A 44,522-nucleotide genomic window follows, 5' to 3' on the forward strand; every position below is an offset into this window, starting at 1 on the left:
CTGCGTCGCCTGAACTACCGCGCGCTTACAAGCAAAAGCAGAAGCAGAAGCAGAATAAGCAGATACAGAAACAGCGTTACTGCGCGAACGCGCGCCCTAACCCACCGGGTACACCACTGCTGTCAGTTTCCTGCCAAGGCCCATTCGGGCTCAACGACCAGCTCCAGCCGTTATCAAACCGATAGTAGGTACGCTGCCGGTAGAAGGTATTGGGCTGCTTCTCCAACACATATACACCCAGCTTGGGATCCCAGTGACTTGCCCCGCCAGGCGGTGGCGCAAAGCTGGCCGAGGTGCGCGGCATGGGCTTGGGTATCGCCGCCGGCTTGCTCGGCGAAGTGGCAGGCTGCCTGCCCGGCAAGGGCTTGACCACCGGCCCCGAAGGCGGCACACGCTCGATCGGTGGCGCGGGCTGCTCGTACGGCTCATGCACCGTACACGCAGACAAACCCAGGGCCAAGGTAATCAGGGTCAGGCGGACGGTGCTGTGCATGGCATTGCTCTCTTACTGGTCTGGAGTGTCGATGGTCAGGCGCTGGGTAGCCTGGGTGGCGCTAGACAACGGCGCCCCCTGGCCAATCCACTCACCCTGGGTAGGCTGACCCGCGCGTGAAACACGTGCAACCAGTTGGACTTCGGCATACTGCGACAGTTTCATCTGCGGCATCATCGCATCAGCATCAGACAACTCCACCTCGATCGGCAACTGCGCCACGGTCACCCGCTTGGCCGCCAGCGGCATCGGCGGGCCATTGCTGGCGCGAGCGAAGATAAACACCGTGTCGTCCGGCTGGACCTTGTCCTTCAAGGCAGCCGCCAGTTCCACCCGCACTTTCAGGCGAGCCGCCACAGGTGCAGGCTCGGTAGCCTGCACTGGCGCGCCACCCAGGCGCTCGGCGGCACGGTCGATCCCCCCCTGCAACGCCGCTCGCGATGCATCACCTTCTGGCAACTGCGCCAGCAAGCGCTTCCAGTAGTCGATGGCTTCCTGATAGCGCTCGCCTTCAAACGCGGCAATACCGCGCAGGCCCAGGCTGGTCACCTCGTTGGGGTCCGCCTTCAGCGCTTCGTCAGTCAGCGCCTGCAATTGCGGGCTCCACTGCTTGTTGGCGGCAAAGTACTGGGCCTGGGCCCACTGCCCCAGCAGCTCGGGCTGGCGGCCAGCCAGGGCCACGGCCCGTTCGAACGTACGCGCGGCGTCGGCCGGGCGCTGCTCGGCCATGTAGGCCCGGCCAAGGAAATACATGGCCTCGGCCGAATCCGGCTGGGCCTGCACCACGCGTTCAAGGCGCGTGGTCATTTCTTCCATCGACTTGGGAGCCTCGGCAAACTCCTGGGTCAGCGCCACCTTGTCGGCCGCCCCAAAATGCAGGTACAGCCCCAGCGCCATCAGCGGTACCAGTACCGCAGCCAGCAGCGGCAGGGCCTTGCCCAAATGCCCCTGGCGCGGGGCCTCGGCGCCTTCGGTATCGGCCAGCAGCTCGCGGGCAGCCTCGTCCCGGCCCTTGGCCATCTGCGCCTCATCGAGCACACCGGCGGCTTGTTGGGCCGCCAGCTCGGCGACACGTTCCTGGTAAAGGGCCACGTTCAAGGCCGTGCGGTCTTCTTCCTGCTGGCGACGGCGGCCACGCAGGATCGGGAGCAGCAAAAAGCTGAGGGCAGCGAGCAGCAGAAGGCCCGCGCTAAGCCAGAATTCAATCATGGGTCTGTTCTTTTTCCAGCAGTTTGGCGAGACGCTCGCGTTCTTCGGCAGACAACTCATCGGCGCCCTGCACGGCCGTAGCACGGCGCCGGCGTACGATCACCGCCAGCACCACGAAGCCACCGGCCAGCAAGATCCCCGGGCCAAACCACAGCAGCCAGGTACGCCCGCTGAGCGCCGGCTTGTAGCGCACGAAGTCGCCATAGCGGTCGACCATGAAGTCGATGATCTGCTGGTTGCTCTGGCCTTCGCCAAGCATGCGGAAGATTTCTCGGCGCAGGTCGGCAGCAATCGGCGCGTTGGAGTCGGCAATATCCTGGTTCTGGCACTTGGGGCAGCGCAGTTCCTTGGTCAACTGTTGGTAACGCTCGCGCTCTGCCTCGTCGCGAAACTGGTAGGTGTCGATAGCCGCCTTGGCCACACCGGCCAGGCTCATGCCCAGCACCGCAGCTGCCAGCCAACGCCTCATGGCTTGGCCTCATCAATCAGGCCCTGGTACAACGGCGCCAGCTGTTCACGCCAGACCGTGGCATCGACGATGCCGACGTGCTTGTAGCGGATGATGCCCTTGGCATCGATCAGGAAGGTTTCCGGCGCCCCATACACCCCAAGGTCCAGGCCCAGGCTGCCCTGTTCGTCACGAATATCCAGCTGATAGGGGTTGTGGAACTCGGCCAACCACTTCTGCGCGGCGGCGTTGTCATCCTTGTAGTTGACCCCATGGATCACCACCCCCTGCTGTGCCAGCTGGTTCAGGTACGGGTGCTCGACCTTGCACGACGGGCACCAGGTGGCCCACACGTTGACCAGTGCCGGGCGCCCCTGCAAGTCGGCCTGAGTCAGGGTGCGGTCCCCCTGTGTCGACGCCAGGGAAAACACCGGGAACGGTTTGCCGATCATTGCCGAAGGCAGCTCGTCGGGCTTGAGGAAAAGCCCCTTGTAGAGGAAGACCGCCACCAGCAGGAACACTGCAAGGGGCACTACCATGATCCAACGCTTCATGCAGCTGCTCCAGACACGCCCAGGACATCACGCACCCGGGTCTTGACCTTGACGCGGTAGCGCCGGTCGAGGGCCGCCAGCAACCCGCCCAGGCCGGTCAGCAGACCGCCCAGCCAGATCCAGCGGACGTAAGGCTTAATATGTACGCGCACAGCCCAGGCGCCATTCTCCAGTGGCTCGCCAAGCGCGACGTACAGGTCGCGGGTAAAGCCGGCGTCGATGCCCGCTTCGGTCATCATCGACTGTTGCACGGTGTACAGGCGCTTCTCCGGGTACAGTGTGGTCACTTCACGGCCATCGCGGCTGACCACGATGGTGCCCTTGTCAGAGATGAAGTTCGGCCCCTCGAAGTGCTTGGCGCCCTGGAACAGGAAGTGATAGCCACCCAGCTCCACGCTTTCGCCCGGCGCCATGCGCAGGTCGCGCTCGGCGCTGTTGTTGCTGGACAGCACCACGCCCAGCGCACACACCGCCAGGCCCAGGTGCGCCAGTTGCATGCCCCAGTAGCTGCGGCCCAGGCCCGGCAGGCCTTTGACCAGGCCCTTGTGGCGGGTCTTGTCGAAAATGTCACGCAGCCCGCCAAGCACTACCCAGGCGGCCAGGGCGAAGGCCGTCAGCGTCGGCCAGTCGAAGTCGTCGACGATAAAGCCGGCAACCGGGGCAAGGATGGCACTGCCGATCAATACCGGGGTCATCATGCTGACCAGCCATTTGCCCGGGGTGTCCTTCCAGCGCACCACCACGCCCACGCTCAGCACCACCATCAGCAGCGCCATCAGTGGCAGGAACAAGGCGTCGAAATAGGGCGGGCCGACCGACAGCTTGGCCCCGGTCAGGGCATCGAGCACCAATGGGTACAGGGTACCGAGCAGAATCATCGACGCCGCGACCACCAGCACCAGGTTGTTGGCCAGCAGCAGCGTTTCACGCGACCACAGGGCGAAACCGACCTGGCTCTTGACCACCGGTGCGCGCAGGGCGAACAGGGTGAGCGACCCGCCGACCACGAACAGCAGGAAAAACAGGATGAAAATACCCCGCGACGGGTCGGCGGCAAACGCGTGCACCGAGGTCAGCACCCCGGAACGCACCAGGAAGGTACCCAGCAGGCTCAGCGAGAATGCGGCAATTGCCAGCAGCACCGTCCAGCTCTTGAATACCCCGCGTTTCTCGGTCACCGCCAGCGAGTGGATCAGTGCGGTGCCCACCAGCCAAGGCATGAACGAGGCGTTTTCCACCGGGTCCCAGAACCACCAGCCACCCCAGCCCAGTTCGTAGTAGGCCCACCACGACCCCAAGGTGATGCCAACACCCAGGAAAGCCCAGGCGACGATGGTCCACGGCCGCGACCAGCGCGCCCAGGCAGCGTCCAGCCGGCCGCCGAGCAAGGCGGCAATGGCGAACGCGAAGGCCACCGAGAAGCCCACATAGCCCATGTAGAGCATGGGTGGGTGAACGATCAGGCCAAAGTCCTGCAGCAGCGGGTTGAGGTCACGGCCATCGGTCGGCACCTGCGGCAGCAGGCGCTGGAACGGGTTGGAAGTAATGATCAGGAAGCTCAGGAAGCCCACGCTGATCATGCCCATTACCGCCAGCACGCGGGCCAGCATCACCTGCGGCAACTGCCGGGAGAACACCGACACGGCAAAGGTCCAGCCGCCGAGGATCAGCGCCCAAAGCAGCAACGAACCCTCATGGGCGCCCCACACCGCACTGAACTTGTAGTACCAGGGCAAGGCGCTGTTGGAGTTGCTGGCCACATAGGCGACCGAGAAATTGTCTGTCATGAAGGCATGGGTCAGGCAGGCAAAGGCAAACGCCAGGAAGGCGAACTGCCCCCACGCTGCCGGCCGCGCCAGGCTCATCCACAGGCTGTCGCCACGCCACGCGCCAAGCAACGGCACACTGGCCTGCACGACGGCAAAGCAGATGGCCAGAATCATCGCCAACTGGCCCAGTTCGGGGACTACCAGTGCTGCGTTCATGGCTTCGTCTCCCCGCCGGCAGCGGCCTGGCCGCTTTCCTTCAGGGCCTTGGTGACTTCGGGCGGCATGTATTTCTCGTCGTGCTTGGCCAGCACTTCATCGGCTACCACCACACCGTCGGCATTGAGCTTGCCAAGGGCGACGATGCCCTGCCCTTCGCGGAACAGGTCGGGGAGGATGCCGCGGTAGGTGATGGGTACCGACTTGTTAAAGTCGGTTACCACGAAACGCACGTCCAGCGAGTCGGCCGAACGCTGCACCGAGCCTTTCTCCACCATGCCGCCGGCGCGGATGCGCGTGTCCAGCGGGGCTTCGCCGTTGGCGATCTGGGTCGGTGTATAGAACAGGTTGATGTTCTGCTGCAATGCGCTCAAGGCAAAGCCGACGGCAACCCCGACGCCGACCAGCAGGCCGACGATGAGCAACAGGCGTTTCTTGCGCTGCGGATTCACTGGTTGTTCTCCCGGCGCAAACGGCGCGCCTCTTCTTGCAAATAGCGACGACGGGCCAGCAGTGGCGCACCGACATTCAGCGCCAGCACCGCCAGGCAGATGCCATAGGCCGACCACACGTACAGGCCATGGTGGCCCATGGCGAGAAAGTCACCGAAGGTGGCAAAGCTCATTGTGCGGCCCTCCGTCCCAGGCTGTTCAATACTTCGTCCCTGACCCAACTGGCGCGTGCTTCGCGCTTGAGCACTTCAAGGCGCATACGCAGCAGCAGTACGGTGCCGAAGAAACAGTAGAAACCCAGCGCCGTGCACAACAGCGGCAGCCACATTTCGGCCGGCATCGCCGGCTTTTCGGTAAGGGTGAAGGTGGCGCCTTGGTGCAGGGTGTTCCACCACTCCACTGAATACTTGATGATCGGGATATTCACCACACCGACAATCGCAAGCACCGCACAGGCCTTGGCTGCACTGTCACGATTACTGATCGCCTGGCCCAGCGCAATAATGCCGAAGTACAGGAACAGCAGGATGAGCATGGACGTAAGGCGGGCATCCCACACCCACCAGCTGCCCCAGGTCGGCTTGCCCCAGATGGCGCCGGTAACCAGGGCCACGGCGGTCATCCAGGCGCCAATGGGCGCGGCACATTGCAGGGCGACGTCGGCCAGTTTCATCTTCCACACCAGCCCCACCACCCCGGCCACCGCCAGTAGCACATAGCAGGACTGCGCCAGCATCGCCGCCGGCACGTGGATATAGATGATGCGGAAGCTGTTGCCTTGCTGGTAGTCCTGGGGGGCGAAGGCCAGGCCCCAGGTGATGCCGACCAGCAGCAGGAGCACGGCAGCACCGGCCAGCCACGGCAGCATGCGGCCGCTGAAGGCATAGAACCATTTCGGGGAGCCCAGCTTGTGGAACCACGTCCAGCTTATTTTCATCAGGGTACATCCAGGGTATTTGCCGGGCTTGAGAGCCCGGGACTCGTTATTCGCCGACGCTGATCTTCAGGCCGGCCGCTATCGCAAAGGGTGCCAGGGTAACGGCCAGGGCCGTCAGGCTGGCGAGCCAGAGCAGATGGCCGGTTGCCGGCATATTTTGCAACGCCGCTTGCAACGCACCACTGCCCAGGATCAATACAGGGATATACAACGGCAGAATCAGCAACGCCAGTAACAAACCTCCGCGTTTAAGGCCGACTGTCAGTGCCGCACCTACCGCGCCCAGCAAGCTCAATACCGGCGTACCCAGCAGCAGCGAACCGAGGAGCACCGGCAGGCAATGGCTTGGCAGCCCCAGCATCAGTGCCAGCAGTGGCGCCAACAATACCAGCGCCAGCCCGGAAAAGATCCAGTGCGCCAGCACCTTGGCCAGCACCAGCAACGCCAGTGGGTGCGGCGACAGCACCCATTGCTCCAGCGAGCCGTCTTCGAAATCGCTGCGGAACAGGCCGTCCAGCGACAACAACACGGCCAGCAACGCCGCCACCCAGACCAGGCCCGGCGACAAGGTTTGCAACAATTGGCTTTCCGGGCCGACCGCCAGCGGGAACATGGCCACGACAATGGCGAAGAACACCAACGGGTTGGCCAGTTCGGCCGGGCGACGGAACAGCAGGCGCGCTTCGCGGCGCAGCAGCAAAATGAATACGCTCATGCAGCCCATTGCCCCAGGTTCAGTTCTCGGTAACCGGAGGGCTTGCGTTCCAGTGTGTGGTGAGTCGTCAGCACCACCGTGCCGCCCCGCTCGCAGTGGGCTGCCAGGTGCGCTTCAAGCTGCGCCACGCCTTGCTTGTCGAGCGCGGTGAACGGCTCGTCGAGAATCCATAGCGGCGGGCAAGCCAGGTGCAGCCGGGCCAGCGCCACGCGGCGCTGCTGGCCGGCCGACAGGGTATGGCAGGGGACGTCTTCGAAACCGCGCAGGCCGACAGCCTCCAGCGCCGCCCAGATCGCCTCGCGGCTGGCCGGCTGGTGCAAGGCGCACAGCCAGGTGAGATTCTCCTCGGCGGTGAGCAAGTCCTTGATGCCAGCGGCGTGGCCAATCCACAGCAGGGCGCTGGCCAGGGCATGACGCTGTTCTGCCAGTGGCTTGCCACCCAGCAGAATCTGCCCGGCCGTCGGCTGCATCAGCCCGGCCAGCAAGCGCAACAGGCTGGTCTTGCCGCTGCCGTTGGGGCCACTGATCTGCAGCATGTCACCGGCGCCCAGCTCGAAATCGAGCTGTTCGAACAACAGGCGCCAGTCGCGCTCGCAGGCCAGGCCCGCGGCTTGGAGGTGAAGGGTCACGGTTTCGCCTTATCTTCAGTAGGGCTTTGAAGCAGCCAACACCACTCCAGAACCCTTGTGTCTCAAGTCGCCCCTCGCGCTGCCGTTATACTGGCAACCACGGGCGCTCGGCATTATTACACGCGCCGCCGCGCTGCCAAGAGGCCGGGCTCGACAGGTTGTATACAATCATGACTGAAATCAATAGTCTCGGCGCACAAACCGCGATCAACAGCCAAGCCATGAAGGCGGGCACGAGCGGCGAACTGCTGCGCCTTATCCAGGCACAGCCCGGGTTGCTGGCCCCCGGCGAAACCGCGCAAGCCGAGGTTTTATCGTTGCGCCAGGCGGGCCAGGACTTTCAGCTGGTGCTAAGGCTGATGCAGGCCAACGGCGTGCAGACCCAACTACAGGCCAACGCCAGCCAGCCGCTGCCCCAAGGCAGCCAGATCACCGTCAGCCAGACCGAAAGCAATCGCCTGGCGATCATGTTGCAACAGGCCAGCGCCAGCCAGGTCGCCACCCTCACCCAGCTGGACACCAGCAAGGTGCCGGTCGGCACCTTGCTGCAAGGCAAGGTCCTGACCAACCAGCCGCTGGCCCAGGCACCCGGCCAACCGGCCGTGTACCGGGCGCTGGTCAGCTTGCTCAACAGCACTCAGGCCGGAGCCACGCTGAGCATCGACAGCCCGCGCCCGCTGGCCATTGGCAGCCTGCTCAGCGCCCTGGTGCAGGGTGATCAGTCATTGCGCTTCGTGCCGCTCAGCGGCAGGCAGGACCAACTCAGCATTGCCCAACAGCTGCTGACACAGCAAAACCGTCAAGCCTCGCTGCCCGGCCTGCTCAACGCCCTGCAACAGCTCACCCGCGACCCAGGCGCCGATGGCGAGCTGCGCGCCAGCGCCGAACGCCTGCTGGCCGGCCTGCCGGACGCCCGACAACTGGGCGACGCCAAGGCAGTGGCCCAGGCCTTGAACAACAGCGGCAGCTTTCTCGAAGCGAAGCTGCTGAGTGGGTCCACCGCCAGCGTCGACACCGACCTCAAAGCGCATTTACTGCGGCTGATGGCCCAGGCCCCTGCCCTCCCGGCAGGGGCCACCACTCTGAGCCCCGCCAACCTGGCCCTGACCATGCCGATACTGGCGCGCAGTGCACTGGGCATGCTCGAGCGGGTCAGCCCCAAACCGCAGCCGGGCGCGTTCCCATTACCGTCGCGCCTGCTCAAGGCCCTGGAAGAGGAAGGCGACCTGCAACAGCTGCTGCGCCTGGCTGCCGCTGCTGTTTCACGTTTGCAGAGCCACGCCATGAGCAGCCTGCAACAAACCGGCACGCTGGAAAACGGCAACCTGCAGACCACCTGGCAAACCGAAGTGCCGATCCGCCACGGCCAGGACTTCATCCCGCTGCAAGTCAAACTGCAGCGCGAAGAAACCCCACAACAACAGGCCGACCGCCAACATGAAGCCCAAAACCCTCGGCAAGCCCTGTGGCGCATCGAGCTGGCCTTCGACTTGTCCCCGCTCGGCCCCCTGCAAGTGCAGGCGCAACTGAGCGAGGGCCGCCTGAGCGGGCAGCTATGGGCGGAGCGCGAGCAGACCGCGCGGTTGATCGACGCCCAGCTTGGCGCGCTGCGCGCGCGCCTGGTGGCCCGGGGCCTGGAAGTCGGCGACCTGGCGTGCCACCCGGGCATCCCGCCGCAGGGGCCGCGCACACGGATGGAACAACGCTGGGTGGACGAAACCGCATGAACGATACGACACCACGCCAAGCCATAGCGCTGAACTACGACGGCCATCAGGCACCGACCCTCACCGCCAAGGGCGACGAGGACCTGGCCGAGGCCATCCTTGCGCTCGCCCGCGAACACGAAGTGCCGATCTACGAAAACGCCGAGCTGGTGCGCCTGCTGGCGCGGCTGGAGCTGGGCGATCAAATACCCGAAGCGCTGTACCTGACCATTGCCGAAATCATCGCCTTCGCCTGGCAACTGCGCGGCAAGGTACCCGCCGGCTTCGATGATCCGCGCCCGACAGAACGCGATATCACCCCACCATTGCCCCCGCTGCCCGGCACTGGCCAGTAACTATCTACCACCCCCTCCCCCTCAATGCGCCCAACCTTGTCGGCTTCCCACGTACAAGGTGACCGTCATGATCGACAGCAGAATCAACGCCAAAGGCGTGCAGTTCGTAGTAGACCATCTGGCCAACATCCCACGCCCGGACCGCGAAGCCCATCGCTTGATCCGGCAGTGGCTTGCCGGGCAAGGTGTGCATATCGACCCCGATCGCGTCGATGTGGTCACCCTGCACTACCGGCCGGATGACCAAGGGTATGTGGCAGCGGTCCAGCAGACCCAGAGCATGACCCAGGCGCTGCTGGGCAACTGGCAAGGGGAGTCCGATAACAACCTCATCGGCGCACTGTTCGCCAACCCTTGGGCAGGCACCTTCCCCCAAGGGCCGTTGAAGCTGGTCGATCGCCTGCCAACGCTGGGCTACGGCCATCAGGGCGCCGCCTTCGAGGTGTATAACGGCCTGTTCCAGCGATCGTCTCCCGCCCGTTACGATGCCTCGACCCACATTCAGGTTCCGGCTGAAGCCTTCCAGCGGTTCATCGAAGCGCTGGACTTTCACCAGCCGTTCAAAGCCATGCTCGACGCTTACTGGCAGGAGCATCAGGACACTCACCGCCTGGCCAGCAAGCTCAATTTCATCGCCGCCTGCAACGCCCAGGTCAGCCAGGGGCGCCTGAGCAATGCTGCCAGGGAACTGGCATGGCAAGCCGCCGGCATGATGCCGCAGCGCTTCAAGATACGGGTCAGCACGCTGAGCATCTATGGCTATGCGGCCACAGACCTGCTGTACATCAATGCCCCGCACAGCGATCTGACCCTGCTGTACATGCCAGGTAACAGCTCGCCCTTGCTCGAATTCGCAAGCGAGAACCTGCTCAAGGACTGGGTGGGCGATCAGTGCAAGGACCCCGCTCGACGCGAAGCGCTAAAGCAACACTTCAGGCTCGCCGACCGCCCCCAGGGCCTCGATTTCAGTGGCCTGGACACCGCGCTCGAGGGCCTTGGCGACTATCCGGACCGGCACCGGTTGCCAACTGAACACGGTTATTTCAACGATGATGGCGTCTGGCCCCCCAGAACCTACGTGAACTACAAACCTGGCAAATACAACCCCAAACTGACCGGGGATATGTTCGCAGCCCTGACCGAGCGCCAGCGCCAGCGCAGCTACGACGATGCCGATTTTGTCATTACCACCGACAGCCAGGTTACCAAAGCCAAATGGCGTGGCTACCTCGCCAACACGCTCAACCTGCTAGCGCCACTGTGCCTGGTGGTGCCGGGGCTGGCGCCACTGCTGGCGCTCGGTGGCATTGCCCAGTTGGGCCTGGGCCTGGATCAGGTGATCAACGGCCACAGCCTGAAAGCCAAACAGGACGGGGTGGGCGACATCGCCTGGGGGCTGTTCAACGCCGTACCGCTGGCAACGGAGGGCACAGCAGGCATCAAGGCCCTGTTCGAGTTCAAAAGCGATGGTTTTGTCATGCCGCGCGAGGTCAACGAGCAGCTCGGCTATCCGTTGAGCCCGACCAGCCCACCGCGGCTTCCAGAGCCAGAAGGCGCGGAGTACTTCCACAACCACGAGCCCATTGCACCCCTTGATGACGGCGACCCGGAGGTTGCCGGCGCGGTGATACGGTTGCCCCACTACGATGGCGAACTGGACGACCTGGAATGCAGCATCGAAACCTACAACGCGCGGGTGGTCTATGACATGGAGCGGAATGCGTTCATCCTCAAGGACGACGTCAACGAGGTCGATCCGCAAGCCTACGTGGCAGTCCCCGGCAGCCGTGACCTGGTGGCGCTCGACATGCCTCGGCCGGTAACCGACGCCATGCGCACGCGCACTTTGCGCGCCTTGGGTGTCGACCTGCCCCTGCCGGTGCAAATACCGACTCGGGCGCCGGACAGCGCACCTATCCCAAAACTCATATCCAGCCTCTGGGTCGGCAACAACGTCCTTGGCGAGCCATTGCTGGCCAACCTTGCCGCCAACGCCGCGCGCCTGAGCGACAGTGAATACAGCATGCGCCTGTTTCTGTCGAAGGCTTCGCCTACCGCCTACGAACAGAACGCAAGGCTATTGGCAGCCCGGGCGCCAGGGCTTCAGGTATTGCCGCTTGAAGAGCAAGGTTTCTTCCGGGCCTTCCGCCAGAGCCGCTATTACGCACAGTACGATGCAGCACTGGATGGCAACGGTGGCATCGCCACCAATTACGCGTCGGCGACGGATGTGCTGCGCTACCGAATGCTGCACCATGAGGGTGGGCTGTACATGGACGTAGACGATTTCCTGCTGCCGGACGGCAAGGGCGAAACGATCGACCAGGTCGAGCTGCACACCCCGCCCGATGGGCTGCTGCTGCCACCGCCGATGTGCAACGAAAAAATGAGCATGAATTGCCTGTACAACACCAGCCTCATAGGTAGCCACCCAGGCAACCCGGTGCTGGATGCGATCTCGGATGAAATGCTCGCACGCTACCAGATCCATGCAAACTTTTACGACAGCCGACCGAGCCTGGAACAGGACCCTGGCAATTTCTACCGCTATGCCAACAAGCTCAGCTACCTCACCGGCCCGGCGCTGCTCACCGAGATGGTCGATCGCCATCTACCCGGCCTGCGGACCCTGCGCCAGATCATCAACTTGCACATCATGCCACGCGTCAACACCTACCCATTCATCGACGCCTCACAGGCCAATGCTGCCCTGAAGCAATTGCTGCCCCTGAACCGTTTTGCCGGCGTCGGCGGCAATCACTCCTGGGTTCGCAACTGAAATGCATGGGGAACTGAACGGGCCTGGCGGCGCCCTTCAGATCGAGCGACGCATGGGCGCCGCTCGATGTCCCAGGTGACGAGCCTGCTAACGAGGCTACCTGCCAGCCCCCGTCAAGGAGCCCGGTGCACCTTGCTCATCAACTCCGCCTCGGCCTGGGTCAGGCCGCAGCTCTGGGTCAACTCATCGACACTCGCCCCCATCCCCACCAGCTTGGCCGCCTGGCTAAAGGTAACGTTGCTGGGGTCGCGCTGCTCGAGGCGCTCCAGCCGGTCTGGCAGCGTAGCCACCGTCGCACGCAGCTCATGGATGGCCTCACCCATGCGCACAGTGCCGTTCTGGTAGTCATCCAGACGCTTGGCCAAGTCCTTGATGCGCTGGTCACGCAGCGCATCGCCCTCGGCCTGCTGCGCAGCCAGCTCGCGCTGGCGCTTGCTGTAGTTGAGGAAAAACCACAGGCTCAGCGCCCAGGCCAGCGCCAGGAAGATGACAGCAACCTCTAGAATCAACTCAGATGTTCTCCAGCTCGGACCACTCTTCCTCGGTCATCATCTTGTCCAGTTCGACCAGGATCAGCAGTTCGCCATTCTTGTTGCACACGCCCTGAATGAACTTGGCCGACTCTTCGTTACCCACGTTCGGCGCGGTCTCGATTTCGGACTGGCGCAGGTAAACCACTTCGGCCACGCTGTCGACCAGAATGCCGACCACTTGCTTGTCGGCTTCGATGATGACGATACGGGTGTTGTCGGTCACTTCGGTCGGCATCAGGCCAAAACGCTGACGCGTGTCGATCACCGTCACCACGTTACCGCGCAAGTTGATGATGCCCAGCACGTAGCTCGGCGCACCCGGCACCGGGGCAATCTCGGTGTAGCGCAGGACTTCCTGCACCTGCATCACATTGATGCCGTAGGACTCGTTGTCCAGACGGAAGGTAACCCACTGCAGGATCGGATCTTCGGAACCTTGTGCAGACGACTTTTTCATTCCCCTACCCTCAAAATCCGCCGTTGGCGGTATGTTCTGTGTCATTTCTGTTTGGCGTGCATCTGCTTGACCGCACCGCTGGCGATCAGCTCGGCCAGTGCGGCGACGTCGAGCAGTGCGCACATGTGTTCGATTACGGTGCCGGCCAGCCACGGGCGCTGGCCACGCTGGCTGCGCCACTTGATCTCCGACGGGTCCAGGCGCAGCGAGCGGCTGACCTGATGCACCGCCAGCCCCCATTCGTAGCCCTGCACCGAAATCACGTATTGCAGGCCCTGGCGAAAATCATCGCGGTAGCGGTCGGGCATTACCCAACGCGCAGTGTCCAGCACCTTCAGGTTGCCGGCCTGGCAGGTCAGGATGCCGAGGAACCAGTCGGGCTGGCCGAACAGTGGCGTCAGCTCCTGGCCAGCCAGGGTGTAGATCGAGCCCAGGCACACCAACGGCACCGCCAGGGTCAGGCCGGCAACGTCGAACAGCAGGCATTCGAACGGCTCGGCCGCCCACACCGGACGACCGTCGACAGTGGCCGGGGGTACGGGCAGGTTGGGTGCCGGCAGATGCACATCGACCAGCGGCACAGCCGGTTCCACGGTTTGTTCTTCGACCAGTACCGGGATGCTGGCTTCGGCCACGACCTCCTGCTCGACCACCGTCACCACCGGGGCTTCCACTGGCATCACGCTGGTCAGCACCGCCAGACGGGGTTCGGCGAACGGCCGCGGGGCAAAGCTGGCGGCGGCTTCGGCGGGCTCAGGCCGGGCTGGCTGCCGGGCATCGCGTGCCTGCTCCTCGCGCACCGCCTCGGCGAACTCATCCGCCACTGCCGGCTGCTCGCTCAGGTCTTCGGCCTCGGTGGCCTCCTGCAGCAGGCCGTCCAGGTACGATTGCAGGGCCATCTGGGGCCGGGTGCTGGTTTGCCGGGTTTGAGTCATCAGGCCACCTGCACTGCGGTCTTGTAGGTGAGCAGGTGCTTGAGCAGCGCCCGGTAGGCGATCAACCCACGGCTCTTGCTGTCGAACTGCGAAGGCGTGACGCCCTTGCGACTGGCATCACGCAGGCGCGTATCCACCGGGATGTAGCCCTGCCACACATGCTGCCCGTAGGTGTCACGCAGCAACTTGAGGGTGCCCAGCGACGCCTGGGTACGACGGTCGAACAGGGTCGGTACGATCTGGTACGGCAGCGCCTGCTTGCGCGAACGGTTGACCATGGCCAAGGTGCCGACCATGCGCTCCAGGCCCTTCACGGCGAGGAACTCGGTTTGCACCGGGATCACAAGCTGCTGGCTGGCGGCCAGGGCATTGACCATCAGCACACCCAGCAAGGGTGGGCTGTCGATCAGGGCATAGTCGAAATCCTGCCACAGCTGCGCCAGACTCTTGGCGATTACCAGGCCCAGGCCATTCTGCCCTGGCGACTGGCGCTCCAGCACCGCCAGGGCGGTACTCGACGGCAGCAGCGAAATGCGCTCATCGCTGGTGGGCAGCAGCAGTTGCCCGGGCAAGCCTTCGGGCACCGTGCCCTTGTGCAGGAACAGGTCGTAGCAGCTGTGCTCCAGGGCGTCCGGGTTGTGCCCGAAGTAGCTGGTCATCGAGCCGTGCGGGTCGAGGTCGACGACAACCACGCGCTTGCCGGCCTCGGCCAGCAGGCCGGCCAGGGCAATGGTAGTGGTGGTCTTGCCGACACCACCTTTTTGATTGGCTACTGCCCAGACTCTCATCAAGCAAACTCTATCTATTGATTTGGCAGGGACACTGCCTTGCTCAAAATTCGAAAGCTCGCGCAATCAATGTAGGAGCGGGTTTACCCGCGAACACCGGTGCAACCGGTGCCATACACCGCGTCGCCCGGCTCGCGGGTAAACCCGCGCCTGCAGGGGACAGCGGCGACGGGGAATTGACGTATCACTGCCCCGCCACTGTTGCTCGTGTTGCCGGTGCACTTTGTGTGCCAGCACGGCGCAATGCGGCATCCGGTGTGGCATTGGCGCTGCCCGAGCCTGTCAGGCTGCGGCGCACTTCCAGGTTACGGGAAATCACCAGCACCACCCGGCGGTTGCGTGCGCGCCCTTCGGCGGTATCGTTGCTGGCCACCGGCTGGTACTCGCCGTAGCCTACCGAAGCCATGCGTGCCGGGTTGACGCCCTCCATGGCCAGCAGGCGCACGATGCTGGCCGCGCGCGCCGAGGACAACTCCCAGTTGGTGGGGTACTGCGCGGTGCGGATCGGCAGGTTGTCGGTGAAGCCTTCGACGTGCACCGGGTTGGCGAACGGCTTGAGGATGTTGGCCACCTTCTCGATGATCGCAAACGCCTTGTCACTGGGCATCGCATCACCGCTGCCAAACAGCAGCGATGAGTTGAGCTCGATCTCCACCCACAGCTCGTTGCCGCGCACAGTCATCTGGTCGCTGTTGATCAGGTCGCCGAAGGCATCGCGCACGTCATCGCTGATGGTTTTCAACGGGTCGACATTGGTCGCCGCCAGGCCCGCTTCGGTCTGCTCGCTGTCTTTGACCAGCGGTTGGGCCGGGCGAACGCTCAGCGGCTGCTCATCGCCAATCGGGATCGGCTTCATGCTGCGCTCGGGGTCGTTGAATACCCCTAGCAAAGCCTGGGAAATAACCTTGTACTTACCCTCGTTGATCGAGGAAATGGAATACATCACCACGAAGAAGGCGAACAGCAACGTGATGAAGTCGGCGTACGACACCAGCCAGCGCTCGTGGTTTTCGTGTTCCTCGGTATGACGACGGCGACGCATGGGTTACTCCATGAAGCCTTGCAGCTTCAGCTCGATCGAGCGCGGGTTTTCACCTTCGGCAATCGACAGCAGGCCTTCGAGCAGCATTTCACGGTAGCGCGACTGGCGCATGACGATGGCCTTGAGCTTGCTGGCGACCGGCAATAGCACAAGGTTGGCACTGGCCACACCGTAAATGGTCGCGACAAAGGCCACGGCAATGCCATTGCCCAGTTGCGACGGGTCGGCCAGATTGCCCATCACATGGATAAGGCCCATGACCGCCCCGATGATGCCGATGGTCGGCGCATAGCCGCCCATGCTTTCGAATACCTTGGCTGCCTGGATGTCACGGCCTTCCTGGGTAAGGAAGTCGACCTCAAGGATGCTGCGGATCGCTTCCGGCTCGGCGCCATCCACCAGCAGTTGCAGGCCCTTGCGCGCATAGGGGTCGGGCTCGCTGTCCGCTACCCCTTCCAGGCCCAGCAGGCCTTCTTTGCGAGCGGTCAGGCTCCAGTTCACCACACGGTCGATGCCGCCCGCCAGATCGACCCGCGGTGGAAACAGGATCCAACGCAAAATCTGCAAGGCACGCTTGAACGACGACAGCGGCGACTGCAACAACGCCGCCGCCAGGGTGCCACCCAGCACGATCAGAGCCGCCGGGCCATTGACCAGAGCACCGACATGACCGCCTTCAAGGAAGTTGCCACCGACGATGGCAACGAAAGCCAGAATCAAACCGATCAGGCTGAGGACATCCATCAGACGCACGCCTCCACCAGGTGCTTGCCGATTTCATCCAGGCTGTACACGGCATCCGCCAGGTTGGCCTTGACGATGGCCATGGGCATGCCATAAATCACGCAGCTGGCTTCATCCTGGGCCCACACCGTGCTGCCCCCCTGCTTGAGCAGGCGCGCGCCCTCGCGGCCATCGGCACCCATGCCGGTGAGCACCACCGACAACACCTTGTCACCGTACGACTTGGCCGCCGAACCGAAGGTAATGTCCACGCACGGCTTGTAGTTCAGGCGTTCGTCGCCGGGCAGGATCTTCACTGTGCCACGGCCATCGATCATCATCTGCTTGCCACCGGGGGCCAGCAGGGCCAGGCCCGGGCGCAGCATGTCGCCGTCTTCGGCTTCCTTGACGCTGATGCGGCACAGCTTGTCCAGGCGTTCGGCAAACGCTTTGGTGAACGCCGCCGGCATGTGCTGGATCAACACGATCGGCGCCGGGAAATTGGCCGGCAGCTGGGTCAGTACCCGCTGCAGCGCCACCGGCCCCCCCGTGGAGGTACCGATGGCCACCAGTTTGTAGGGTTTGCGCTTGGGTGCCGGCGACTGCGAGGCCGCCGGTGTCGGGGCCGCTGCACGGGCAGGCGCTGCCGGGCGCGTCTGCGCCTGGCTGGCGAAAGTGCTGGCGGGCGCTGGCGCGGCGACCGGCGCCGTTCTGGCATAGCTGCCGATCCGGCGGTTACTGCGCGAAATGGTGTGCACCTTCTCGCACAGCAACTGCTTGACCTTGTCAGGGTTGCGCGAGATGTCCTCGAAGTTTTTCGGCAGGTAGTCCACTGCGCCGGCATCCAGCGCGTCGAGGGTGACGCGGGCGCCTTCATGGGTCAGCGACGAGAACATCAATACGGGCGTCGGGCAGCGCTGCATGATGTGCCGCACGGCGGTAATGCCATCCATCATGGGCATTTCGTAGTCCATGGTGATCACATCGGGCTTGAGCGCCAGCGCCTGGTCGATTGCTTCCTTGCCGTTGGTCGCGGTACCCACTACCTGGATCGTTGGATCCGCCGAGAGGATTTCCGAGACACGGCGGCGGAAGAAACCAGAATCATCCACCACCAGGACCTTGACTGCCATAAACACTCCATTAGGCGGCGCAACCCGCCAGGGCGCGCCACCGAAATCAAATACGCCGCGCGGCGTAACGCTTGAGCATGCTCGGGACGTCGAGAATCAACGCGATGCGACCGTCGCCGGTAATGGTGGCCCCGGACATGCCCGGGGTGCCTTGCAGCATCTTGCCCAGCGGCTTGATGACCACTTCTTCCTGGCCCACCAGTTGGTCAACGACAAAACCGATGCGCTGGGTGCCGACCGACAGAATCACCACGTGGCCTTCGTGCTGCTCTTCGTGCACCTGGCCCTGGACCAGCCAGCGCTTGAGGTAGAACAGCGGCAGCGCCTTGTCGCGCACGATCACCACTTCCTGGCCGTCGACCACGTTGGTGCGCGACAGGTCGAGGTGGAAGATCTCGTTGACGTTGACCAGCGGGAAGGCGAACGCCTGGTTGCCCAACATCACCATCAGGGTGGGCATGATCGCCAGGGTCAGCGGCACCTTGATGACGATCTTGGAGCCTTGGCCCTTGGCCGAGAAAATGTTGATCGAGCCGTTGAGCTGGGAGATCTTGGTTTTCACCACGTCCATGCCCACGCCACGCCCGGACACATCGGAAATCTCGGTCTTGGTCGAGAAGCCAGGGGCGAAGATCAGGTTGTAGCAGTCCGACTCGCTCAGGCGCTCGGCGGCGTCCTTGTCCATCAGGCCCTTTTCCACGGCCTTGGCACGCAGGATGTTCGGGTCCATGCCCTTGCCGTCGTCCGAGATCGACAGCAGGATGTGGTCGCCTTCCTGTTCGGCCGACAGCACTACGCGGCCGGTACGGGCTTTGCCAGACGTTTCACGCTCGTCGGGCATCTCGATACCGTGGTCGACCGCATTGCGCACCAAGTGCACCAGCGGGTCGGCCAAGGCTTCTACGAGGTTCTTGTCAAGGTCGGTCTCTTCGCCGACCAGCTCCAGATTGATCTCTTTCTTCAACTGGCGCGCCAGGTCGCGGACCAGGCGCGGGAAGCGGCCGAAGACCTTCTTGATCGGCTGCATACGGGTTTTCATCACCGCGGTCTGCAGGTCGGCGGTGACCACGTCAAGGTTGGACACCGCCTTGGACATGGCCTCGTCGCCGCTGTTCAGGCCCAGGCGCACCAGACGGTTACGCACCAGCACCAGTTCGCCGACCATGTTCATGATCTCGTCCAGGCGCGCGGTATCGACGCGTACCGTGGTTTCCGCTTCGCTGGCGGCATGCTTTTCAGCGGCCGGGGCCGGCGCGCGAGGCGCCGCGGCAGGTTTGCTGGCCGGCGAAGGCGCTGGCGCTGGCGCGGCAGCGGGCTTGGCCACCGGCGGGCTTTCGGCCTTGGCGGCAGCCGGCGCTTGCGCCTGGACAGCAGCCGGGGCCTCTACAGCGGCAACATCGCCACCGAACTTGCCCTTGCCGTGCAACTGGTCCAGCAGGGCTTCGAACTCGTGCTCGCTGATTTCATCGCTGGCGGCACTGTTGTCGGGTGCGGCAGGCGCTGGTGCCTGGGCGGCTGGCAAGGCGCCAGCCTGGAAGGTGCCCTTGCCATGCAGCTGGTCGAGCAGCGATTCGAATTCGGCGTCGGTGATCTCATCACTGACCGCTTCGCTGCTGACGGCCACCGGCGGCGCGGCAACCTCGGCATTGAACTGGCCCTTGCCGTGCAACTGGTCGAGCAGCGATTCGAACTCGGCGTCGGTGATTTCATCACCCGCACCGCTGACAGTCTCGCCCTGCATCTGCTCGTCGGCCGCCGCTTGCGCCTTGATCGCATCGAGCGAATCGAGCAACTGCTCGAATTCACTGTCAGTGATGTCCTGGTGTTGCTCCTCGGCCTCGGCCGGCGCGGCAACCGACACGTCGGCAACCGGCGCCGGTGCAGGCGCTGCAACAGTTTCGGCTGCGCCAGGTTCGGCCAGGCGCGACAACGCTGCCAGCAGTGCGGGGGTGGCTGGTGTCACTTCGGCACGCTCACGCACCTGGCCAAACATGCTGTTGACCGTATCCAGTGCCTCGAGCACCACATCCATCAGTTCCGCATCGACCCGGCGCTCACCTTTGCGCAGGACGTCGAACACGTTCTCGGCGATATGGCAGCACTCCACCAGCTCGTTCAGCTGGAGGAAGCCGGCGCCCCCTTTTACAGTGTGGAAACCGCGAAAGATCGCATTGAGCAGGTCGGCATCGTCAGGTCGGCTTTCCAGCTCGACCAGTTGCTCGGACAATTGCTCAAGAATTTCGCCGGCTTCTACCAGGAAATCCTGGAGGATTTCTTCATCGGCGCCGAAGCTCATCAAACGTGCTCCTTAAAAACCAAGGCTGGACAGCAGATCATCGACATCGTCCTGACCGGACACGACGTCTTCACGCTTATCGGCATGAATCTGCGGACCTTCACCCCGAGTCGGATGTTTTTCTCGATCTTTTTCTGCACGCAATTGATCGTGGTCATGTTTTATACCGGCAAAGCGGTCGACCTGGCTGGCCATCAGCACCAGCTTGAGCAGGTTGCTTTCCACCTCGGTCACCAGTGCGGTGACGCGCTTGATCACCTGGCCGGTCAGGTCCTGATAGTCCTGGGCCAGCAAAATGTCATTGAGGTGCCCGGAAACCTTGCGGTTGCCCTCGGCGCTGTGCGTCAGGAAACTGTCGACTCGCTTGACCAGATCACGGAATTCCGGCGCAGCCACTTCGCGGCGCATGAAGCGCTGCCAGTCGGTGCTCAGGGCCTTGGCCTCGCTGGCCAGCTCATTGAGCACCGGTGTGCTTTCCTCGACCAGGTCCATGGTGCGGTTGGCCGCGCCCTCGGTCAGCTTGACCACATACGACAGGCGCTCGGTGGCGTCGGTAATTTGCGACACCTCTTCTGCCTGCGGCATGGTGGGGTCGATCTGGAAACTGACGATGGCACTGTGCAGCTCGCGAGTCAGCTTGCCGACTTCCTGGTACAGGCCGCGGTCGCGGGTCTGGTTCAGTTCGTGAATCAACTGCACCGCCTCGCCGAAACGGCCCCGCTCCAGGCTTTCGACCAACTCCTGAGCATGCTTCTTCAGGGTCGACTCGAACTCGCCCAAAGACGTTTGTGATGAATCCATGACGCGCCCCCCTGACGTGACTCAGCCGTTGACGCGTTCGAAGATCTTCTCGATCTTCTCTTTGAGCACCTGAGCGGTGAACGGCTTGACCACGTAACCATTGACGCCGGCCTGTGCCGCTTCAATGATCTGGTCGCGCTTGGCTTCAGCGGTCACCATCAAGACCGGCATGCTTTTCAGCTTGTCGCTGGCACGCACTTTACGCAGCAGGTCGATGCCGGACATGCCCGGCATGTTCCAGTCGGTCACCAGGAAGTCGTAGTGACCGTTTTCCAGCATCGGCAACGCCGTGGTGCCGTCATCGGCTTCGTCGGTGTTGGTGAAACCCAGGTCACGCAACAGGTTCTTGATGATCCGCCGCATCGTCGAAAAGTCGTCAACGATGAGGATTTTCATGTTCTTGTCCAATTAGACCTCCAAGCAGTCTCAAACGCGCTCGGCCTACCGAGCACGCACTCATTCAATTCGGTACAACGTGGAAAACGACTGCAACGACAGTGGGCTCAACGCGCCCGCCATTCCCCCAGGCGGCTGCGCAGGCGCGCGGCACATTGGCTGTGCAACTGGCTGACCCGCGACTCGCTGACACCCAGCACCTCACCGATTTCCTTGAGGTTCAGCTCTTCGTCGTAGTACAGCGCCAGCACCAGGCGCTCACGCTCCGGCAGGTTGGCGATGGCCTCGGTCAGGGCAGCCTGGAAGCGCTCCTCCTCCAGGCCGCGCGCAGGTTCGACCTGGCCACTGGCGCCATCCTCATGCAGCCCTTCGTGCTCGCCGTCCTGCAACAGGTCGTCAAAGCTGAACAGGCGGCTGCCCAGGGTATCGTTCAAGATCCCGTAGTAATCATCGAGACTCAATTGGAGTTCGGCAGCAACTTCATGATCTTTAGCGTCACGGCCTGTTCTGGCCTCAACTGCACGCATGGCATCACTGACCATACGGGTGTTGCGGTGTACCGAACGCGGTGCCCAATCGCCTTTGCGCACTTCGTCCAGCATGGCCCCGCGGATGCGGATGCCGGCGTAGGTCTCAAAGCTGGCGCCCTTGCTGGCGTCGTATTTGTTGGCCACTTCCAGCAGGCCGATCATGCCGGCCTGGATCAGGTCCTCGACTTGTACGTTGGCCGGCAAGCGCGCCAACAGGTGGTACGCGATGCGCTTGACCAGCGGGGCGTAGCGTTCGATCAGCTCGTACTGGGCGTCCTTCGCCGCCCGGCTGTACATCTTGAAGCCGCTGGCGTTCATAGTACGGGTCCCGCGCTGGTGGGTTGCACCAAGCGCTCGACAAAGAACTCCAGATGGCCGCGCGGATTGGCCGGCAGCGGCCAGCTGTCGACCTTCTGGGCAATCGCCTTGAAGGCCAGCGCACACTTGGAGCGAGGGAAGGCTTCGTAGACGGCACGCTGCTTCTGCACCGCCTTGCGCACGCACTCGTCGTACGGCACGGCACCCACGTACTGCAGGGCAACGTCAAGGAAGCGGTCGGTGACCTTGGTCAGCTTGGCAAACAGGTTGCGCCCTTCCTGCGGGCTCTGCGCCATGTTGGCCAACACACGGAAACGGTTCATGCCATAGTCGCGATTGAGCAGCTTGATCAACGCGTAGGCGTCGGTAATCGAGGTAGGTTCATCACACACCACCAGCAGCACTTTCTGGGCGGCGCGAACGAAGCTGACCACCGAGTCACCGATACCCGCAGCGGTATCGATCACCAACACATCGAGGTTGTCGCCGATCTCGCTGAACGCCTGGATCAGCCCGGCATGCTGGGCCGGGGCCAGATGCACCATGCTCTGGGTGCCCGAGGCTGCCGGTACGATGCGCACACCGCCGGGGCCCTGCAGCATCACGTCACGCAGCTCGCAACGCCCTTCAATCACATCGGCGAGGGTACGTTTGGGGGTAAGGCCCAGCAACACGTCGACATTGGCCAGGCCCAGGTCGGCGTCCAGCAGCATGACCCTGCGGCCAAGCTCGGCCAGCGCCAGGGACAAGTTCACTGAAACGTTAGTCTTGCCGACGCCACCTTTGCCACCGGTCACGGCGATCACCTGTACGGGATGCATGCTACCCATGTCTGTTCTTTACCTTGTCTCGCTGGGACTCAGGCCACACGTAGGGCAATTCTGCGTGCCCCTTGGCATAGCGACTTTGCACACGCTTCATGGTCAACCCGCTCGCCGTGGGTTGTGATAGAGATCAGCGAACATGTCGGCCATGGCCTCTTCGCTGGGCTCGTCCTGCTGCTGCACATTCACCGCCCGCGTGACCAACTGGTGGCCCCTTGGCAGGTGCAGGTCGTCAGGAATGCGTGGGCCATCGGTAAGATAGGCCACTGGCAGTTCATGACTGATGGCAAGGCTCAACACATCGCCAAGGCTTGCCGTTTCATCGAGTTTGGTCAGGATGCAGCCGGCCAGGCCACAGCGCTTGTAGCTGTGGTAGGCGGCGGTCAGCACCTGCTTCTGGCTGGTGGTGGCCAGCACCAGGTAGTTCTTCGCGGCAATGCCACGCCCGGCCAAGGTTTCCAGTTGCATGCGCAGCGCAGGGTCGCTGGCTTGCAGGCCGGCAGTATCGATCAGCACCACGCGCTTGCGCAGCAGTGGCTCCAGCGCTGCTGCCAGCGACTGGCCCGGGTCGACGTAAGTCACCGGCACGTTGAGGATGCGGCCCAGGGTCTTGAGCTGCTCCTGGGCGCCGATACGGAAGCTGTCCATGCTCACCAGCGCCAGGTTCTGCGCGCCGTACTTGAGCACGTAGCGCGCGGCCAGCTTGGCCAGGGTGGTGGTCTTGCCCATGCCCGCCGGGCCGACCATGGCGATCACCCCGCCCTCTTCGATCGGCTCGATTTCAGGCACTTCGATCATCCGCGCCAAGTGAGCCAGCAGCATGCGCCAGGCCTGGCGCGGTTCCTCGATCTCGGCGGTCAGGTCCAGCAGCTCGCGGGCGATCGGCCCGGACAGGCCGATGCGCTGCAGGCGGCGCCAAAGGTTGGCCTGCTGCGGCTTGCTGCCCTGCAGCTGATTCCAGGCCAGCGAACCGAGTTGCACTTCCAGCAGCTCGCGCAGGCCCGACAGCTCCGAGCGCATGGCATCGAACAGACGTGGGTCAACCGGCGCAGCAGCCGGTGCGGCAGCGGCCTCAGGGGCATCGACGTGCGGCTCGATCAACGGTTCGGCAGCGGTCAAAGATTGCCCGGCGAACAATTGGCGGTTGTTGTCGCTGCTGTCCTGACGCTGGTCCAGCTCGGCCTGGGCAGTGGCAATGCGCGTGTGGGTCTTGCGCAGCTCTTCTTCCAGCTCGGCGTTGGGCACACGCGGGGCCAGGGCGGACAGCTTGTAGTCCAGCGCGGCCGTCAGCTCGACACCACCGGCAATGCGGCGGTTGCCAATGATTGCGGCATCGGCGCCCAGCTCGTCACGGACCAGTTTCATGGCCTGACGCATATCGGCGGCGAAAAATCGCTTAACTTGCATTATCCCCTACCTCAGCCGTTAGGGCCCACGGTGGCAACGATGGTGACTTGCTTGTTGTCCGGTATTTCCTGATACGCCAGAACATGCAAATTCGGTACAGCCAGGCGACCGAAACGCGACAACATGGCGCGGATCGGGCCGGCGACCAGCAGGATGGCCGGCTGACCCTGCATTTCCTGGCGCTGGGCCGCCTCGATCAGCGAACGTTGCAGCTTCTCGGCCATGCTAGGCTCCAGAAGAACACCATCTTCCTGACCCTGCCCGGCCCTTTGCAGACTATTCAGCAAAATCTGTTCCAACCTTGGCTCCAGGGTAATCACTGGAAGCTCCGACTCAACGCCGACAATGCTTTGCACGATGGCGCGACACAATCCGACGCGCACCACCGCCACCAGTGCGGCGGTATCTTGACTCTTGCCGGCGTTGTTCGCGATGGCCTCGGCAATACTGCGAATATCGCGCACTGGCACCTGTTCCGACAACAGGGCTTGCAGCACCTTGAGCAGCCCCGACAAGGAAATGACACCCGGCACCAGCTCTTCTGCAAGTTTAGGCGATGCCTTGGCCAGCACCTGCAGCAACTGCTGAACCTCTTCGTGGCCGATCAGCTCGTGGCAGTGTTTCTGCAGAATCTGGTTGAGGTGGGTGGCCACCACGGTGCTGGCATCGACCACGGTGTAACCCAGCGACTGCGCCTGTGAGCGCTGGCCGACGTCGATCCACACCGCTTCCAGGCCAAACGCCGGGTCGCGCGCGGCAATACCGTTGAGGGTGCCAAACACCTGCCCAGGGTTGATTGCCAGTTCGCGGTCCGGGTAGATCTCCGCCTCGGCCAGAATCACCCCCATCAGGGTCAGGCGATAGGCGCTGGGCTGCAGGTCGAGGTTGTCACGAATGTGCACGGTGGGCATCAGGAAGCCCAGGTCCTGCGACAGCTTCTTGCGCACGCCCTTGATCCGCGCCAGCAACTGGCCGCCCTGGTTGCGATCGACCAGCGGGATCAGACGATAGCCGACCTCCAGGCCGATCATGTCGATGGGGGTGACGTCGTCCCAACCCAGCTCCTTGGTTTCCAGCGCGCGCTGTGGCGAGGGCAGCAGGTCCTGCTGACGCTGCGCCTCTTGCTGGGCTTTGACCTTGGCCTGTTGCTGTTTCTTCCACACCAGGTAGGCGCCGCCGGCCGCCATCAGGCCGAGGCTGAGGAAGGCAATGTGCGGCATGCCCGGCACCAGGCCCATGACGATCATCAGCCCCGCCGACACCGCCAGCGCCTTGGGCGAATCGAACATCTGCCGATTGATCAGCTTGCCCATGTCTTCAGAGCCTGAAGCACGGGTGACCATGATCGCGGCGGCGGTGGACAGCAGCAGTGATGGCAATTGCGCCACCAAACCGTCACCAATGGTCAGCAGGGCATAGACCTTGCCGGCCTCGCTGAACGACATATTGTGCTGCAGCATGCCGATGAGCATGCCACCGATCAGGTTGATGAACAGGATCAGCAAGCCGGCGATGGCGTCGCCGCGCACGAACTTGCTGGCACCGTCCATCGAACCGTAGAACTCGGCCTCCTGCGCCACCTCGGCACGGCGGTGCTTGGCCTGGGCCTGGTCGATCAGGCCGGCATTGAGGTCGGCGTCGATGGCCATCTGCTTGCCGGGCATGGCGTCGAGGGTGAAACGCGCACTCACTTCCGAGATACGCCCGGCGCCCTTGGTCACCACCACGAAGTTGATGATCATGAGGATGGCGAACACCACGGCACCGACCACGTAGTTACCGCCGATCACCACCTCACCAAAGGCCTGGATCACTTTACCGGCAGCGCCGTGGCCCTCCTGGCCATGCAGCATGACCACACGGGTAGACGCCACGTTCAGGGCCAGGCGCAACAACGTGGCCACCAGCAGGATGGTCGGGAACGCGGCGAAGTCGAGGGGGCGCAGGGCGTATACACAGACCAGCAGCACAACGATCGACAGGGCGATGTTGAAGGTGAAGAACACGTCGAGCAGGAACGGCGGTATCGGCAACATCATCATTGCCAACATCACCAGCAGTAACAGCGGCACACCCAGGTTGCCCCGGCCGAGCCCGGCCAGGTTGTTGCGGGCGTTGCTGATTAACTGAGTGCGATCCACCGCGAGTCCTCTTGATGCAAAACTTTGACGCCCAGGGGGCGCCTGGGCGTGGCTTTGCAAGAAGCCTTCCAACTTTGGCAGACACCCACACGAAAAGATGAACCGGGCGAGTACCACCGCGTTGACGGGTGGCTCATGAGCAGGCAATCACCAAGAAAAACGAGACCTCCCGCCCAATCGCCTCTACGGCAATGGCCCAAGGCTTAAGCTCTTGGAAAGCCACAGAGAGGGTGGCGCCACGACAAAAAAAATCTGAGCGACTTGATCATGCAAAAGCTCACGGTTTCTATGCGGATGTAGAGAGCCAATGACTACTCAAAGGCATGAACATCATGCCAACTGCTCGATGGTAGCTCTAGTGAGTCTGTGATACCTTCGCCAGCGCTTTTGACTACATCGCTAGACCCGGAGAACATGGTGGCGAACTCTCTCGATAGCTTTATCGTTCCTGACAAACATCGCCATAAAACCGCGATGGATTATGTGGTCGAGTCGCTACGCGAAGGCATACTTTCTGGCGCAATAGCCGAAGGTACGGCTTTGCGCCAAGAAGAGCTAGCCTCGAAATTCGGTTTGAGTCGTATGCCGGTAAGGGACGCCATAAGGCAGTTGGAGGCCGAAGGGCTTGTTACCTACGAAGTCCATAAAGGGGCCTCTGTAGCGATCATGACGATTGAAGACATTGTCGAGATCTATGATATGCGGATCATGGCAGAATGCACCGCCTTGGACTTTGGCTTTGACAACATCGTAGAAAATGATCTGGCGCAGATGTACGAACTCGTATCTACCATGGAGCATGCCACCGACCCGCACCACCTTAGCGAACTCAATGAAAAGTTCCATCACTTTCTTTATTCAAAAGCAAAGCGCCCCAGATTACTTGCATTGATTAAGTCCCTTCATGACTCGGTGGATCGCCATCTTCGTTTTTTGTTGACAAATCTCGACTATCACAAGAAATCGCAACAGGATCATAAAAGCATTTTGAGCGCTTGCGCCAAGGGTGATCGCGAAGCCGCCAAGCAATTTTTAGCCGAGCACCTTGCCGAGGGACGAGATGCAATCGTTACGTTTCTTGAGACACGGCGTCGGCAGGACATGTCATAAACGTTCTTTCGATGCCGATGAGAGCGCATATTCGACTAGCGCTCCTACCAACTTCGGCGGGGGGTAACCGGAGCACTCAAACATCTTCGGGTACATACTGGCACTCGTAAATCCGGGTAAGGTATTAATCTCATTGAGAATAATTTCACCCTCTTCTGTCAAGAAAAAATCCACCCTGGCGTACCCCTTCAGTTCAAGGCATCTAAACGCCTGGACAGATAAAGCCTGGATGCGCGCGACAATGTCAGGTGGCAACAAGCTTGGCACACGAAGACCTGTCACACTGTTGGAATCGTATTTCGCCTGATAATCGTAATAGGCGTGCCCTTCCTTTTTGATTATTTCACCCACCACCGAGGCCATCAAACCCTCCTCAAGTTCGAGCACACCACACTCTATCTCTCTTCCACAGACAGCAGCCTCCACCAGCACCTTTGTGTCCTCTCGTGCTGCAATAGCAAATGCCGCAGCATATTCCAAGGTGTTGGAGACCCTCGATACACCAATCGATGAGCCCGAAGCGGCGGGCTTTACGAAGAGCGTGCTGCTACCCAGGCACTCAACCAGTTCCTCCCAAGGACGCATGGAGTTCATGGCCAGCCAAGGCCCCACAACAAGCCCGGCAGACTGGACCATTCTCTTTGTGACATCCTTATCCATGGCCATTGCCGAACCTAGCACCCCGGAGCCCACACACGGCAAACCGCACATCGCTGCCAATCCTTGAATTGTTCCATCCTCCCCCCACCGGCCATGCAGTGCCGGGAAAAGCAAATCGATCCCAATCTCCACTGTGCCGCTCTCTTGAGTTGTGTATGAGAGCGAGCGATGGCCAGGACGAATTGAAATCAACGGAGCCGACCGATCAACCGCACCTGGAAACTGGCACGGCTCTCCTTGATACCTCCAGTTGCCCTCACGATCTATCCCCACACAGTGCACCCTGTGACCGAGAGCTATCAGCGCCGCGTGGATTGTAGCAGCGGAGCGGAGCGCCACTGAATGCTCTGAACTCCTCCCCCCAAAAACCAGTGCGATCACATTTTGTTTCATTTCGATAGACCTCATTCGGGTACTTTTGGCTACTGTATCCAATATCCAAAAAAAATAACAACGGCATTTGCCGATATTCAGGAAAGGAAGACCATGCCTTTGCAAATCACTAAGGGGGCTAGCCTGGGCGAGCGGTCGTCCGAGCCCCAAGACGTCACGCCTCATCTACAGATTCGAGCGATCGCGGTCTCTGCGCCGGAATGCATCAGCGGCTACAAATCAGGCAGGGCTTTGAACAGCACTGACCCTGTCAGCCTATTTAACGCATGCCGCTATGCGGCAAGCCTTGCACAACGAGGGAAAGGTGCTTGGGCAAACAGCAATTGGGGGCAACTCGACAAAAAGTTGAGAGAGCACTTTTTGCTCATGTACTCACTGGATGACATGCATCGCTTTGAAAATTTAATACAAGCATCTCACCCGAACATTCTATTCATTGGCGCCATGACGCTCTGCATGCCTGGCGCAGTGAAATGTGCAAAAGTCGCTAGAAAAATGTTCGGCGATAGATTACTCATCATACTGGGTGGGCGGCACATAAATGAAACGATATACCTTGCTGACGAAAGAAAGAGACTACCCTCCCTCGTCAAACACCATAGAGCCTCGCCGGGGCGCCTTATCAGAGAGCGTGAAATCCCTCCACTGTTTGATGTCATAATTTCCGGAGAGGCGGAAAAATTGATTGCAGAGATTGGAGAGCTTTTTAGTCGCTGCCATCAAAGCCCAGCGACGTTCATTGCAGAAAACCTGGACACGAAAACTGAAGGGCGATGGATCGCTGACTTCCCACGCATCGATAACACACTTGTAAGTGATGGCGTACCTCTGAAGCACGACGAATTACCCTCAGTGGTCGGCACATTTGGGGTCACCGCTTCATTTGATGTTTTCCAGGGGCGTATGACCTCACATATATTCAGCGATACTGGGCCTGGGTGTATCTATGATTGTAATTTTTGCAGTGAACGCCGCAGCATTGCCGGAAACATTCAAGAAATTCAAGGCGCCCCACGACGACTCTACAATCAACTCAAAGAGACAGTTAGCGCAGTAATGCGAGATCACCCCAACAAGGGGGCAAGCGCATTCGTCGAAGATTCGATATTCCTTAGCGGTAGCCCAGTCGCAATCACACAGTTGTGTCAATTACTTGAGAAAGCCCCTTTAGAAGTCATTTTCGGAGGCCAATTCACGATCGATCAGATCCTTAGAAAAAAGGACGTTATTAGAAGGCTAGCCAAATGTGGCCTTAGGTATATATTCATCGGGCTAGAAACGCTTGAACCACAAGAAATTGGCGGCATGAGTAAAGACGTTGACGGCAATAAACAAACGTGGAAAGACCGATTCTTACAAGCGCTGGACTTTATGGCTGCAAATCATATCGATTGTGGGTGCGCATTACTTTTTGGCTTGGGTGAAGCGCATACCAGTCGCCGAAATTTGCTTAATGGCCTCATAACGCTTAAGCGAGACACAGGACAGCCTATTACCTTAAGTGCAAACTGGGCAGTCCAGCACCCCCTGCGGAGTTGCCGCGAAAGCGAGAATGAAAATTACCTACGCTGGGGCACTCCCGAAGGTGAACTGCTGGAGTATTTCCATAGATTCGGTGAAGCCTCCCTCGAATACCCCTTACCCAATGTCTATGCACCTCAGGTTGGTGAAGTTAAAGAAATAATCCATCTTCTCAATGAGTTCGAGGCAACCAATGCCTGAAATGACGCTTAGCAAACTGGCCCAGGTTGGCCTCTTCCCCACAGGAGGAATCCAATCCACACAAACGCCAGCCATGGAGTGCACCAGCTATTTAGTCGACACCTTTGATCAGCTGCCACCCATCAATGAAGAAAGTCTAGCAGAAATAGACAACGATCTTTTCAGTGGCCTGTACTATGGCGGCGTTGATACACCAACGACTCGCCAACTTTCTCAGCGGGTAGCCGACATCGAGAAGGGCAAGTTCGCAGTCTTAACACCTTCCGGGCAGTCCGCCTTCAACCTGTTGCTATCAACATTCGTGAAACCAGGTGATCACGTACTTGCTGGAGATACCATCGTTTACTCCACACGATGGCTACTGAATCACTTTGAAAGTATTGGCGTAAGAATTGAATACTTCACACCTAGCGAAGCCGCGACTCTAAAAAACAAACTAACCCCGAAGACAAAACTAATCATATTTGAAAACCCAGGTGCATTCACGTACGAGGTCATGGATATTAGTGCAATTGTCGAATCACGACACGACCACCCAGCGCTAATTGTGGCCGACAACACATGGGCAGCATCAGTATTTCACCACCCCTTATCATACGGCGCGGACATTAGCTTGATTTCAATGAGCAAATACCACGGAGCTGTAGAGGGCATCTCTCTCGGAGCACTAATAACTAAGCGAAAAAAATTGTATACAAAACTTAAAACCACCTCCGCACTAACGGGCAACCATGTGAGCTCACACGCCTGCTCAGCAGCAATTCGATCAATTAGCACGCTGGGCGTTCGCCTATCATTCCAAATGAGTACGACTCGCAAGGTACTTCGAAGCCTCAAGCCACTGCCCCTTATAAAACAGGTGATACATCCCATTCTCCAGAACACTGAGCTCCACCTACAAAACTCGATGATATATGGATTCAACAGCCTTTTCACCGCTGAATTTTCATGCTCTCGTGACGAACTGATATCCCGCCTAAACCGACTAAACCTAATAAAGATTGGCTATGGATGGGGCGGCGCGACAAGCCTCGTCAGTCTTATTGATACTCACGACATGCCCTCAGCAAAAAGACTAGGCATTAACAGCGAGTGCGCAAGGATATACCTCGGACTTGAAGATCCAGAAGAATTAACTCGCGATCTTACTAACGCATTTACTCATTAACCCCGCCCCAACATCACCCGCAAGGATAAATCATGCAAAAAATAACAACACATGAAAGCTTTGCATTCACAGAAGACGAGCTAAAAAGTCGCATTTACAACTTCATGAATGCCGAGCCTTTAAATGCTGCTCACATCATGGCCGGCCACTTCATGCTATTTTATGACAAACAGAGCGATCGACTTGCACCAGGAGTCTTTGAGGATATAGAAGACCCTACATTAAAAGCACAAATCAGGGAGCGAGTGGGTATATTTCCCACCTATTCCTGGATGTTAGCTATAGAACTCGCAGAACACCACATAACCAAGAATAACAAAAGCGCGAACCTACTCCTTTTAATCAACGACTGGCAATACGTCCCAAGCGGAAAAATCACTCATGACTATAGGGCCGAATTTTACAATCGCTTCAAGCAACTTCCAACAAGCTACCTCGCGCACCTTAACTCATCCTCAATCGTCACTACAAAAAATATTACATCCAGTCGCAGACATAAGCTTTGCTTCCCCGAAACATGGTTGAAAAATCGCTTTCAAAATGAGGCTTCTCGACTGGTAAAGCAAGGAAAACTCGAGAAACGATGTATTCCGGAGCAACCAGAAATGTCCGAGATTTCATTCACTGACTCTTCGGGCGCACCTTTACCACTGGTCAGTTGCGGCATGACCGGCTGCGCAGGTGAAATAACTGAAATGATTTCCGAAGCCTACAGAGCAGGCGCTCGACTTTTGATTCTCCTCGCCCCAAATGAATGCCATGCTCCAATTAGAAAAGGCGTTGAGATCGCCCTCTCACTTTACGAGTTCGATCCTGTAAGCATATTGGTGGCAGATCTGGGAGGGAGCGGGGAACTCACGACCGAAGAAATATACAGCAAAGGCATCCATGTCGTCACCTATAGAACTTGAGAGACCAGCCATGCAACCAGACTCGGTAATCTATCTAGATGCTGCAGCCACTACTCCGTGCGCCGATGAAGTCATAAAGGAAATGGTAAAATTTAACAACATCAACTACGGAAACCCCTCTTCTGCGCACATTTTAGGCCGTCTTGCACGGAGTGCTGTCTTTGAAAGTGCTTCACATATTTCTGAGCTACTAGGCTGCACACCGGCTGAAATAGTTTTCACATCTGGCGCCACGGAAAGCAATAACATTGCGATTCTTGGAAGCGCCACCAACGCAAGAAGCAATATAATTATATGCCCTATCGACCATAAATCCAGTCTTTTAGCCGCAGAAGAATTAGAAAAACGCAACATAGAGATTCGACGAATGAAAATCGATTCAGATGGACGAGTCAATCTAACGCATCTAAACAGCCTACTGGATGAAAACACATCACTGCTCTCTATTTCTTATGTGAATTCCGAAATAGGCACATTTCAAAACCTTCCAGAAATCAAAAAGGCATTAGAAAATTCAAATGCACTTTTCCATATCGATGCCGCTCAAGCCTTGGGCAAGCTACCTATCAACGTCAAAAAACTTGGCGTAGATTGCGCTTCGATTTCAGCCCATAAAATCGAAGGGCCAAAGGGCATCGGCGCCCTCTATGTTTCTTCCTCCAGCTTTTCTCGTTTGCGTCCTCTCACATTTGGCGGCGGTCAATCTTCACTCCGTAGCGGCACACTTCCCACTCAACTGATCGCCGGATTCGGCGCTGCGGCACGTCGACTAAAGAACAAGGATTACCCTGCCTCATGGTCCGCTGCGAAACAACTGAGAAATGCAATCCTTGAAACACTAAACAGGCATGACATCGCGTTCCTAATTAATTCTCCAGACGCTGTTTCGACCCCTCACATCTTGAATATTTCCATTCTTGGGATGCGCTCAGAAACCTTGATTAGTTGCTTGAGAAACGTCTGCATCTCTTCCGGATCAGCCTGCAACTCTAACAATCTTTCCCCCTCTTACGTCATCACTGGGATTGGGCACAACGCAAGGAGGGCCAACAGTGCGATCCGCTTATCCTTTACCAGCGACATGGACATCAAAACCGTTCGAGCAGGTGCAGAATCGCTTTCACAAAAGGTGCTCCAGCTTATCCACTTAAATCATAGGGGCGAATGAAATGATTGAAAATATTGCAATTATAACGGGTGGAAACTCCTCAGAGCGGGAGGTCTCCCTTCAAACTTCCGAAGCTGTCTCACAATCGTTGAAAACCCTCCAAATCAGCCATGAGATTTTCACCATTTCGGACTATAGAGAACTGCTTAGTCTGGACCTCGCTAAATTCACCAGAGTCTTTTTGGCGCTTCATGGCGGTTTCGGTGAAAACGGGATGGCACAAGCATATTTAGAAGGACTAGGGATCCCATATAATGGCCCTTCTCCTCAGGCCAGCGCAATCTGCATGGACAAGCTTCTAACGAAGCATATTGCAAGAGGACTTGGAATAAATGTCGCAAACTATCTTTACTCGAAAAACGGTGATGACGTTTGTTCTGAAGAAATCAGTGAACGTCTAGGAACACCCTGCATCGTCAAACCTAATCGTGAAGGATGTAGCTTCGGTGTGTCCCTGGTCCGCGACCTCAAAGCTGACCTCCAGCCTGCTATAAACGCAGCAGCAAAATTTCACACTGGAATTCTAATAGAAGAATTTATAAGTGGGCCCGAGTTATCCGTATGCTATTTAAAAAAATCCACGCTACCCATCTATACAGTTGAATTCGAGAGTGATTTCTTCTCTTATTATGCGAAATTCATATCCACCAAGACGAATGCCACCCTCACCATCCTAGACAGGAGCACCCATCAACTAGTCACCAACTACTGCTCTGCTATCGCTGAGGCACTTGAGCTTGATTACTTTAGAGCAGACTTCATCGTCCACAACACAGAGCCGTACCTTATTGAGCTTAACACCCTTCCCGGGCTTACAAACCATAGTCTTTTTCCGAAAGCATGCCAGCAACATGGTATCGAGTTTGACAAACTGGTACTTATCTTAAACAACTTGGATCCTAGCCAATACTGCTGACCGAACAACAAGTATAATTCGTACCATCAGGCTATTGGATGTCGTTGGTGTTTTTCGGATGGTAATTTATTGATCACCCAATTGAGATTAAGCGCCGCTCAAACGGCGCTCGATCTTGAGCAATCCCAGAAACGGTCAAGAAACTTTCAACTGTCACGCCGCAAATCCGGCGGAATCGGAAAGCAGAATGGTCGGGAACGCCGCAAAGTCGAGCGGACGCAGGGCGTATACACACACCAGCAGCACCACGATCGACAGGGCGATGTTGAACGTGAAGAACACGTCGAGCAGGAACGGCGGTATTGGCAACATCATCATTGCCAACATCACCAGCAGCAACAGCGGCACCCCCAGGTCGCCCCGGCCAGGTTGTTGCGGGCGTTGCTGATTAACTGAGTGCGATCCACCGCGAGTCCTCTTGATGCAAAACTTTGACGCCCAGGGGGCGCCTGGGCGTGGCTTTGCAAGAAGCCTTTCAACTTTGCTCGAAGGGAGATTTATGTTGCCGGTGCCGGCCCTTTCGCTGGTGAACCCGTTCCTACACGACGGCCTGCGCCCAATCACCGATGTGTGTCCATCCCCGATCGGGTGTAGGAGCGGGTTCACCCGCGAAAGAGCCAGAAGCCGTGACACAAGGTCAACTGTCGCGGCGCAGGTCCGGTGGGATCGGCAGGTCGTCCTTCAGCGGCTCTGGGCGCTTGCCCTTGCCGGATCGGTATTGGCGAATCTGGAACACATACGCCAGCACCTGCGCCACCGCCAGGTACAGCCCCGCCGGGATCTCCTGCTCAAGTTCGGTGGAGTAATAGATCGCCCGCGCCAGCGCCGGCGACTCGAGGATCTGGATGTTGTGCTCCACGCCAATTTCACGAATCTTCAACGCCATGAAATCGCTACCCTTGGCCAGCAGCAACGGCGCCGCACCGCCTTTCTCCGGGTCGTATTGCAACGCCACCGCATAATGCGTCGGGTTGGTGATGATCACATCTGCATCCGGTACCGCCGCCATCATGCGCCGCTGCGACACCTCGCGCTGCAGTTGGCGAATACGTTGCTCGACCTCGGGCTTGCCCTCGCTGTCCTTGTACTCGTCGCGCACTTCCTGCTTGGTCATCTTCATTTTCTTGTGCGTCTGGTACAGCTGGAACGGCACATCTGCCGCGGCAATCAGCAACAGCCCGGCCGACATCCACAAGGCACTCCAGCCCACCACCTGCAAGCTATGGATGATCGCCTGCTCCAGCGGCTCATTGGCAATCGACAGCAAGGCCTGGCGGTCACCGGAGAGCACCACCACCGCCACCACCAGAATCACGAAAAACTTGGCCAGCGCCTTGAGCAATTCAGTCAAGGCCTGCATCGAGAACATGCGCTTGATCCCCGACAGCGGGTTCATGCGGCTGAACTTGGGCTGCAGCAAGCTGCCCGAGAACAAGAAGCCGCTAAGCGCGATGGGCGCCACGAAGGAAATCACGAACAGCAGGATCAACACCGGCTGCACCGCCCAGATAGCCATCTTGCCCGAGGCCAGCAGAAAGGCCCCCATGGCCCGTTCATCGACGATGATGTCGCGGGTCAAACTGAAGTTCATGCGCATCAACGCCAGCAATGTTTCGGCCAAGTGACCACCGAATGCCAGCAGGCCACCAGCGCCCGCCAGGGTCACCGCCACCGTGTTCAGCTCCTTGGAGCGCGCGACCTCGCCCTTCTCACGGGCGTCGCGCTTGCGCTTTTCGGTGGGGTCTTCTGTCTTGTCCTGACCGCTCTCGCTTTCTGCCATGTTCAGCGCGCCCTCGCCAGCTCACGCAGCCACTGCAGCGTTTCACTGGCCAATGCCTGATAGTGAGACAGTATATCGGCCAGGCCCACCCAGAAGACGAACATGCCCATGACCAAGGTCAGCGGGAAGCCGATGGAGAAAATATTCAGCTGTGGCGCTGCGCGGGTCATTACGCCAAAGGCGATGTTCACCACCAGCAGCGCGGCAATCACCGGCAGAATCAACAGCAGGCCGGCACCGAACACCCAGCCCATGCGCCCGGCCAGCTCCCAGAAGTGGTTGACCACCAGCGCACTCCCCACCGGCAAGGTGGTAAAACTTTCGGTCAGCACCTCGAACACCACCAGGTGGCCGTTCATCAACAGGAACAACACACTCACCAGCATGGTCATGAACTGGCTGATTACCGTGACGTTGACCCCGTTGGCGGGGTCAACCATCGAGGCGAAGGCCATGCCCATCTGCACCGCAACAATCTGCCCGGCAATCACGAAAGCCTGGAACAACAACTGCAAGGCCAGGCCAAACAGTGCGCCAACGATGATCTGCTCGGCGCACAGCAGCAAACCGCGCAGGCTCAGCGGGTCGAATTCAGGCAGTGGCGGCAGTGCCGGCACGATTACCACGGTGATGGCCACGGACACGTACAAGCGCACCCGCGCCGGCAACATGCGGGTACCGAAAATCGGCATGGTCATCAGCACCGCGGTCACCCTGAACAACGGCAGGATGAAGGTGGCGACCCAGGTGCCGATCTGCGTGTCGGTCAGTTCCAGCATCGCCGCATCAACCTATGAGCTGCGGGATGTTGGTGTAGAGCGTGGTGATGTACTCCATGAATTTCTGCACCAGCCACGGCCCGGCAATGATCAGCGTGATCAGCATCACCAGCAGGCGCGGCAGAAAGCTCAGGGTCTGTTCGTTGATCTGCGTGGCCGCCTGGAACATCGCCACCACCAGGCCCACCAACAGGCTCGGCACCACCAGCACGGCAACCATCAAGGTTGTCAGCCACAGGGCATCACGGAACAGGTCGACAGCTACTTCAGGTGTCATCGGCGGCTCTCCTTGACGGCGTCAGACGCCGCCGAAACTGCTGGCCAGGGTGCCCATGATCAGCGCCCAGCCGTCGACCAGCACGAACAGCATGATCTTGAAGGGCAGCGAGATGATCAGCGGCGACAGCATCATCATACCCATGGCCATCAGCACACTGGCCACCACCATGTCGATGATCAGGAACGGGATGAAGATCATGAACCCGATCTGGAACGCGGTCTTGAGCTCCGACGTGACGAATGCCGGCACCAGGATCGTCAGCGGCACCTGGTCGGGGCCGGCGATGTCGGTGCGCTTGGACAGGCGCATGAACAAGTCAAGGTCGCTCTGCCGGGTTTGCGCCAGCATGAAGTCCTTGAGCGGGCCCTGGGCCTTGTCGATCGCCTGCTGGGCAGTCATCTGCTCCTTCAGGTACGGCTGCAGCGCGTCCTGGTTCACCCGATCGAACACCGGCGCCATGATGAACATGGTCAGGAACAGCGCCATGCCGGTCAACAGCTGGTTCGACGGCGTCTGCTGCAGGCCCAGGGCCTGGCGCAAAATCGAAAACACGATGATGATGCGAGTAAAGCTGGTCATCAGAATGACGAACGCCGGGATGAAGCTCAGCGCGGTCATGATCAGCAGGATTTGCAGGCTGACCGAATATTCCTGTTGCCCGTCCGGGGTGTTGGACAGGGTGATGGCCGGGATCGACAGCGGGTCGGCGGCCAGGGCCAGCGGCGCAGCCAGCAGCAGCGCCAGAGTCAACAACGTACGCAGCGCGCCGCTCATCACTTGTTGTCCTTAGGGTCCTTGCCCATCAGCTCCATCAGCCGCTGGGCAAACTCCGGCGTCGCCTGACGGACGCTTGCCGGCACTTCCACGGGTTCGGCCAGTACGTGCAGGGCCTCGATGGTGCCGGGGGTATGGCCTATCAGGATCTGCTCCTTGCCCACCTGCACCAGCAGCAGGCGGTCACGCGGGCCGATGGCACGGCTGCCGACAATCTCGATCACCTGCCCACCCTTCACAGCGGTGCTCTGCAGGCGCCGCAGCAGCCAGGCCAGGAAGAAGATCAGGCCCACCACCAGCAGCAGGCCCAAGACCATCTGCGCCAGCTGCCCGCCGAGACTGCCAGGTTGAGCCGCCGGGGTGGCCGCTGGCGTGGCCGCAGCCAGGCAGGCGTGGCTGGCGAACAGCACCGCTGCCACGGCGATGGCGCGCATCGTGCCCTTCACTCAGCGCAGCTTCTTGATACGTTCGCTGGGGCTGATCACGTCGGTCAGGCGGATGCCGAACTTTTCGTTGACCACGACCACTTCGCCATGGGCGATCAGCGTACCGTTGACCAGCACGTCGAGCGGCTCCCCGGCCAGGCGGTCGAGCTCGATCACCGAGCCCTGGTTGAGCTGCAGCAGGTTGCGGATGTTGATCTCGGTGCTGCCCACTTCCATGGAAATGTTCACCGGGATATCCAGGATCACGTCCAGGTTAGGGCCTTCGAGGCTGACATTTTCGTTCGGCTTCGGCGAGCTGGCGAATTCTTCCATCGGCAGGCGGCCCGGGCCGCTGCTGCCGGTGTCCCCGCCCAGCAGTGCATCGATGTCGGCCTGGCCGGCAGAACCGGTTTCCTCCAACGCTGCGGCCCACTCATCGGCCAGTGCCTGGTCCTCTGGGGAGGTGATCTCGTTTTCGTTAGCCATGATTTCCTCGACAGGCATTCAATTCGTTGTAAGCGACCGGCACACCGTCAGCGGCGTTCGATCGGGTCAATGATCTGCAGGGCCAGGTTGCCCTTGTGCGAGCCCAGCCGCGCCTTGAACGCTGGCACCCCGTTAGCGCGCAGCACCAGGTGCTCGGGCAGCTCCACCGGGATCACGTCACCCGGCTGCATGTGCAGGATGTCGCGCAGCTTCAGCTGGCGTCGGGCGACCGTGGCGGTCATTGGCACGGCCACGTCCAGCACGTCCTCGCGCAGGGCCTTGACCCAGCGCTCGTCCTGGTCGTCCAGGTCCGACTGGAAACCGGCGTCGAGCATTTCCCGCACCGGCTCGATCATCGAGTACGGCATGGTCACGTGCAGATCGCCGCCGCCGCCGTCCAGTTCGATGTGGAAGGTGGACACCACCACCGCCTCGCTGGGGCCGACAATGTTGGCCATGGCCGGGTTGACCTCGGAGTTCATGTACTCGAAGCTGACCGGCATGATCGCCTGCCAGGCTTCCTTGAGGTCGACGAAACACTGGTCCAGCACCATGCGCACCACACGCAGTTCGGTCGGGGTGAACTCACGCCCTTCGATCTTGGCGTGGCGGCCATCGCCGCCAAAAAAGTTGTCCACCAGCTTGAACACCAGCTTGGCGTCGAGGATGAACAGCGAAGTGCCGCGCAGCGGCTTGATCTTGACCAGGTTGAGGCTGGTGGGCACGTACAGCGAGTGCACGTATTCGCCGAACTTCATGACCTGCACGCCCCCCACGGCCACGTCTGCGGAGCGGCGTAGCAGGTTGAACATGCTGATACGGGTGTAGCGGGCGAAGCGCTCGTTGATCATTTCCAGGGTCGGCATGCGACCCCGCACGATACGGTCCTGACTGGTCAGGTCGTAGCTTTTGATACTGCCAGGCTCGGATGCACTCTCGGTCTGCACCAGCCCGTCGTCGACACCGTGCAACAGGGCATCGATTTCATCCTGGGACAGCAGGTCCTGTACGGCCATTGCGGACTCCTACTGCAATACGAAATTGGTGAACAGCAACTGGTCGATGACCGGCTTGCCGACTTCCTTCTGCGCCACTTCCTGGACCACCGCGGTGGCCTTCTGACGCAGCATCTCCTGCCCTACCGGGCTGCTGGCGAGGGTGTCGAACCCTTGCCCGGAGAACATCATCACCAGGTTGTTGCGGATCACCGGCATGTGCACCTTGAGGGCATCCAGGTCGGCCTGGTTACGCGCCTGCAGGGTGATGCTCAGCTGCATGTAGCGCTGGCGGCCGTTCTGGTTGAAGTTGACCACGAAGGCCGGGGTCAGCGCCTCGTAGATCGCCGCTGGCTTGACGTTGCCGGCCGCGGCTTCGGCGGCCGGAGCGGGCTCGCTCTTGTGCATGATGAACCAGGTAGCGCCCACCGAAAGGCCGATCGCCAGCAGCAGGCCTACGACGGCCAGCAGGATCAGCTTGAGTTTGCCTTTAGTGGCGGGGTCTTTGACTGCTTCGCTCTTCGCCATGCCAATAATCCGTCGTCCATCGGGGGGTTCAAGGGAGGATGGCTTGGCTTGAGCAAGTGTTATGCCAGATTTTGCAGGGGATGGATTCCAGCAGGTTTTGCGGTGCTGGCTGCTTCGCGGCCACGCCCGCTCCCACAGCTACCGCACAGGGTTCGAAATCAACGAAATGCCTGTGGGAGCGGGCTCGCCCGCGAAGAAGCCAGCCCAGACCAACCGTTATCAGGCGTAGTAATCGACCGCACTGTCGCCGACAACCACCTGCTGCTCCAAAGGCCGGGCGCTATCGACCGCCTCGACCCCACCCTGCTCGGCCCGGCGCGCCGCCACCCCGGAAAGGTTGCTGCCCTGCGCCTGCCCCTGCTGTTGTTGCTGCCCGCGCGACTGGTCAGCCACGTTGACATCCGGCTGCGCCAACCCCTGCTGGGCAAACAGTTCGCGCAGGCGATGCACCTGGCTATCGAGGGCGTCACGCACGCCGGCGTGGCCGCTGATGAAGGTGACCTGGGTGGCCTGGTCCGCCGCAACATTGACGCGAATGTCGAGGCGACCGAGTTCTGCCGGCTCCAGTTGGATATCAGCCGACTTGAGGTTCTGGCTGGACAGGTACATGACCCGGTTGACCAGGCCTTCGGCCCAAGCGTTCTGATTCATTGGCAATGGCTGATGCAGCGGGTTCGCATTGGCCGGCACGGCATTGGCGGTCTTGGCCGTGGCCGCCTGGGTCAGGTTGGCCAGGCGGTTGGCAAAATCATCGATGCGGGTGTCGCTGCTGGCACTCTTGGTGTCTTTCAGGCCGTCCTCAAGCAAGCTGCCAAAGGCCTTGTCACCGGATTCGGCGCTTTCGCCATCGGTATTCTCGACCAAATTCGCCAAGGTATTGACGGCCGCCTGCCCTTCCTCGCCCTGAGCCTGGGCAGCATCGAGGGCATGTGCCGAGGTGCCACCCTTGGCCTGGGCACTGTGCTCCAGCGCGAGGCGCAGGGTTGGCAGGTTGGCCAGGGGGTCAGCATCCGGATCGAAGGCCTCCTCGGCGGACGGCTCTTCAGGCAGTGCCGCGGCGACCTGGGTTTGCGCCGTGGCCGCCTGCAGCACTGGCGCCACCGCCTCGGCCTGAGCCTGGATCAATTGCGCGCCGGGCTGGGCATCAGTGACCTGACCGGCCACCAGGCTGGCATCACGCACACCCGTATCGGCCTGGGCCGAATCCTCTTCTGGCAACTTGTTGCCGTCATCGGCAACTGCAGCTTTGCCAGCCGGGTCTTTCTTGCCGCCGGCTGCCGCATCAGGTTTGTCCTTGGGCTTGGCTTGAGCGACCTTGTCGTCCTGCCCGGTAACCTTGTCGCGGCCCTGCTTGGCCATCACCTGGCCAAAGGCATCGCCCTTGTCGCCCAGCGCCTGCAGCGGCTTGTCCGCCTGCACGGTGGCCGAACGCGAGGTCTTGGCAATGGCATTGGCTTGCAACAAAGGGTTGGGTGCGACAGGCATCGAGCGGTCTCCGCGCCAGAATCAAAAATCATCGGTGCAGAGACAGGCAAGACTCGCGCCAACTCGCGTATCAGCCTGCGGAAATACGTTGCTGCTCACCACGGTAAAAGTGCTGCACCACGACGAATTCCATGTCGATGCGGCTGATCAAGTCTTCAATTCCATATAACGGAGGCCGCCGTGCGCGCTCTTCGAGCTGCTGGCACAGGCTGGCCAAGGCCACCGCGCCCATGTTGCTGCTGCTGCCCTTGAAACTGTGGGCTGCCGCGCCAAGCTCCTCGGCGCTTTTGGCCGCGTGCAGCTGGCCAAGACGCCGCTCTGAGTCGTCGAGAAAAGTCTGCACCAACTGCAGGTAGCCATCTTCCATGACCTCACGCAGGTCACTGAGTACCTTGTGGTCAATATGCATGTCAGTCACTTGTTCACTCCTTGATCAAGCCAGATTATGCCCGAGCCAACCCGTGGCTCACCATACGAACTCCACATGCGCGCAACGCCCGCCCTCACTCCAGCGCGCGTCACTGGCCAACTGCCGCACCAGATTCAGACCGCGACCGCTCAGCCCCTGATCCAGCGAAGGCCGCGCAAGCACTTGCTGCACGTCGAAGCCGGCACCGCTGTCGCGCACCTCGATCATCAGACGCCCACCGCCGCCATGCGGTTCAACCTTGAAATCGATGCTTACAAAGCCTTCGGTCAGCGAGCCCAGGCGCCGGGCGCGCTCCTGGTAATAGTCGGTAAAGCCCTGCACATCGCGCTTGAGCTGTGAGTCCAGGCCCAGCACACCATGCTCAAGCGCATTGGCATACAACTCGCTAAGCACACTGTGCAAGTTGCCGGTACGCGCGCGCAGGCCATGAATTTCTTGCAACAACTGCACCAGGTAAGGCACAGGGTTGAAGCGCTTGAGGCTTTCGCCCCGCACTTCGAAGCTCAGCGACCAGTCCAGCGGGCTGGAGCGGCCACTATCAGAGTAGATCATCGGTGCCGGCACCCGCTCCTCGGCAGTGAACATGCGAATGTCGCACAAGCTGATGTCATCGCGTGGCTGCCCACCAAAACGCTCCAGGGCCAGCATCAGCTCATCGAACAACTGCACGGGGTCGTGGTTGTCGGCCAGCACCGCTCGCAGGCGCTGTACGCCAAACAGGCGCTCCTGGTCGTCGGCGGTATCGAGCACACCGTCTGACAGCAGCAACAGGCGCTCGCCCGGTGCCAGCGGCAACACCTCTGTGCTGTCATCGAAGCGCTCAGCGGCCAGAATGCCCAGCGGCAGGTGCCGCGAACTCAGTGCAGACAGCACTTGGCCATCCACCGACAGGCGATAACCATCGGGCATACCGCCATTCCACACCTCCACCGAGCCGCGCTGCATGCTGAGGTTGAGCAGCAGCGCACAGCAGAACATGTCCACCGGCAGGATGCGCTTGAGCTTGGCATTCATCTCGCGCAGGATCTGCGCCATGCCGTAGCCCTTGGCGGTCATGCCGTAGAACACCTCAGCCATCGGCATGGCGCCGACCGCCGCCGGCAGGCCATGACCGGTGAAATCGCCAAGCAGCACACGCATGTCGCCGGCCGGGGTAAATGCCGCCAGCATCAGGTCGCCATTGAACAGCGCGTAAGGCGATTGCAGGTAGCGAATGTTGGGTGCAGAAAGGCAACCCGAGTGGGCCACCTTGTCGAACACCGCCTTGGCGACCCGCTGCTCGTTAAGCAGGTGATGGTGATGCCGGGTGATCTGGTCACGCTGTTCCAGTACCGTTGCCTGCAAGCGACGCAGACGGTCCATGGCGCGAATCTTGGCAGCGAGGATCACCGCACTGTAGGGCTTGGCCATGAAATCATCGCCCCCCGCCTCCAGGCAACGCACCAGGCCTTCTTCTTCATTCAGCGACGTCAGGAAAATGATCGGCACCAGCGCCTCGCCAGCCAATGCCTTGATCTGCCGCGCCGCCTCGAAGCCATCCATGACCGGCATCAAGGCGTCCAGCAGCACCAGTTGCGGGCGCCGCTCGAGGTACAGCGCTACCGCCTGCTCGCCGTTCTCCGCAGTGAATACCTGATGCCCCTGGCGGCGCACGATCTGCGCAAGCAGAAGGCGATCGACAGCACTGTCTTCGGCGACCAGCACGGTCAACGCCTGTTCGGCCGGCATGTCGGCGCTCAACTGATATCGAAGAGTTTTTCGAAATTGGAGATAGCGAGAATCTTGCGCACGTCGGAGCTGGCATGCACTACCCGCACATCCGACTCGTCGCCGCCCGCGTGGTCGCGCAGCAACAGCAGCATGCCCAGCGCGGAGCTGTCGAGGTAGGTGGTGTCCTTCAGGTCGACGACCACCGAATCCGGCCG

At 60.4% G+C, this 44,522-nt stretch carries 46 protein-coding genes and 1 pseudogene; 9 read left to right on the forward strand and 38 right to left on the reverse strand.

The features are described from left to right. Nucleotides 1–76: 76 nt before the first annotated feature. Genes BJQ17_RS22765 through ccmA form a run of 10 tightly spaced genes read right to left on the reverse strand, consistent with a single transcriptional unit; the run spans nt 77 to nt 7,422 of the window. Nucleotides 77–493, reverse strand: a complete 417-nt coding sequence (locus BJQ17_RS22765) for a hypothetical protein (RefSeq protein ID WP_003254373.1) — start codon at nt 491–493, stop codon at nt 77–79. 12 nt (nt 494–505) lie between these two features. Then, nucleotides 506–1,702, reverse strand: a complete 1,197-nt coding sequence (ccmI, locus tag BJQ17_RS22770; protein ID WP_003254375.1) for a c-type cytochrome biogenesis protein CcmI — start codon at nt 1,700–1,702, stop codon at nt 506–508. Further along, nucleotides 1,695–2,171 (reverse strand): cytochrome c-type biogenesis protein, encoded by a 477-nt coding sequence (locus tag BJQ17_RS22775; protein ID WP_003254376.1) that lies wholly within the window; start codon nt 2,169–2,171, stop codon nt 1,695–1,697. Before BJQ17_RS22775 ends, ccmI begins: the two co-directional genes overlap by 8 nt. Beyond that, entirely contained in the window at nt 2,168–2,704 is a 537-nt protein-coding gene (locus tag BJQ17_RS22780; protein WP_003254377.1) for a DsbE family thiol:disulfide interchange protein, read from the reverse strand. Before BJQ17_RS22780 ends, BJQ17_RS22775 begins: the two co-directional genes overlap by 4 nt. Then, the gene (locus tag BJQ17_RS22785) at nt 2,701–4,689 is read right to left on the reverse strand and encodes a heme lyase CcmF/NrfE family subunit (protein ID WP_003254378.1); all 1,989 of its coding nucleotides are present in this window, start codon (nt 4,687–4,689) and stop codon (nt 2,701–2,703) included. Before BJQ17_RS22785 ends, BJQ17_RS22780 begins: the two co-directional genes overlap by 4 nt. Beyond that, on the reverse strand, nt 4,686–5,141 hold the full coding sequence (gene ccmE / locus BJQ17_RS22790; protein WP_003254379.1) for a cytochrome c maturation protein CcmE: 456 nt from the start codon (nt 5,139–5,141) through the stop codon (nt 4,686–4,688). The genes BJQ17_RS22785 and ccmE overlap by 4 nt, the downstream gene beginning before the upstream one ends. Beyond that, on the reverse strand, nt 5,138–5,314 hold the full coding sequence (gene ccmD / locus BJQ17_RS22795) for a heme exporter protein CcmD (protein WP_003254380.1): 177 nt from the start codon (nt 5,312–5,314) through the stop codon (nt 5,138–5,140). The genes ccmE and ccmD overlap by 4 nt, the downstream gene beginning before the upstream one ends. Then, the gene (locus BJQ17_RS22800; RefSeq protein ID WP_070096685.1) at nt 5,311–6,078 is read right to left on the reverse strand and encodes a heme ABC transporter permease; all 768 of its coding nucleotides are present in this window, start codon (nt 6,076–6,078) and stop codon (nt 5,311–5,313) included. The genes ccmD and BJQ17_RS22800 overlap by 4 nt, the downstream gene beginning before the upstream one ends. Nucleotides 6,079–6,124: 46 nt before the next feature. Beyond that, complete coding sequence (gene ccmB, locus BJQ17_RS22805; protein ID WP_012051653.1) at nt 6,125–6,793, reverse strand: heme exporter protein CcmB; 669 nt, start codon at nt 6,791–6,793, stop codon at nt 6,125–6,127. Continuing rightward, nucleotides 6,790–7,422, reverse strand: a complete 633-nt coding sequence (gene ccmA, locus BJQ17_RS22810) for a cytochrome c biogenesis heme-transporting ATPase CcmA (protein ID WP_004577457.1) — start codon at nt 7,420–7,422, stop codon at nt 6,790–6,792. The genes ccmB and ccmA overlap by 4 nt, the downstream gene beginning before the upstream one ends. Before the next feature lie 170 nt (nt 7,423–7,592). Between ccmA and BJQ17_RS22815 the strand changes: the two genes are divergently transcribed. From BJQ17_RS22815 to BJQ17_RS22825, 3 genes are all read left to right on the forward strand, one after another. After that, nucleotides 7,593–9,149 carry a flagellar hook-length control protein FliK gene (locus tag BJQ17_RS22815; RefSeq protein ID WP_070096686.1) on the forward strand — a complete coding sequence of 519 codons (1,557 nt, stop codon included), beginning with the start codon at nt 7,593–7,595 and terminating at the stop codon, nt 9,147–9,149. Beyond that, nucleotides 9,146–9,484 (forward strand): EscU/YscU/HrcU family type III secretion system export apparatus switch protein, encoded by a 339-nt coding sequence (locus tag BJQ17_RS22820; RefSeq protein WP_004577455.1) that lies wholly within the window; start codon nt 9,146–9,148, stop codon nt 9,482–9,484. Before BJQ17_RS22815 ends, BJQ17_RS22820 begins: the two co-directional genes overlap by 4 nt. Nucleotides 9,485–9,551: 67 nt before the next feature. Further along, a complete protein-coding gene (locus tag BJQ17_RS22825) occupies nt 9,552–12,263 on the forward strand; it encodes a dermonecrotic toxin domain-containing protein (RefSeq protein WP_070096687.1) in 2,712 nt (903 codons plus the stop codon). A gap of 113 nt (nt 12,264–12,376) precedes the next feature. Here the strand turns inward: BJQ17_RS22825 and BJQ17_RS22830 are convergent, their stop codons facing one another. The 14 genes from BJQ17_RS22830 to flhA form a co-directional block, all read right to left on the reverse strand. After that, the gene (locus BJQ17_RS22830) at nt 12,377–12,772 is read right to left on the reverse strand and encodes a DUF2802 domain-containing protein (protein ID WP_003254391.1); all 396 of its coding nucleotides are present in this window, start codon (nt 12,770–12,772) and stop codon (nt 12,377–12,379) included. Nucleotide 12,773: 1 nt separating this feature from the next. After that, nucleotides 12,774–13,253, reverse strand: coding sequence for a chemotaxis protein CheW (locus tag BJQ17_RS22835; protein ID WP_003254393.1), 480 nt, complete (start codon nt 13,251–13,253; stop codon nt 12,774–12,776). A gap of 41 nt (nt 13,254–13,294) precedes the next feature. Next, nucleotides 13,295–14,188, reverse strand: coding sequence for a CheW domain-containing protein (locus tag BJQ17_RS22840; RefSeq protein ID WP_003254394.1), 894 nt, complete (start codon nt 14,186–14,188; stop codon nt 13,295–13,297). After that, nucleotides 14,188–14,976 (reverse strand): ParA family protein, encoded by a 789-nt coding sequence (locus BJQ17_RS22845; RefSeq protein ID WP_003254396.1) that lies wholly within the window; start codon nt 14,974–14,976, stop codon nt 14,188–14,190. Before BJQ17_RS22845 ends, BJQ17_RS22840 begins: the two co-directional genes overlap by 1 nt. A gap of 184 nt (nt 14,977–15,160) precedes the next feature. Then, a complete protein-coding gene (gene motD / locus BJQ17_RS22850) occupies nt 15,161–16,018 on the reverse strand; it encodes a flagellar motor protein MotD (RefSeq protein ID WP_003254397.1) in 858 nt (285 codons plus the stop codon). A 3-nt stretch (nt 16,019–16,021) separates the two neighbouring features. After that, complete coding sequence (locus BJQ17_RS22855) at nt 16,022–16,762, reverse strand: flagellar motor protein (RefSeq protein WP_003254399.1); 741 nt, start codon at nt 16,760–16,762, stop codon at nt 16,022–16,024. Beyond that, the gene (locus BJQ17_RS22860; protein WP_003254400.1) at nt 16,762–17,874 is read right to left on the reverse strand and encodes a chemotaxis response regulator protein-glutamate methylesterase; all 1,113 of its coding nucleotides are present in this window, start codon (nt 17,872–17,874) and stop codon (nt 16,762–16,764) included. Before BJQ17_RS22860 ends, BJQ17_RS22855 begins: the two co-directional genes overlap by 1 nt. 46 nt (nt 17,875–17,920) lie before the next feature. Then, the gene (locus BJQ17_RS22865; protein ID WP_054889625.1) at nt 17,921–20,170 is read right to left on the reverse strand and encodes a chemotaxis protein CheA; all 2,250 of its coding nucleotides are present in this window, start codon (nt 20,168–20,170) and stop codon (nt 17,921–17,923) included. A 12-nt stretch (nt 20,171–20,182) separates the two neighbouring features. Next, nucleotides 20,183–20,971, reverse strand: a complete 789-nt coding sequence (locus tag BJQ17_RS22870; RefSeq protein ID WP_003254403.1) for a protein phosphatase CheZ — start codon at nt 20,969–20,971, stop codon at nt 20,183–20,185. 21 nt (nt 20,972–20,992) lie between these two features. Beyond that, complete coding sequence (locus BJQ17_RS22875; RefSeq protein ID WP_010955070.1) at nt 20,993–21,367, reverse strand: chemotaxis response regulator CheY; 375 nt, start codon at nt 21,365–21,367, stop codon at nt 20,993–20,995. A gap of 107 nt (nt 21,368–21,474) precedes the next feature. Beyond that, the gene (gene fliA / locus BJQ17_RS22880; RefSeq protein WP_003254406.1) at nt 21,475–22,215 is read right to left on the reverse strand and encodes an RNA polymerase sigma factor FliA; all 741 of its coding nucleotides are present in this window, start codon (nt 22,213–22,215) and stop codon (nt 21,475–21,477) included. Next, nucleotides 22,212–23,045: a flagellar synthesis regulator FleN gene (gene fleN / locus BJQ17_RS22885; RefSeq protein WP_070096688.1), complete on the reverse strand. Its 834-nt coding sequence runs from the start codon at nt 23,043–23,045 to the stop codon at nt 22,212–22,214. Before fleN ends, fliA begins: the two co-directional genes overlap by 4 nt. A 93-nt stretch (nt 23,046–23,138) precedes the next feature. Further along, on the reverse strand, nt 23,139–24,446 hold the full coding sequence (gene flhF, locus BJQ17_RS22890) for a flagellar biosynthesis protein FlhF (RefSeq protein WP_064614941.1): 1,308 nt from the start codon (nt 24,444–24,446) through the stop codon (nt 23,139–23,141). An 11-nt stretch (nt 24,447–24,457) separates the two neighbouring features. Further along, entirely contained in the window at nt 24,458–26,587 is a 2,130-nt protein-coding gene (gene flhA / locus BJQ17_RS22895; RefSeq protein ID WP_003254410.1) for a flagellar biosynthesis protein FlhA, read from the reverse strand. A 414-nt stretch (nt 26,588–27,001) separates the two neighbouring features. On the opposite strand from flhA, the gene BJQ17_RS22900 reads away from it, so the two are divergent. Next, the gene (locus BJQ17_RS22900) at nt 27,002–27,697 is read left to right on the forward strand and encodes a GntR family transcriptional regulator (RefSeq protein WP_070096689.1); all 696 of its coding nucleotides are present in this window, start codon (nt 27,002–27,004) and stop codon (nt 27,695–27,697) included. On the opposite strand, the gene BJQ17_RS22905 is transcribed toward BJQ17_RS22900, so the two are convergent. Further along, nucleotides 27,692–28,915: a D-alanine--D-alanine ligase family protein gene (locus BJQ17_RS22905; RefSeq protein ID WP_307572272.1), complete on the reverse strand. Its 1,224-nt coding sequence runs from the start codon at nt 28,913–28,915 to the stop codon at nt 27,692–27,694. The two genes, BJQ17_RS22900 and BJQ17_RS22905, sit on opposite strands and share 6 nt — an antisense overlap. Between BJQ17_RS22905 and BJQ17_RS22910 the strand changes: the two genes are divergently transcribed. Genes BJQ17_RS22910 through BJQ17_RS22925 form a run of 5 tightly spaced genes read left to right on the forward strand, consistent with a single transcriptional unit; the run spans nt 28,844 to nt 34,635 of the window. Further along, nucleotides 28,844–30,472: a B12-binding domain/radical SAM domain-containing protein gene (locus BJQ17_RS22910; protein ID WP_070096690.1), complete on the forward strand. Its 1,629-nt coding sequence runs from the start codon at nt 28,844–28,846 to the stop codon at nt 30,470–30,472. The genes BJQ17_RS22905 and BJQ17_RS22910 overlap by 72 nt on opposite strands. Before the next feature lies 1 nt (nt 30,473). Beyond that, the gene (locus BJQ17_RS22915) at nt 30,474–31,640 is read left to right on the forward strand and encodes a PLP-dependent transferase (protein ID WP_070096691.1); all 1,167 of its coding nucleotides are present in this window, start codon (nt 30,474–30,476) and stop codon (nt 31,638–31,640) included. A 32-nt stretch (nt 31,641–31,672) separates the two neighbouring features. Beyond that, nucleotides 31,673–32,551, forward strand: a complete 879-nt coding sequence (locus BJQ17_RS22920; protein WP_070096692.1) for an LPD16 domain-containing protein — start codon at nt 31,673–31,675, stop codon at nt 32,549–32,551. 10 nt (nt 32,552–32,561) lie between these two features. Then, the gene (locus BJQ17_RS30390) at nt 32,562–33,719 is read left to right on the forward strand and encodes a cysteine desulfurase family protein (RefSeq protein WP_083285098.1); all 1,158 of its coding nucleotides are present in this window, start codon (nt 32,562–32,564) and stop codon (nt 33,717–33,719) included. Nucleotide 33,720: 1 nt separating this feature from the next. Further along, the gene (locus BJQ17_RS22925; RefSeq protein ID WP_070096693.1) at nt 33,721–34,635 is read left to right on the forward strand and encodes a D-alanine--D-alanine ligase; all 915 of its coding nucleotides are present in this window, start codon (nt 33,721–33,723) and stop codon (nt 34,633–34,635) included. Between the two features lie 180 nt (nt 34,636–34,815). Here BJQ17_RS22925 and BJQ17_RS22930 read toward each other — a convergent pair. The 13 genes and pseudogenes from BJQ17_RS22930 to BJQ17_RS22990 all read right to left on the reverse strand — a co-directional run. Further along, a pseudogene (locus BJQ17_RS22930) lies at nt 34,816–35,042 on the reverse strand (FHIPEP family type III secretion protein); the annotation flags it as partial. 230 nt (nt 35,043–35,272) lie between these two features. Further along, nucleotides 35,273–36,415 carry a flagellar biosynthesis protein FlhB gene (gene flhB / locus BJQ17_RS22935; protein WP_070096694.1) on the reverse strand — a complete coding sequence of 381 codons (1,143 nt, stop codon included), beginning with the start codon at nt 36,413–36,415 and terminating at the stop codon, nt 35,273–35,275. Nucleotides 36,416–36,417: 2 nt separating this feature from the next. Then, nucleotides 36,418–37,194, reverse strand: a complete 777-nt coding sequence (gene fliR, locus BJQ17_RS22940) for a flagellar biosynthetic protein FliR (protein WP_003254413.1) — start codon at nt 37,192–37,194, stop codon at nt 36,418–36,420. Between the two features lie 7 nt (nt 37,195–37,201). Then, nucleotides 37,202–37,471 carry a flagellar biosynthesis protein FliQ gene (gene fliQ / locus BJQ17_RS22945; protein ID WP_003254414.1) on the reverse strand — a complete coding sequence of 90 codons (270 nt, stop codon included), beginning with the start codon at nt 37,469–37,471 and terminating at the stop codon, nt 37,202–37,204. Between the two features lie 21 nt (nt 37,472–37,492). Then, the gene (fliP, locus tag BJQ17_RS22950; protein ID WP_003254415.1) at nt 37,493–38,248 is read right to left on the reverse strand and encodes a flagellar type III secretion system pore protein FliP; all 756 of its coding nucleotides are present in this window, start codon (nt 38,246–38,248) and stop codon (nt 37,493–37,495) included. Continuing rightward, nucleotides 38,248–38,682: a flagellar biosynthetic protein FliO gene (fliO, locus tag BJQ17_RS22955; protein WP_014860286.1), complete on the reverse strand. Its 435-nt coding sequence runs from the start codon at nt 38,680–38,682 to the stop codon at nt 38,248–38,250. Before fliO ends, fliP begins: the two co-directional genes overlap by 1 nt. Nucleotides 38,683–38,694: 12 nt before the next feature. Continuing rightward, nucleotides 38,695–39,159, reverse strand: a complete 465-nt coding sequence (gene fliN, locus BJQ17_RS22960) for a flagellar motor switch protein FliN (RefSeq protein ID WP_003254417.1) — start codon at nt 39,157–39,159, stop codon at nt 38,695–38,697. Nucleotides 39,160–39,206: 47 nt separating this feature from the next. After that, the gene (gene fliM / locus BJQ17_RS22965) at nt 39,207–40,175 is read right to left on the reverse strand and encodes a flagellar motor switch protein FliM (protein WP_003254418.1); all 969 of its coding nucleotides are present in this window, start codon (nt 40,173–40,175) and stop codon (nt 39,207–39,209) included. 9 nt (nt 40,176–40,184) lie between these two features. Continuing rightward, nucleotides 40,185–40,682: a flagellar basal body-associated protein FliL gene (gene fliL / locus BJQ17_RS22970; RefSeq protein WP_054889678.1), complete on the reverse strand. Its 498-nt coding sequence runs from the start codon at nt 40,680–40,682 to the stop codon at nt 40,185–40,187. Between the two features lie 219 nt (nt 40,683–40,901). Next, nucleotides 40,902–42,167 (reverse strand): flagellar hook-length control protein FliK, encoded by a 1,266-nt coding sequence (locus BJQ17_RS22975; RefSeq protein ID WP_070096695.1) that lies wholly within the window; start codon nt 42,165–42,167, stop codon nt 40,902–40,904. 70 nt (nt 42,168–42,237) lie between these two features. Continuing rightward, on the reverse strand, nt 42,238–42,585 hold the full coding sequence (locus BJQ17_RS22980; RefSeq protein ID WP_004577674.1) for an Hpt domain-containing protein: 348 nt from the start codon (nt 42,583–42,585) through the stop codon (nt 42,238–42,240). A gap of 48 nt (nt 42,586–42,633) precedes the next feature. Next, nucleotides 42,634–44,325: a fused response regulator/phosphatase gene (locus tag BJQ17_RS22985; RefSeq protein ID WP_070096696.1), complete on the reverse strand. Its 1,692-nt coding sequence runs from the start codon at nt 44,323–44,325 to the stop codon at nt 42,634–42,636. A gap of 8 nt (nt 44,326–44,333) precedes the next feature. After that, nucleotides 44,334–44,522 (reverse strand): STAS domain-containing protein (locus BJQ17_RS22990; protein ID WP_139139810.1); only part of this gene is annotated, 189 nt, incomplete at its 5' end.

This window comes from Pseudomonas sp. NBRC 111139 (assembly GCF_001753955.1).
Classification (GTDB): Bacteria; Pseudomonadota; Gammaproteobacteria; order Pseudomonadales; family Pseudomonadaceae; genus Aquipseudomonas; species Aquipseudomonas alloputida.

Excerpts from the sequence above, each read along its gene's own strand:
- BJQ17_RS22765 (WP_003254373.1), bottom strand. The coding sequence starts at position 493 with ATGCACAGCACCGTCCGCCTGACCCTGATTACCTTGGCCCTGGGTTTG.
- ccmI (WP_003254375.1), bottom strand. The coding sequence starts at position 1,702 with ATGATTGAATTCTGGCTTAGCGCGGGCCTTCTGCTGCTCGCTGCCCTC.
- BJQ17_RS22775 (WP_003254376.1), bottom strand. The coding sequence starts at position 2,171 with ATGAGGCGTTGGCTGGCAGCTGCGGTGCTGGGCATGAGCCTGGCCGGT.
- BJQ17_RS22780 (WP_003254377.1), bottom strand. The coding sequence starts at position 2,704 with ATGAAGCGTTGGATCATGGTAGTGCCCCTTGCAGTGTTCCTGCTGGTG.
- BJQ17_RS22785 (WP_003254378.1), bottom strand. The coding sequence starts at position 4,689 with ATGAACGCAGCACTGGTAGTCCCCGAACTGGGCCAGTTGGCGATGATT.
- ccmD (WP_003254380.1), bottom strand. The coding sequence starts at position 5,314 with ATGAGCTTTGCCACCTTCGGTGACTTTCTCGCCATGGGCCACCATGGC.
- BJQ17_RS22800 (WP_070096685.1), bottom strand. The coding sequence starts at position 6,078 with ATGAAAATAAGCTGGACGTGGTTCCACAAGCTGGGCTCCCCGAAATGG.
- ccmB (WP_012051653.1), bottom strand. The coding sequence starts at position 6,793 with ATGAGCGTATTCATTTTGCTGCTGCGCCGCGAAGCGCGCCTGCTGTTC.
- BJQ17_RS22815 (WP_070096686.1), top strand. The coding sequence starts at position 7,593 with ATGACTGAAATCAATAGTCTCGGCGCACAAACCGCGATCAACAGCCAA.
- BJQ17_RS22820 (WP_004577455.1), top strand. The coding sequence starts at position 9,146 with ATGAACGATACGACACCACGCCAAGCCATAGCGCTGAACTACGACGGC.
- BJQ17_RS22825 (WP_070096687.1), top strand. The coding sequence starts at position 9,552 with ATGATCGACAGCAGAATCAACGCCAAAGGCGTGCAGTTCGTAGTAGAC.
- BJQ17_RS22835 (WP_003254393.1), bottom strand. The coding sequence starts at position 13,253 with ATGAAAAAGTCGTCTGCACAAGGTTCCGAAGATCCGATCCTGCAGTGG.
- BJQ17_RS22840 (WP_003254394.1), bottom strand. The coding sequence starts at position 14,188 with ATGACTCAAACCCGGCAAACCAGCACCCGGCCCCAGATGGCCCTGCAA.
- BJQ17_RS22845 (WP_003254396.1), bottom strand. The coding sequence starts at position 14,976 with ATGAGAGTCTGGGCAGTAGCCAATCAAAAAGGTGGTGTCGGCAAGACC.
- motD (WP_003254397.1), bottom strand. The coding sequence starts at position 16,018 with ATGCGTCGCCGTCGTCATACCGAGGAACACGAAAACCACGAGCGCTGG.
- BJQ17_RS22855 (WP_003254399.1), bottom strand. The coding sequence starts at position 16,762 with ATGGATGTCCTCAGCCTGATCGGTTTGATTCTGGCTTTCGTTGCCATC.
- BJQ17_RS22860 (WP_003254400.1), bottom strand. The coding sequence starts at position 17,874 with ATGGCAGTCAAGGTCCTGGTGGTGGATGATTCTGGTTTCTTCCGCCGC.
- BJQ17_RS22865 (WP_054889625.1), bottom strand. The coding sequence starts at position 20,170 with ATGAGCTTCGGCGCCGATGAAGAAATCCTCCAGGATTTCCTGGTAGAA.
- BJQ17_RS22870 (WP_003254403.1), bottom strand. The coding sequence starts at position 20,971 with ATGGATTCATCACAAACGTCTTTGGGCGAGTTCGAGTCGACCCTGAAG.
- BJQ17_RS22875 (WP_010955070.1), bottom strand. The coding sequence starts at position 21,367 with ATGAAAATCCTCATCGTTGACGACTTTTCGACGATGCGGCGGATCATC.
- fliA (WP_003254406.1), bottom strand. The coding sequence starts at position 22,215 with ATGAACGCCAGCGGCTTCAAGATGTACAGCCGGGCGGCGAAGGACGCC.
- fleN (WP_070096688.1), bottom strand. The coding sequence starts at position 23,045 with ATGGGTAGCATGCATCCCGTACAGGTGATCGCCGTGACCGGTGGCAAA.
- flhF (WP_064614941.1), bottom strand. The coding sequence starts at position 24,446 with ATGCAAGTTAAGCGATTTTTCGCCGCCGATATGCGTCAGGCCATGAAA.
- BJQ17_RS22900 (WP_070096689.1), top strand. The coding sequence starts at position 27,002 with ATGGTGGCGAACTCTCTCGATAGCTTTATCGTTCCTGACAAACATCGC.
- BJQ17_RS22910 (WP_070096690.1), top strand. The coding sequence starts at position 28,844 with ATGCCTTTGCAAATCACTAAGGGGGCTAGCCTGGGCGAGCGGTCGTCC.
- BJQ17_RS22905 (WP_307572272.1), bottom strand. The coding sequence starts at position 28,915 with ATGAGGCGTGACGTCTTGGGGCTCGGACGACCGCTCGCCCAGGCTAGC.
- BJQ17_RS22915 (WP_070096691.1), top strand. The coding sequence starts at position 30,474 with ATGACGCTTAGCAAACTGGCCCAGGTTGGCCTCTTCCCCACAGGAGGA.
- BJQ17_RS22920 (WP_070096692.1), top strand. The coding sequence starts at position 31,673 with ATGCAAAAAATAACAACACATGAAAGCTTTGCATTCACAGAAGACGAG.
- BJQ17_RS30390 (WP_083285098.1), top strand. The coding sequence starts at position 32,562 with ATGCAACCAGACTCGGTAATCTATCTAGATGCTGCAGCCACTACTCCG.
- BJQ17_RS22925 (WP_070096693.1), top strand. The coding sequence starts at position 33,721 with ATGATTGAAAATATTGCAATTATAACGGGTGGAAACTCCTCAGAGCGG.
- flhB (WP_070096694.1), bottom strand. The coding sequence starts at position 36,415 with ATGGCAGAAAGCGAGAGCGGTCAGGACAAGACAGAAGACCCCACCGAA.
- fliR (WP_003254413.1), bottom strand. The coding sequence starts at position 37,194 with ATGCTGGAACTGACCGACACGCAGATCGGCACCTGGGTCGCCACCTTC.
- fliQ (WP_003254414.1), bottom strand. The coding sequence starts at position 37,471 with ATGACACCTGAAGTAGCTGTCGACCTGTTCCGTGATGCCCTGTGGCTG.
- fliP (WP_003254415.1), bottom strand. The coding sequence starts at position 38,248 with ATGAGCGGCGCGCTGCGTACGTTGTTGACTCTGGCGCTGCTGCTGGCT.
- fliO (WP_014860286.1), bottom strand. The coding sequence starts at position 38,682 with ATGCGCGCCATCGCCGTGGCAGCGGTGCTGTTCGCCAGCCACGCCTGC.
- fliN (WP_003254417.1), bottom strand. The coding sequence starts at position 39,159 with ATGGCTAACGAAAACGAGATCACCTCCCCAGAGGACCAGGCACTGGCC.
- fliM (WP_003254418.1), bottom strand. The coding sequence starts at position 40,175 with ATGGCCGTACAGGACCTGCTGTCCCAGGATGAAATCGATGCCCTGTTG.
- fliL (WP_054889678.1), bottom strand. The coding sequence starts at position 40,682 with ATGGCGAAGAGCGAAGCAGTCAAAGACCCCGCCACTAAAGGCAAACTC.
- BJQ17_RS22975 (WP_070096695.1), bottom strand. The coding sequence starts at position 42,167 with ATGCCTGTCGCACCCAACCCTTTGTTGCAAGCCAATGCCATTGCCAAG.
- BJQ17_RS22985 (WP_070096696.1), bottom strand. The coding sequence starts at position 44,325 with ATGCCGGCCGAACAGGCGTTGACCGTGCTGGTCGCCGAAGACAGTGCT.